The following is a 40787-nucleotide window of genomic DNA, read 5'->3' as shown; positions in this document are numbered from 1 at the left end:
GGTTTTCTTACTTGTACCGTTCTTACGATTAGGCTCGGGATCTGCTCCTAAGTGTTGTTCTAGCTCCGCTTTTAAAGCGGCTTCGGTTAATTGCTTGATAAGCGGTGTTAAAACACCATCTTCACCTGTTAAACCTTTACCAGATTGAAGTTCAGCTAATGCCTTGTTGAAGTCGAAAGATTGAGTCATGTGTCACTCCTATTTTATTAATAATACTGAAATGACACAGATTTCTAAACACTACCTTCGTGAAGAATAAATTTACCCTTCTTATTATTAGCCTTTTGGCGTTTAATTGTCTTAGTCAGGAAGTCAAATTATTTAAAAACTTTGGTGTTGACAACCCCATGTCTTATAACTTTGTTCGCACCATGGCCCAAGATCAGTATGGGTTTATGTGGTTTGGCTCTTCTGAGGGCTTAGACAGGTTTGATGGGCATCAAGTTGTCAGTTTTCATCATGATGCGTCTAAAACCAATTCTCTTAGCTCAGATGTTATCAGCCGTATTGTTATCGATAGTCGAGAAAAGCTTTGGGTCGGCACGTTTGGCGGGGGCATCAATTTATACCGCCCAGCAAGCCAAGATTTTATGCATTTTAGCAGTAAGAGCGCTGATCTAGCACTGAGTAACGATATTGTTAATGCCATTTTTGAAGATAGCCAGGGACAAATTTGGGTTGGTACTGAAAAGGGCATAAATTTAATAACGCAGCGCGCTGGACAATGGCAAGTAAAACAAATTGTTCAAGCCGCTGAGCATGAAAATGGTTTAACGCACAATACTATTCATGCCATTGCAGAGGTTAACGGCAATGAAATTTGGGTTGGCACGCATGGCGGGGGTATTTCTGTATTTGATCATAGCGGCAGTTTTAAGCGAGCAATCCACCTTGATAATATTGACTCAGAAAGTTACCAATTTATTAGTAGTCTACTTGTCGACAAGCAAAATAATGTTTGGATAGGCACCGTTGATAATGGTTTGTTTCGAGTCACGTTAGCTAATGCAGATGTGCAGCATTATACTTTTAATGCTAATCAAGAGTGCTCATTAACCAGTAATGCCATCACTAGTCTTTATCAAGACGCTGAACATGCCATTTGGATAGCGACCGATAACGGGCTATCAATTTATAATCATCAAACTCATGACTTTACTCGTTACCGTCATGCTGCCAATAATCCTTATAGTTTAAGTAACGACTTTATTATCACCTTTTTTGAAGATAATAATAAGATGATGTGGATAGGTACTTTTAGCGGCGTTAACCGTTGGGATCCTAATATGGCGACGTTTCGCCAATATAGCGCACAAACACAGCCACAGCTAAAAAACTTTAACATCACAAGCTTTGCTCAGATTGATGAGCAGCATATTATTTTCAGTGCCTATAGTGGCTGGATTTATCAATTATCCCTATCAGATCAAACGATTACTGCCACAGATTTTAGTGAACACTTCGCCGAATTTCGCGTAATGACCCTATTTGCCGATAATAACTTGTTATGGGTAGGCACTCGCTCGAATGGTCTTTTTATGGTTGATCTTACAACCCATGCTATTCGAGCGTTCCGTCATGATGAAAAAAATCCAGCGACGATTTCTGCCAATAGCATCACAGACATTATTAAAGATCAGCAGGGCAATATTTGGGTATCTACCTTTCATAAAGGTATTAATAAGCTCAATGCCGATGGCAGTTTTATTCGTTACCCTGCCAATGAAAACTTCCCAACACAGGGGCCAAGTAGTGATCATGTATTGCAACTTTTAGTCGATGATGAAGGCTTTATTTGGCTAGCAACGTTTGGTGGCGGGTTAAGTCGCTTTGAGCCGAGTCTAGAAAAGTTTCAGCATATTAACCACCAAGCGACAAATCCTAATAGTTTATCAAGCGATCTTAGCTGGACCATGGCATTTGATAGCGACAATAATCTGTGGGTAGGAACGCAAGCAGGTGGCCTTAATATTTTATCAGTCGAGGACAGAAAAAATGGTCAGTTCAATTTTAAACACCTAAATAGTAAAGATGGCATGAAAAGCATGACAGTTTATGGCATTACCCAGGATGATTATGGTGATATTTGGCTAAGTACGAGCAAAGGCATATCACGCTACTCTCCGCGAGATGGTCGCTTTAAACATTTTGATCTTACCCATGGTTTAGTTGACTTAGAGTTTACCCATTCCGCCATTTTTAAAGGCTTAGACCATACACTCTATTTTGGCTCAGGTAAGGGCTTTAATAGCATAATGCCTGGTAATGTTAATCAAAAACCACCTGCACCAAGCGTTAGGTTAACCAATATTGTTAAGGTAAATGAAGCTATGTCTTTGCCAACCGAGCTAGCCAAGTTAACGCACTTAACGCTTGCATATGACCATCAATTAATTACCTTTGAATATATTGGCTTAAATTACGCGAGCCCAGAGTCAACCCACTACCAATATCGGTTGCTAGGCTTTGATCAGCAATGGCTAGATGCGGGCAAATCTCGACGCGCAACTTATACCAATTTGCCGGCGGGTAATTATCGTTTGCAAATAAAAGCGGCCAATAGCGATAGTCTCTGGAGCGAACCAAGCCTAGAGCTCGATATAACTGTTAATCCAGCACCCTGGCAGACTTGGTGGGCCTATCTTTTATATACTGTACTGATTGCATTCACGATACTGATTTATTCGCGCTTTTTAAATCGTAAACTGATCCTTGAACAGCAGCAAAAGCTATATTTAGCGCAGCAGGTAAAAGAAAAAACTGATAAGTTTAAAACTCAAAATCTGGCATTAGCACAAGCTAATAAACAGCTAGAAAAAGCGGCTATCGTAGATAAAGTCACTGGCGTGAAAAGTCGGCGTTATTTAGATATTTATATTGAGCAAACGAGCCAACTTATGAAGCAAATGCACCAAAACTTACTGCCAGTGCAACGCGATCTATTACCTCGGCTTTATATTTTGATGGTTAAAGTGAGTGACTTTGCTGAGTTTAGTGATAGTCAATTGATTAATCTTACGGATTTACTGCTCTATACGCGTAATAGCGATGACTTAGTGATTCGTTGGTCTGATGATACTTTTGCCATTATCGGCTACGAAAAAGATAATAATGCGAGTGAGCTAGCCACAAGACTAGCAACGCGTTTTGCAGGCCTAGTTACCGATCTAAAGACAATTAATATGGCCTATGCATATTTCCCATTTAGTCGTGATAACCCGTTAGGTTTAAACTGGGATCAAATCAGTGTGCTTATTGAGCAGGCACTTGCGTTTGCAGAACAAGACCCACAACTAGCTTGGTTAGGTCTGTGTGGGCCTAAGTCAACATCATTCGATTATTTAGCCTTAATGCAAGCGAACAGCTTATCAAGCGTAAAAGCGCAGTTAGTGGTGAAATCAGGTTTGCTCTGAACTTGATGGTCGCTGCTCGGCTTGATATTGCTGTTGGAACTGTTTTGGGGTACAGGAAAACTGCTCTTTAAAGCAGCGTCCAAAGTAGGTTTGTGACGAAAAGCCTACATCTAAGGCAATGCGGCCAATTTGAGTGCCACTTTGTAGCAAGGCTTTGGCTTTTTTAAGGCGAAACTCTTTAATAAAGTTGTTGGGCGTGATGCCTAGCAAGGCTTTAATTTTTCGTTGTAGTTGGCGTTCACTCATGGTCATTTGTTCCGCTAACTGCATGATGTCTAAGTCTGTATTCATATACATTTTGGCGGTTACGGTTTCTAACTTTTCAATAAATTTAGCATCAAGTGAGCTGTCGTTGTCACTGCTCTGTGCTAATTCAGCAACATTATTAAAACTGTTCGCTTTTCTGCTGTTTTGTTGACCTTTTTGAAAATGACTTAAGTAGCTTTGCTGTAATTGTTCACGGCCGGTAATTAAATTACTGATGCGTGTGAGTAACTCTTGCTGGTTAAATGGCTTGCTTAAATACTCATCAGCTTGCAGGTCTAAACCATGTAAACGACTATCTAAGTCCGATCGGGCGGTTAATAGTATTACCGGTATATGGGCGGTCAACTCTTGACTTTTTAACTGCTCCAGCACTGTAAAACCATCGATACCTGTTAGCATAATGTCACAGACAATAAGATCAGGTAGGTACTCTTGCGCTAATGTTAAGCCTTGCTCGCCGCTATTGGCAAGTAGGCAATGATGGCTATGGTCGATTACCTGCTTGATGTGAACTTGCATATCGTAGTTATCTTCAATAACTAAAATAACCTTTTGGTGCTTACTACTTGAACTTTGATTAGCTTTTTGTTGCTCAAGTAATAGTGACGAAACTTCACTTTTCGAGATACTGCTTGGTGTTAACCTTTCTTCTTCAATTGCTGGTGCGCAGGGTATGGTGAGGGAAAACTTACTACCTTGGTTGTACTCGCTGACCACATTAATATGCCAATGGTGTGCTTTCACTAACTCATTAACCAGCGACAACCCAATACCGACACCAAAAACACCATGATTTTTTTCATCATCGGCCCTTTGAAAACGTTCAAATATTTTCGCTTGTGAGCTTGGCTTAATGCCAATGCCAGTGTCAATGATATCAAGGGTAAAATTATCGCCATCTTTAAAGGCAATGACCTGAATTTTACCGCCAGCTGGCGTATATTTAATGGCATTAGCAATTAAATTAAAGATAACTTTTTCAAACGCTTGCGCGTCACAATCAAGCCAAATATCTTTGGGGATTTCACAGCTCAATGCTAAGTTATTTTGTGATGCTAAGCGAGTAAATGAGTCGGCTGGCATCGCCATTAAGGTATGTAAGCGATAGGTTGACATAGTCAACTGTGGGTTGTCAGCCAATCGAGAAAGCTCTAGTAATTGCTCAACCATACGCACTAACCTTAATCCGTTGCGCTTAGCGGTTTGTAGCTCTTTGCCTTCTTTTTCAGAGTCGGCATTAAGTAAGTATTTATCTAAAATACCATTGATTATGGTCAGGGGAGTTCTAAATTCATGAGAAATATTCGCAATAAATTTATCTTTTAAATCCAAAGCTTGCTGCTCTGCACGTTTACGCGCAGTTAGGTTGATAAAGGTGATCACGACCAAAGGTTGCTGTTCTCGTTCAGCCCATTGTAATTCTGCTTGAACGGGAAACTTAGTGCCGTCTTTACGACTAGCGCTGCACTCTATTGAAATGCCATTATCTTTGCGCTGTAGCGTGTATATATTACTTTTAAAATCGAAAAAATAATGCATTTGATCATCGCTTGCAAAAAACTTGCTGACATTGCTAGCAATGATATCCGCTTCTAAGCACTGAAAAAGCTGCACTGCAGCAGGGTTTGCTGACAAAACAGTGCCGTCTGTGCTGGTGGTAAGTATGGCATTGCTTGAGGCATTGACGATAGCTTTCTCTTCACTGTTAAGCATGGCATCAGTTAAGCTTTGGTTTAGTTTAACCAGGGTTTGCTGTGCTAATTTTTGGCGTGCCACTAATTGTTGATTATTGTGGAGCAAAGCGTTTTTAGTGTAAATAAGGTGGGTCAATAATGAGAAGGCAATCGCTAACCAAATGGCCAGCAAAAATGTCTGTAACCATGATTCAATATGATAGTGTAATGCTAACTCATAACCAATGAAGTGCAAAATGATAGCGGTAAGTATTAGCGATATTAAGTACAGCTCAGGTGCACTTGTTACCGAGATGTCTTCCGTTTGAGTAGGCGGCTTTAAGGCGTTGTTGGCGGCAAAAATTACCGCGGCATAAGGTATTAGTATTAACAAGGTTAATACGTCATTGGGTAAAGAATATGGGATCCAATAATTGAAGTAGGCTAGGGCATTTTTTATTAAAATTGCAGCGGCGGCAAAGGCTAATAAACCGTACAGTTGTCGCCAATACTGATTATTAACATGGTAGCCGTTTATCGCAACGCGAATAAAAATCAGTGCCGAGATCAGTAAGTGAAATAGTTGTGCAGAAGCAACTTTATCAGCAATATTGTCTGTAAATTCAAAAGGCAGCAAAACCAAGTAACTAAAACAAGTTAAGGTGAAGAATACGGCAGCAAAAAGACTACCAAGCTGGCGGTTTTTTCTGCGCTCAGTAATATGGGGGTTAGCCTCTATGGCTAACAATATAAAAAAATAGCTACAGAGAGTGAAGAAATCCCGCAATAATGGTTTATATTCAATGACATTAAAGCTAAATAATAAATTTGCTAGTAGGGCTGTAAATAACGCTAAGGTAATGAACTGCCAAAACAGTTTTAGCGGGCGAATTTTTATCTGCAAATAACGACTAAAAACAAAGCTAAAACTGAGTACTTGAAGCAGTAATAAAGGCGCCGTTTTAAGCCAAGGTTGAACAACAGATAAAGCGGTATTAGATAACCCATAGGGCAACAAGGTTAGTGCAATGATCACGGCTAATAGTGTTTTGTTAGTTAATTGCAAATCTATACCCTAATGGTGGATGGTAGCAGCATTGATTAATGCTCTGCTTGCAAATCAGCAGGTGGTAGGCAGTATACCTGATGTTAATGTTTTGTGAATATCCGCTGATGTCAATTCTTGTTAGTGACCAATTAAGAACATCGCTATTTGAGCAGAATTGTTTACATTGGCTTTGTGGTTTATCGCCATGAACTTAGGCAAAACTATGTTTTAACAGGCACTGTAATAACAAGACTTGTCTCTAAATGCCGCGATAGCGAATAATGAAAAATTAACAGCTAATGACTCACATTACATAGACTCTTGCTCAAAGCATTGTTGTTTTAGCCATCGGCCTAGTTTTATAATATCGCCTTGTCTACTACGGTTTTTTTTGAACACAAAGTAGAAGCTATCACCGGTAAGCAATTCATGCATAGGAATGCGAACGAAATTTTGCTGGCGGTCTTGTGCGGTTATTAAGTAATGGTCGATTAGACTAATACCCAGATCATATCGCGTTGCCTCAGCCGCAAGCAATACATGGCTAAATTGGTTTATTTTGACGGTTTTAGGCAAGGTAAAACCGCCGTGTTGACACCAGCGTAACCAGTCTTGAGCAATACCATCACTCGAGTTTGAAGACTGCACTGATAATAGCGGGTGTGACCATAACGCCTCAGGCAGCGGCTTATCTCTGATTTGCTGCCAAAGTGCTTGCCCGCAAACAGGGTAAAGTTTTTCCGCGTAAAGAAATTGACTAACAAAATTTTCTTTGGGTGGCGTTACGGTAATAAAGCAATCAGCAAGTTGATCATTACACTCTGGCTCATCCGTTACCATATTTAAAGATAAAGTGATTTCAGGGTATTGCTTGTGAAAATCATCTAATCTCGGTATCAGCCATTTCACAGCCAATGAACTATATACGGCTAAACGTATATTTCCCGATTCGCCATGACGTATGTGTTGGCTGACATTGGCAATACTACCTAAGGCGCTGCTAATTTCTTTAAAGTAGTGTTCACCAGTTAGGGTTAACGAAAATGAGCGACCTTGGCGATTAAATAAGGGTTCACCTAAGTAGTCTTCAAGTAATCTGACTTGATGACTTACAGCACTTTGCGTGACATTGAGTGCGTCAGCCGCTTTTGAAAAACCATGCAGTCTCGCTACCGCTTCAAAGCATTGCAGTGCGCGTAAAGGAGGTAATTTCATTATTAGTTAAGCTCATAGTAAAGGTAATTTAATCATTATACATCATTATAAGGTTTGTATTATGCTAGCGGCCTAAGTTACTAGGGGTGAAAACCAAGGCGTAATTCTTTTCTACATTATTGGCTTACGGAGGATACCTACCATGCCCAAAATCTCTGTCGGCATTGCCATGATCTTACTCATTGTTGGGAATATGATTGCTGTTTTTTCTGACGCTTTAATAAAAACCTTGTCAGATGATGTGGCGGTTTTCCAATTTGTTTTTTTTCGCCAGTTAACCGCGGTATTGATCTTGCTGCCCTTTTGCCTATTTAGTCAGCAGCAAGGCTTTTTTCATGGCCTTAAATGGCATGTTCTGCGCGGGCATATTTGGTTGTGTGGTGCGATTTTTATGGTAATTGCTCTTAATGCTATGCCGCTAGCAACCGCGAATGCGATTTTTTACGCGGCGCCATTACTGATGCTGCCGTTAGCCATGATGCTATTTCAAGAGAAGTTAACTCGTCATAGTATATTGGTGGCGGTATTTGGTTTTATTGGGGTGTTAATTGTGGTTAAGCCTACGCAAATAAATTGGGCAGCCATTGCGGCATTGATAGTGGCATTAACCATGGCAGCCAATAATGTTTTGATCAGAAAAATTCCCAAGCATTTGAATGTTTTTCAAGTTTTACTGCTGACAAATGTCGTGGGTATGCCAGCTGCATTTGCTTTAGCATGGTGGGAAGGGCAGCCTTGGGACTGGAGCGCTATGTTAACAGCGACCGGCTCAACTACTTTTATTTTAATTTATGCTGGTATTTGTGTGTTAGTTTATCGTGCGGTTGATGCCAGTAAAATAGCGAGCGCTGAATATAGCGGTTTGTTAGGCGCGGTTGCAGTTGGCATATTATGGTTCGATGAAGTGCCAGATTTAAGTTTAGTTATTGGCACCGCGTTTATTATTTTCCCCTTGATGTGGTTAGCAAAAGTAGAAGCGAAGAAAAAGCGGCTATTAAAACAGTTTGACGCAGAGTTGTCTTAAGGAAAGTTCTGCTTTGGCGCCTAGCTAGATCGTAGGCGTCATTTCACATCAACACAACATTTATCTATAGCAAGAAACGTGGCAGCGGAAATTATGCGTAAATATTGCCATTGCGCTCAACTTCGGTCAGATAGATGCGCGTCATGAGTTCTAATTGGTGATAGTTAGGTAGCATGTGCTGACATAATTGATAAAAACTTTTGTTATGCTGTTTTTCTTTTATATGCGCCAGTTCATGCACTACAATCATTTGCAATAAGGCGGCTGGCGCTTTTTTAAACATAGCAGCAATGCGAATTTCATTTTTACTTTTTAGCTTACTGCCTTGTACGCGAGATACATAACTATGTAAGCCAAGTGCGTTATTGACTACATGAATTTTATCGTCGTACTTTACTTGGCTCAGTGGTGCTGATTTTTTTATAAATTGCTGTTTTATGTCGTTGCAATATTGGCGCAGCAATTTATCTGAGCTTATTGTATGAGGGTTTGGAAACTGTTGTAGCAAATAAGCTTTTAGTTTATTTGCTTTGATCAAAGCTAAGACTTGCTGTTGAGTCTCGCTGCTATAATGCGATAAATACGTTAATGGTGCGTTCATTTTCTTCAATTGTCTTATGGGTGTTTCAGCTCACGCTTATTTATTATATTGCTGGTAAAAGCTAATTAAGCCGGCGGTAGAGCTGTCATGAGCTTTGTTGATTTCTCCTGAGGACAATTCTGCCTGAATATTATTCGCTAAGCCTTTGCCTAGCTCTACGCCCCACTGATCAAAAGAGCAAATTTGCAAAATAATGCCTTGGACAAATATTTTATGTTCGTATAAAGCTATTAAACTGCCTAATGAGCGAGGTGATATGCGCTTCATTAAAATGCTATTAGTTGGGCGGTTACCTTTATGAACTTTATGTGGCGCTACTTTATTGATGTAGTCCTGTGTACGTCCTTTGGCCTTTAAGTCGGCACGCACTTGCGCTTCATCAACGCCTTGCATGAGTGCTTGTGTTTGCGCGAAAAAGTTTGCCATTAAGGTTTCATGGTGACCTTGCACTGGCGTCACGCTCTCAACCGAGCCAATAAAGTCGGCTGGCACAACATTATTGCTTTGGTGTAAATATTGATAAAAGGCATGTTGACCATTTATGCCTAGTTCACCCCAAATTGATGGCACGGTTGGGTAAGAAATTGAGTCGCCATGCCAAGTCACAGACTTGCCGTTACTTTCCATTTCTGCTTGCTGCAAATAAGCTGACAACATATGTAATGATTGATCATAGGGCAGAATAGCTTGCGATTGCGAGCCAAGAAAGGTGCAGTTCCAGACACTAAGTAAAGCTAATACAACAGGCGCGTTCTCGGTTAAGGGGGTTTGACAAAAGTGCTGATCAATTTCATAGGCGCCTTCTAGTAGTTCAATAAAACGCTGAAAACCTAGATCTATAGCAATCGGCAGCCCTATTGCAGACCACAAGGAAAAGCGACCGCCAACCCAGTCCCACATATCAAAAATATTGTCTTCTGCAATGCCAAACTCAGTAGCATTTTTTTTATTCGATGACACCGCAACAAAATGTTTGGCAATCGCCGATTGATCGAAAGATGCTGACACTAACCACTTCATGGCGGTTCTGGCATTGGTCATGGTTTCTGTGGTGGTGAAGGTTTTACTGGAAACAATAAACAGCACTTTTTCGGGGTTAAGCGGGCGCAGCACATTAGCGATTTGTGTGCCATCTACATTGGAGACATAATGCACATTAACACTGTTATCACTGTATTGCTCTAACGCTTCGGTCACCATTTGTGGTCCTAAGTTTGAACCACCAACGCCAATGTTAACCACGTCGGTAATGCGTTTTCCAGAGTAACCTTTCCATAGCCCTTGACGTACTTTTTCACTGAAGCTTTTCATTTTATCAAGCGCAAGTTGCACATCGAGATTGATATCTTTGCCGTCTAATATCAGTGGTTTTTTACTGCGATTTCGTAATGCGGTATGTAAAACGGCGCGATCCTCGGTGCGATTAATACGTTCGCCGCTAAACATTTTTTCACGCCAATGTTCTACATCACACTCTTTGGCTAGTTGCATCAACAAGTCCATGGTTGTTTGTGAAATCAAATTTTTTGAATAATCAACTAAAAATGGAGCAAGTTGGATAGAGAATTGTTGAAAGCGCTCTGGGTTTTGTTTGAACAACTCGCTCATGTGTTGTGATTTCATTTCAGATGCATGTAAAGCGAGTTTTTTCCAACTTGGTAATGAGGTTCTATCTGGCATTTTCTCTCCAAAAGCAGGGGGCGAGGTAAATTAGTAAAGCTTAACAAGTCTACGTTAATTATATATTACCTTTGTAGATAATAAAGGGGATATAACTTGGCGTGGCATGAAACAGTAAAAGTTATCTGGGGCAAGGCGCTGCTTAGTTGTTGTTTTAAGTGGTAGTGACACTGAATATACTATACACACTAAGCTACTCTCCTCTCTAGGGGGTAGTAGCCGCTTTAAAAATTGCAATTAAATTTGCCACAAATTGGGCATTGTTTTGTTTACTCACCGAGACTGTAATTCCGAACGGCGCAAAATGCAGTGTTTCAGCTAAGGTTGCTGCTGATAATTGCACGCGACTTAAGGTTAGTCGCTGTGCTGAAAGTTCTTTTTCAATCCGTGCTTGAATACTTTTTTTGATTAGGTGCTCTTTGGTCTCGATAAGATCTTTACAATAAGCTTGTCCCGCGTGGAGTAAATCCGCTCGCACCAAGCTACTGCTGACGTTATTAAATAAGCCTTCACTGCGTTGCGTGATCAGGGTTTGGGTTTCCGGCCAAAAATCATCATTAGATTCGTTATAGTGAGTCAGTAGCACATTGGTTTGTTGAAAGTGCTGTTCAACCACAGCTCTAAATAACACTTCTTTTGTTGAAAATTGTTTATGAATAGTAACCCGAGATACCCCAGCATAGCGGCTTACCATGGAAATATTGGCGGCACAATAGCCATATTGAAAAAAGCACTCCATTGCCGTTTGTAGAATTTTATCTCTGGTACTTTGCAAAATATATCCTAAGTAAAGTGGCTAATTGGAATATAGTAGCGCAAGAAACTATAACAAACAACAGCTTTACATTAGTTGTTAATGTGTAAAGCTGTGCTATAATTTCGGGACTTACCCTTGGGCATTTTAGTCAACGCCAGCTCGTTAAGCTCAGGCAGTGATTGAGGCTGACAAATACATTGGAGTTTATGTGAATCGAATACTTTTACTTGTGCTAGTTTTATTAATGCAAGCATGTTCTGAGCCTGAAGAGGTTTCAAAAGAAGTGGCACCTGTTGTGGTGCAGCTTTCAGCAGCCCGACTAACCCATTTAAGCAATAGCTATCAATTTCCCGCTACCGTATCCGCGGTGAAAAGTGTCGACTTAAAGTTTGAAGTTTCGGGGCGTTTAATTTATGAAAGCTTGACCGAAGGGAGTCAAGTTAAAAAAGGTCAGGTACTTGCAAAAATTGACCCCGCGCCGTTTCAACGCAAAGTTGACGAGAGCCGGATTCGCCATGAAGATGCCAAACGCAATTTAAAACGTATTAAAGACGTTTTTGAAAAAAATGTTGCCTCACAGCGCGATTATGATGACGCTAAGTCGCAATACTCATTAACGAAAATTGCACTAGCTAAGGCTGAGCAAGACTTAAGCTATTGCACTATAAGGGCACCGTTTGATGCGGTTATTGGCGCAAGATATATTGAGAATGATAGCTTGATCCGTGTCGGTGATACCTTAGCAAATTTACAAGACAGATCTAAACTGCATTTTACCTTTGAAGTACCCGAGCGTATTATGACCGCTAATGCCGGTAATCGTGATGTAAAAGCAACGGCTCATATTATTGGTCAAGAAGACAAAGTGTTTGATATTCATTATGTTGAACATAAAACCACCCCTGACCCTATCACACAAACTTATGGTGCCACCTTTGCCTTGCAAGGTGAAGCAACCAAGCTTTTTTACCAAGGCTCGCGCGCCATCGTAAACATTAAAGGCAATATTGCTCAAGCTCAGGCATTAGCCATTCCGTTAAGTGCCTTAGTGGGTGATCGCGATTCGGGATTTAGTGTTTGGCGTTTTGATGATACACAAAGTCGAATCAATAAAGTTGATGTCAAAGTAACTGACATTCAAGGCAACTATGCATTAATTGCCAAAGGCTTGAATGAAGGCGATAAAGTGGTGTCTGCCGCGGTCGGGCAAATGCGTGAAGGTTTAGCGGTACGAGAATATAAGGCAAGTTATTAATATGGATATTGCACGTTATTCACTCACTAAGCCAATTAATATTTGGCTAATGTCACTTTGTTTTATTATTGGTGGCATGTTGGCGATGAGTAAAATTGGTCGTTTAGAAGACCCTGCCTTTACCATCAAGCAAGCGGTTATTTTAACATATTACCCTGGCGCAAGTGCCGAGAAAGTTGAGAAAGAAGTCACTGAGCAGGTGGAAACCGCGCTGCAACAAATGTGGCAATTAGACACCCTAAGATCGGTTAGTAAGCCGGGTTTTTCACGCGTTACCATGGAGATAAAACCCAATATCGATGGTCCACATTTGCCACAAATTTGGGACGAATTACGTAAGCGTTTGCGTGATATACGCCACGAGTTACCTATAGGGGCTAGTGCGCCTATCGTTGTTGATGATTTTGGTGATGTTTATGGTATTTACTACGCGTTATCTGCCCCAGATTTTAGTGCAGAGCAAATGCGTGAATTTTCTCGTATTATTCGCCGTGAGGTACTCACGGTTGATGGTGTGGCGAAAGTTAAAATTGGTGGCATTTTAGAGGAAGAAATAGTCGCTAAAATTGACAGCTTTCAAATATCGGGCTTGGGGCTTTCATTTCCCGATATTCAACAAGTATTGGCGAATAACTTAAAACCGTTTAGTGGTGGCCGACTGTATGTAGGTGATAAACAAATCAGACTACCGGTTGAGAGCGCCACCAATAAAATAGAAGAAATTGAAAATCTTTCTATGGTGATCCCAGGTAAGAATGCCTCGATAAAAATAAAAGATATTGCGCAATTAAGTATTCAGCCGGTGGCTATACCTAAAGGCTTAAAACGTTTTAATGGTGAGAGTGCCATTACCTTAGCCATTTCCGCACAAAGTGACATTAACGTGGTTGATGTCGGAAAAAACATTGCCAATAAACTTGATGAAGTATTAGCCAACTTACCAGCAGGGATTGAAGTTGCAAATATTTATAACCAAGCGCAAGTGGTTGATGAGTCGGTTGATGGCTTTATTTTAAACCTTGAAGTATCGGTTGCTGTTGTTACCTTAGCACTGTGTTTATTTATGGGCTGGCGCTCAGGCATCGTCGTCGGTGGTACCTTATTGATCACAGTATTGGGTACGGTGTTAATCATGTGGCTTTATGACTTGCAGCTACAGCGTATTTCTCTCGGGGCTATGGTTATTGCCATGGGTATGTTAGTGGATAATGCCATTGTCGTTGCTGAAGGCATGATGCTGCGCATGGAAAAAGGTAAATCGGCAATGGAGTCGGCCAGCTATATTGTGAAAAGAACACAGTGGCCATTGCTTGGCGCCACCATTATTGGTATTGCGGCATTTTCAGGTATTGGTTTATCTGATGATGCCACCGGCGAGTTTTTATTCTCGCTTTTTGCTGTGGTATTAATTTCACTATTACTGAGTTGGATTTTGGCGGTGACATTAACGCCGTTGCTGGGTAAGTATTTTTACCAAGTGGGCAAAGAGCAACAAACAGCATCTGCGCCGTCTTTCTTTCATAGAGCTTATTTAACCGTGTTAGGCAAAGCCTTGCAGTGGCGCTATGTTACCTTAGCCTTGTTAGTAGTGATCACCTTAGGTGCGTACGCAAGTTTCGGTGCAATCAAGCAAGGCTTCTTTCCGCTTTCTAATACGCCGGTATTTTTTATTCATTATTGGGGGCCGCAAGACTCAGATATTCGCGCCACTGAAAAATATATGAAGCAAGGTGAACAGCTGATCCTTGATACCGACGGCATTGAGTCTTTGTCGACCTTTATTGGTGAAAGCTCCGAGCGCTTCACTTTAGTGTTTGGGCCTGAGTTACCCAATGAAAGTTATGGCTTGTTTTTAGTGCGCGCATTTGATGCCAGTGCGATTCCAGAATTGGCAAAAACTATTGCCATTAAGTTAAGAGAAGCTAACCCTAACAGCAGTTTTTACCCAGAAATTATGCAATTTGGCCCAGGAGCTGGCGCTAAAATTCAAGCACGCTTTTCTGGCCAAGACCCTGCGGTATTAAGGGACTTAGCTGAGCAAGCTAAAGCGATTTACTTTCAAGACGGTAAAATTCGCGATATCCGCGATGACTGGCGCGAAAAGGGCATAGTACTGGCACCAGAGTACGATGATATTGCCGCTGGTATTGCCGGTGTTTCTCGAAGCGACTTTAGCCAAGCGATCAAGTTTTATACCGATGGCTTGCAAATTGGGCAATTACAAGATGGTGATTATCTGTACCCGATAATTGCCCGCAACAGTAATGTTACGCTAGATAAATTAGCCAGCCTAAAAAATAGCTTAGTGTGGAGTAGCAGTCAGCGTAAGTATGTGCCATTTAAGCAAGTCAGTGGTGAAATGAATTATGCCACTGAAGAGCTGCTGATCAATCGCCGTGATAGAGTGCGTACCATTACCGTTAAAGCAGAGGCTGGCTATGGTGAAACCACAGGTGAAGCGTTTAATCGTACCTATCAGCAAGTAGAGGCTATTGCCTTACCAGAGGGCTATAAACTCGAGTGGGGTGGTGAGTATGAGTCATCGCGTAAAGCACAAGCAGCATTAGGACAAGGCTTGCCACTTGGCTTTTTAGTTATGTTTATTATCAGTGTGCTACTTTTTGGTCGCGCGCGGCAACCATTAATTATTTGGTTAATTGTGCCTATGGCTGTGGTGGGTGTGGTTGCCGGCTTGTTGTTGGCAGACTTACCCTTTGGATTTATGTCACTGCTTGGCTTTTTAAGCTTATTTGGCATGCTGATTAAAAATGCCATTGTCTTGTTAGAAGAAATCGACTTACAAATACAAGAAGGTAAAGCGCAGGCACAAGCGATTGTTGAAGCAAGTTTAAGCCGCTTACGCCCGGTGTCTTTGGCGGCAATTACCACTATTTTAGGGGTGATGCCCTTGATATTTGATCCTTTCTTTGCGGATATGTCAGTCACAATTATGGGGGGGTTAGCGTTTGCTACTATTTTAACTATGATAGCGGTACCTGTGTTGTACAGTATTTTTTATCGCATAAAAGTACAGTCGACGACAGTAAATAGTTAGCTTGTTTGGTAAGTAATTGATTTTAATTATAAATAAGGTGCTATGGAGCATAGGCTAAACTTAGTAATGCCGAGTTTATCCTAACTCGCTGGCAACATGTAGCAACAGTACATGACAATGCGTTTTGCTGATATAGCGCGTATTGTCATGGCACTTTTCTGGTGTTGAGTGCTGGTGATTTGCCGCGCTTTTTGTTGATTACCGGCGCTAAACTGTACTTGCTTATGCTAGCAATAATCGATTCGCCTGCGCGGCTAACTTTGCTCGGTTAATCCATAGTGAGCACTTTTTTTAAGGGCGTTAAGTGTGCTTCAAAGTGTCGCCATTGCTCAGTCGCGCTTTTGTAAATGGGCTGTCGAACTTGCTCTGAACTAGGGGTTTTTATGTTGCGTTTAGTTTTATGAAAATCTAGGCAAGATTGCTCAAACGCCAAGCCACAAAAATCAAGCATACGGCGCACTTGCGTCGCTAAATCGTCAACCACATCTTCATGCTTAACCGTTAATATAAAGCCCGGTAATACAGACTGCCAGTGTGCCATAAGCTTAAGATAGGCTTGATAATAGCGGCCGATATCTTCTAAGTCGTAACTAAACTCTTGGCCTTCGGCAAATAGCTGTTTATAACCACTAAAGCAACAAGCCATGGCTGAGCGTCTGGCGTCAATTATCTTGGCATTGGGTAAGATCAAGCGGATCAAGCCAATATGAAGAAAGTTATTTGGCATTTTGTCGATAAAAAACGCGCCACCTGCTCGGTATACTTGAGTTTCTTCAATAAATTGTTGCCCAAAGCGATGAAAGTAACTGGGCGCGAGTTCTTGTAATATTTTCGGATACTGGCTCGGCTTTTGTGCTTGATTACGACCGCGTAATCGTGCCGCTAACCCCAAAATATTATGCAACTCCATGGTGCCGTCAACTTGACTATGTGAGGCTAATATTTGCTCTAACAAGGTTGAGCCAGCGCGGGGTAATCCAACGATAAAAATGGGGGCAGGTGACGGGTAGCCTAAATTGCCGCGCTCTGCAAATAACTCTGGCGTGCAATACTGAATTTGTTCGTCCACCTGCTGTTCTATTTTGTTAATATCAAAACCATTGTGCTGATGTTGCAGTAAGTTGCCTTGCTGATAGGCCAAAAAGGCGCGTTTATATTGCTTGTTGTCTTCAAAGGCTTTGCCGGTGGCGAAATAAAGTTGTACTTTATCGGTTAGCGCTAAAGTTTTGCTGTTTTGTTGTGCCTGCATATGGGCAATTTCTTGCTCGCTAAAACGATAGGTTTTGGTGTTGGCTAAGCTCCAAAACGCATCACCATAGCTAGGGTTGATTTGGTAGGCCTTTTGGTAGGCCAGCACTGCTTTTTTTATTTCACCCTGTGCTTTTAACGCATGACCTAATTGTAGATGAAAAGCCGCTAATTGTGTTGCCGGCACTGTGTTGGGACTAGCCTGCGCTATAACATATTCAAATATGGTAATGGCTTGCGAGACCTCGCCCAAGCCCGTTAATGTATTAGCTTTTGCCACTAAGAAGCTTAAATTATTAGCTTGGCGTTGCAGTAGATTGTCTACTTGTATCAAGGCGCTTTTATATTTACCTAAGCGGATCAGCAAATTTAAGTAATGGGAACGCGCTTGGATATGCGTAGGTGACAACGCTAAGGCACTGGCTAATAAAAACTCGGCATCATCATACACTTTTAGTTCGATGCCAATTTCCGCCAGTAAGCACATGCCATCAATATGTTGCTTATTTTGTTGTAAAAAATTTCGGCAAATTAATTCTGCTTTTTGCCACTTTTGGTCATGCATTAACTCAGTTACCGCGAGTAAAGCTGGTGGTAGCTTTTTTAATTTCGCCAGTTGATTGGCGGCTTTTTGAATACCGCTTTGCTGCTTCGCCACTCGATATAACTCAATCAGCTCCTGCCAACTGGCCACTAAGCTTGGATTTAATTGCACTGCTTGCTCAAACGCTTGTTGCGCTTGCGATGGTTTATTTTGCGCTAAATGCAAATAGCCTTGTTCTTGGTAAGCGCGGGCATGAGTAGCATCGAGCTTTAGCAGCGCAGTTAAAGATGCTTGCGCTGAGGGCAAGTGCTGGCCATAACGTTGCGCTACCGCGAGTAAATACCATAATTCAACGTTTTGGTGCCGTGTTAGTGCGTGTTGCTGTAATTGTTGGCCTTGCTTGATGGCAGCGTCGAATTTTGCACTTTGAATTAATTGCTGTATTGATTTTAACTGTGCTTCAGTGGTGGCAGGTGCGGCTTTATTCAACGGCTTTGCTCCAGGGAAAATAGCGGGTTAGTGATTAATAAGCTTGTTATTTTTGCTTTATAGTAAGTAGATAACTGTAACAAGAAAAGCCACTTGATACACATAGCAAGTGGCTTTATCTATTGGCTGTTAGTACTAGGTTATGACTTAATAAAAGTCGTAAGAAAACCTAAAGCCTATAGTACGCGGACGATTAGAAACCACTTTCGGGGTATATTGTTGGGTATCAATATATAAAATGGCACTTTTATCGGTGACATTGTCAATAAATAACTCCGCTTTCCATTCGTCGTTGGTGACACCAACACTTAAGTTGGCTAATACATAGCTGTCTTGTACATAACGCCCGCCGGCAAAAACTTCGCCATTGCTGTCGAGGTAATTCACACCTGAGTATACCTCGGCTTCTTTTTCAATACTCAAGCCTGAGCCAGTACCATAAATTAAGTTAGTGGCATCTTCTATCATGTATGCGTCCATCGCCATACCTGCCAGTCTTTTGCCGGTATAACTTATGGAGCCGTTAACATAGCCTGTCATATCTTGTTTAAGGGGGAAGAAGTATTGAGCTTGCAGGTTACCCGAAAATTTTGCTGAATAAGGCAAGCGACTACCCACAGCAGGCGCTATGCCGTCTAGTTGCTCATTAATGCTGGTTAGCTCAGTGTCTAAAAAACTAAAGGCACCAGAAATCACTAAATTGTCGCTAGCAACCCAGCTAAAGTCGCCGTCAATCCCTTTAATTTTTGCATCACCGACGTTGTCAGTAAATACCAAGAAGCTGATATTGGTTGGATCATAACGCGAGGTTTGTAAATCAGAAATTTTTGAATAATAGGCGGTGGCATTAAAGCGCAAGCTTTGTTCAAACAGGGTCGATTTAAAGCCTAACTCTATGTTATCTAGGCTATCTGTTGTGGAGTAAACCGGAATGCGAAAACCTTCAAATGCGCCTTGTTGGTTTTTAGCTGCACCACCGCCAACGCGGTTTGTCACTGGTGGTCTAAAGCCTTCAGAATAGGAGGCAAAGACCATGACGTCTTGGTTTATCTGCCAATCAATTGCCGTTTTGATGATGGTATCATCGACGGTAAGTTTACCGTTACTGTCAAGTAAACTGGTGTCTAATTGGCCACTGGCAATAGCCGCTTGAATAGAGGCGGCTTCATCAGCGCCGAAAAACTCGGTTAATGCGGCATCGCTACCGTCGCCAAAGGCCCGTAGTCGGCCACTGACATCAGCGGTTGTCGTTGAGCCTTTATAAATGTCATCAATTTGGTACCAACGGGCACCCAAACTTGCCGTAACCGACTCACTGAGATCAAACTCTAACTGACCAAATACCGCAATTTGATCTATGGTATGAGTGACGTCATTAACAAAGCTAATTTCAGCAGGAAATGGGCCCCCGTTACTATTAATCCCTTCATTGCCGACTAGTGTTCTGGCTAAGTCAGGAAATTTATCGGTACTGGCGATTTTAAATTGGCCTACAGTTGACAAGTCTTGGGTGTCATAAAATAACCCTGCCGTTATGCGCCAGCGGTTTTCTGCCGAGGTATTCATACGCAGCTCATGGGTGGTACGCGAGGTGCTGGTTTGTTCTTTATAAAACTTGGTCGGGTCAAGACATTCTTGCTCTGACTCAGGAATGCCAGCGTAGTTACACACATAATAGGCGGAGAATGAGCCACCATTGGTATAGCCGGTGTAATCAATGTTGGAGTTGATATCTCGGTCTAAATAGCCACCGGTATAAACAATGTCAAGGTGCTCAAGTCGGCCCTCTAGCGTCCAAGTTGTTAAGCCAAAATCATCGTTGTTATTTTCTGGTGTAAAACGGTTGGTTGAGCTTTCACCTTCTAGGTTAGGGTCGTATGCAAAGACCCCTTCAGTATCAAGTGATTGCTGTGTATGTTGAACTAAAAGGTCCCACTCATCGTTAATTAGATAAGACAAGCCAAAACGCGCGCCAGCATAATGGGCGGTATTAAAGTTGTCTTCTACTAACATAGCGTTTTGTGGCGCGATCACAGGCACGTTTTTCGGATCCGCTAATACGCCTCCGGAAATACGACTAATGACCTCAGCACTGCCATTATAGCCACCTTGACCAGGCACATTGAGTATGTTGTCTATCCAACCACCTTGTAAGTCATTATAAGCGGCAACACGAACCGCGAGCGCATCGGTTAACGACATATTAAAATAGGCTTCAACTGAGTTACTCATATCGCCGCCTTTAGTTGAGCTAATACTGGTATCAAAACCTGCAGCAAAACCATCATGGGTTGGTTTATTGGTGATCAGGCGCACCGTACCCGATTGCGAGCTGGCGCCAAACAAGGTACCTTGTGGTCCCGGTAGCACTTCAATTCGTTCAACGTCTGTTGCATAGATATCTAAATTACGTCCTTGCATCGATACCGGCTGTTCGTCCAAATAAAAGGCAACTGAGGGCTGTAACGCTTGTACCGAAGACACAGAAATATTGGTTTGTGTGGTTGCTGCGCCACGAATGTAAATTTCATTTTGGCCAGGCCCTGTGCCTTGAAACACCACATTGGGCAAAAACTCTACGTATTGATCAAAATTTGCCACGCCCAGTTTTTCTAAACTATCACCCGTTAAAGCTGTCACGGTAACGGGAACTTCTTGAATGGATTCTGTGCGTTTTGTTGCCGTTACTTGGATTACTTCGATACTGGCTTTGTCTTTTTTTATACTTTCTTGCGCGTAAAGAGGGCCTGATGCCGCGATGGCTGTGATGACAGCACAATGCAGTTTAGTCAATTTCATATGAGTTTCCCAAAGGGTTTTTATAATTCGAGTTGATATTATTAGGGTGCTAATTATATTTGTTTTTAAGTAGCTTGACAACCAAAGAAAGTTTTACAAAAAAAATGCGCAAAGTTAAATATGTCAGCTATTAATTGATTTAGCGATGTATATGTTTACAGTCAAAAATATCCGGATATAATATCAATACAAATTACATTTGGGGGAATGACTTGCCTAATCACGCTAAAAGTCAATTGAATAAAAAGGTTTTTGTTAGCGCCTCATCGATCATCATTGCGTTATTAATTTATACTGCCGCGGTACCCGAGTTAGCACAACAAGTGTTTAGCGTTATACAAGCGAGCATTATCGAAAACGGCAGTTGGTTTTATGTGCTGACCGTTGCTTTTATTTTCTTTTTTGTTATTTTTGTCGGTTTCTCTCGTTACGGTGAAATACGTTTAGGGCCAGATCACGCCACACCTGATTATTCTATTGTGACTTGGTTATCTATGTTATTTGCCGCCGGTATGGGCATTGGCTTGATGTTTTTCGGAGTTGCCGAGCCTTTAATGCATTATTTATCGCCACCAACAGCTGAAAGTGGCACGGTTGAGGCCGTGCAAGAAGCGATGAAGATGACGTTTTTCCATTGGGGGCTGCATGCTTGGGCAATTTACGCGGTGGTGGCGCTTGTTTTAGCCTATTTTAGTTATCGCCATAATTTACCCTTGACGCTACGTTCAGCATTATATCCGCTAATTGGCGAAAAAATTTATCAATGGCCTGGGCATCTAGTTGATGTTTTTGCCGTTGTCAGCACGGTATTTGGTGTTGCCACGTCATTGGGCTTAGGTGCCTCACAGGTCAACTCAGGTTTTGGTTATTTGTTTGGCATTGACGTGTCGACAACCAATCAAATTATTATCATGTGTGGCATCACGGCATTAGCGGTGATCTCAGTATCTGCCGGTTTAGACAAAGGTATTAGACGGCTTTCTGAAGCTAATATGATTTTAGCCGTGACTTTATTGACTTTGATTTTTGTGCTTGGCCCTACCGTATTTTTATTACAGGCTTACTTGCAAAATATAGGTGAATATTTAGCGGATATTGTTCACAACACCTTTAATTTATTTGCTTATAAGAAAACCAATTGGATTGGCGGTTGGACTATATTTTACTGGGGCTGGTGGCTAGCTTGGGCACCATTTGTTGGCTTGTTTATTGCTCGCATCTCACGTGGACGCACCATTCGTGAATTTATTCTTGGCGTGATGTTAATACCCACTTTGTTCACTTTGTTGTGGATGACCATTTTTGGCAATAGCGCAATAGATTTAGTTTATAATCAGGGGGTTGTTGCTTTAGGAGAGATGGTCAGTCAAGACTCATCTGTGGCATTATTTGTATTTCTTGAAAACTTTCCATTTAACTCAGTATTATCATTTTTTAGTGTCTTAATGATAGTGATCTTCTTTGTGACATCGTGTGACTCTGGCGCTATGGTCGTTGATATGCTCAGCTCCCATGGTAGCAATGAAACCCCGTTATGGCAGCGCTTATACTGGGCAATAGGGATAGGAATAGTGGCGGCAATTTTATTGTTAGCTGGTGGACTAAACGCCTTACAAACCATGACGATTGCCAGTGCTTTGCCTTTTTCTATTGTTTTACTGATCGCGATAGTGGGTTTAGTGAAAGCATTAAAAGTAGAAGCTTTTAAGCAGGAAAGCCAACAAATTACTGAAATGCCACGCTCAGACAATGATCGTAATGACAATTGGCAATTGCGCTTAAAAAATATTGTTGATTACCCGAACAAAAGCAACGTCAATAAATTTATTAAGCAAACGGTATTACCCGCATTTGAATTGGTGTCAGAAGAGCTGGAAGCAAACCAAGTAAAAGTTGAAATTTCAGATAAAAATGGTGTCAGTTTGATCATAGATCATGGTGATGAGCAAAAGTTCATTTATCAGGTTTTAGCGAGAAAATATTTACAACCAGATTTTGTGAATGAGGGTGAAGATGATGAGCAAAGCTACTATCGTGCCGAGGTGCATTTAGCCGAAGGTGGCCAAGACTATGACATTATGGGTTGGTCAAAAACGGCGGTGATCAACAATTTGATTGATCAGTACCAAAAACATCTGCATTTTTTACATTTACTCAGATAATATTTAAAACGCCAGCTCTATCGATTAAGCTGGCGTTGTTATTTTTGACCAGACAAAATAGAGCGACGCAATCCGTTATGAAAGTCGTTGAACATAGCCGTTGCTATTGCGCTGGAGTAAGCGCGGCCTATATTCCCGTTTGGCAAAGTTACTTCAGCGGACTAGAGTGCGTAATGCCAGCGTGTAAAAAACCTTAATAATGCTAAAAACAACAAGGTAGCTAGCGATGAAACTTCCACAAATAGGACCAGCGTTTCTGGTTACGGCAGCATTTATTGGACCAGGCACGGTAATTACAGCCTCAATGGCTGGGGCTAACTACGGGCTGGCACTAGTCTGGGCGCTACTATTTGCTATGTTTGCCACAGTGGTGTTGCAGGAAATGGCGGCCAGACTTGGTATTGTTACTCAGCAAGGTTTAGGGGAAAACATTCGTCAGGCGATAACCCAACCTGTTATAAAAAACGTAATTATCGTTTTGGTGGTAAGTGCCATAGTGATTGGTAATGGAGCTTATCAAAGTGGCAATATATCAGGGGCAAGCTTAGGTTTAGTTGGCGTTGCCGAGCAGCTTGGTTACAACAAGCTAGATATGAGTACGCTATTTCCAATGCTGATTGGGTTGATAGCCTTTTTATTATTAATAACGGGTAGTTATAAAGTTATCGAACGTGCATTAATGTGCTTAGTCGCCTTAATGAGTTTTGCTTTTGTGGTAACGTTTTTATTAACTCAACCTCAGTGGTACCCGCTAGCTACTAGCTTTATTGCTTTTGAATTGCCATCTGGCGCAACGCTCACAGTTATTGCGTTAATTGGTACGACAGTAGTGCCGTATAATTTATTTTTACACGCGGCTACAGCGAGTCATAAATGGCACTCAGCGACAGATATTCCAGTAGCAAGGCGAGATCTTTTGTTGTCGATCCCGCTAGGAATATTAATCACAGTGGCGATTTTAGCAAGCGCAGCTTCGGCGTTTTTTGGTCAACAACTTAATTTAGAAAGTGCTGAAGACTTAGCGCCGGCATTACAGCCGCTTTTTGGTGACTCAGCAAGTATACTGCTTGGCTTAGGGCTATTTTCTGCAGGTATCACATCGGCAATTACCGCCCCCTTAGCAGCGGCGTTTGCACTTAGTGGGGTATTAAATCTTGATAAAAGCCTCAATGGCTTTGGCTTTAGATTAACTTGGCTGATTATTTTAGTGATTGGCGTTGTCGGCAGTAGCGTTGGTGTTAAACCTGTTGCTGTGATCTGGTTTGCTCAAATCGCTAATGGCATACTTTTGCCGGTGATCAGTGTATTTTTATTGTGGATTGTTAACAGTAAGGTTATGGCAAGCTATCGTAATAATGTTTGGCAAAATGTTGCGGCTATCAGTGTTATTGCCGTGACGTTATTACTGAGCGTGCGTAGCATATCAGCCGCATTGAACTTATGGTAATGTTTACTGAATGAACCTATAAACAAGTATTAAACTCTAGCGTCGGTTGATCTTTCAAGATGACTTTTACAGCGACATGTTTGGTATTTAGGTAAGGCAGAGCATGTAATGTGTAGCTAGCTACACGAACAGGTGATAACGCCTTATAAATTTCAAACAGATGCTGCCTTTAGGTTCATTTAAAACGAATGCAGGCTTTGTTGCTCGCATTTTAAATAACATAACTATTATTCAAAGCTCGTGCCGCGATTAAATCCGTTTTACATTGAATAAATTTTAACTCTGAAAGATCAACAATCTCTAGCTGAATCGAGCGAATTATTTATCTCCATTAAATGCAGCTTTTAGATTGTTAGCAAAAGCGACAAACTTCTCTTTGATGGTACGTTTAACTTCGATATTTAAAGAGCCTAACACGACCTTGCCTTCAATGGTGATCACAGGCGCTTGTCGATGTGCCATTGAGGGAGCTTTATTTTCAATGCTACTAATAATGCCGTAACTTGTACAAATCACGTTGATATTCTCTGGGATATAAATTTGATTGCTACCCAAGATACAATGTAATTTAATGGTAACATCTTGATGCTGAAAAACTGCATCGCTAAAGTCTAGCACTGCTTCCCCTAAGACATTATTCACCGTTATGGTTTTTGGCACAAGCCATTGGCCGCTGCGTTCAACACTGCCTAATATACTTTGGAGTTGTAAAGTATCTTCACCTGCTGCGTTGGTATAGCTTGGGGTAAATTGATGTTCCTTTTTCTGGCTATAGTTTTGATCGGCCTTTAGCGTTAAGTCAGCAACTAAGTCGACAATTTCCTGATGTGACTCGCTGTTCATTGCTTGGTCTAGGCGCCGCTCAAATGCCTGCGCGGAAATTACCCCATGACTATAATTATAAATTAGCTGATCAATAGTTTCTTCACGGACTTGTTCAATTGGGCGATCTTCAAGTATTACTGGCATGGTGCACTCCATTGGCTAAACGCTATTTTAATTTTCTTATTCTAAATATAGCAAAGATAAAGCAAAAAAATAAAAATTAATAAATAACAAATAGTTATATAAATTACTGTTTATTCAATGTGTCAAAGCTACTAAAATTTAGTGTATATGATTAAGAATTTATCGCTTTGCGTTAATGCTGTCCTAAGGCGTCGAAAATGGCAAAATAAAAAGCCCTTAGCTCGTACGAGTTAAGGGCTTTTTGATTATGTTTACATGTAAAAGTCTAGTGACTTAGAAACCACACTGTTTACCTTGGTTTTTCTCTTTTAGCCACGCATGTAACGGTGAGAAATAATCTAGGATCGCAGTAGCATCCATTTGCTCACTTCCGGTTAGCACTTTATAAGCTTCTTGCCACGGTTGACTTGAGCCCATTTCTAGCACGGTATTTAATGCCGCACCGGCATCTTTATTATTATAAATAGAGCAGCGGTGAATTGGGTCAGTATTACCAGCTATTTCACATAAGGCGCGATGAAATTCAAACTGTTGAATATGCGCTAAGAAGTAACGAGAGTAGGGTACGCCACCAGGTACATGGTATTTCGCACCAGGATCGAAAGCATCTTCATCTCGCGCAATAGGGGCGGCTACACCTTGATATTTTTCTCTTAACTCCCACCAAGCACTGTTATAGTTTGCAGGGGTAATTTCACCTGAATACACTTTCCAGCGCCACTGATCAACCATTAAACCAAACGGAATGAAAGCGACTTTATCTAACGCCATCTTCATTAATAGACCTATATCTTTTGAGGCATCTGGTATGGTATCAATTAAACCAATTTCTTTGAGGTATTTTGGTGTGACTGAAAGCGCTATGGTATCGCCAATGGCTTCGTGGAAGCCGTCGTTAGCACTGTCTTGATAGTATACCGGTTGGTTTTGGTATGCGCGTTGGTAGAAGTTGTGTCCAAGCTCATGGTGAATAACCGAAAACTCTTCACCTGTTCTTTGAATACACATTTTAATACGAATATCATCTTTTGCGTCTAAATCCCATGCCGAGGCATGACAAACGACGTCACGATCGGCGGGTTTAGTAAATAATGAACGCTGCCAAAATGTTTCAGGTAATGGTGCAAAGCCAAGTGAAGTAAAAAAGTTTTCTGCGCCTTTCACCATCTTGATATCGTCATAGTTATTAGCTGCAAGTTGTTGGGTAAGATCATAGCCAGGATCAGCATCTTTTGGCGCCACTAAGTCATAGATATTACCCCAAGATTGCGCCCACATATTGCCCAGTAAATGTGCAGGAATAGGTTGATCTTGTGGTACTTTATCTTCGCCGTAGGTTGCGCCTAGCTCGCTACGCACATAACAATGTAAATCTTCATATAGCGGCTTTACTTGTCCCCATAGTCGGTCTAATTCTTGGGCGAACTCATCAGCAGGCATATCATAATTTGAGCGCCACATTGCACCCAAGTCAGGGTAACCTAAGCCTTGAGCACCTTCGTTGGCTAACTCGGCTTGACGGACATATAAAGGTTTCATGTCTGGGCTAATGGTGCGCCAGCCTTGCCACATTTCAAGCAACTCATCGTAATCACGCGAGTTTGCCATTTTAGCGGTCATTTGACCTAAGCTTAATGTCTCACCTGCCTTAGTGGTATAGGTGCCTTTACCATAAAGGCTACTAAGCTCTGCACCAAGTTTTGCCAACTCTGCCGACTTAGCTGAATCTTGTGGTGCTGGCATCACTAGGCTTTGCTTTAAAATATTAAGCTTTCGACGTTGATCGTCATTAACATCAACCTGATCAAACTTGGCTGCTTGCATGGCAAAGCGAACCCCAGCTTCAGTTGATTTTTGATCCGCTGCGGCCGCTAGCGCCGCGGTGTCTTCAGTGATAAAGTTTGCATAAATCCATGCAGCACGGCTGCCTTCAAGGTTTAATTGTACTAGCTCTTTTTCGGTTGCCGCTAAAAAGTTCTCTGCATCTTGAGCTGTTAGGGCAATATTCTCACTGGCCACTGGCGCTTGCTCAATGGTATTTTTTTCACCATTGCAAGCACTTAAGCTCGCAGCAACTAATACTGCGATAGCGGTAAATTTAAATGTTGTTTTCATAAGTATCCGTCGTTATTTTTGTTAGTTCTACCTTAGCTAAGTTAAGAGCTTAAAATAGAATCTTAACCATTAGAAATAGGTCGGTTAATAGAACAGTTAGTGTAGAATGAGATGGCGCGGTTGGCAATACAAATGCTAGCTCGTTACTAAATTGCAATCTCAGTAGACAGGGGCTAATTCATTAAAGCAAAGGCAAAAAAAAAGCTCAGCCAAAAGGGCGGCTGAGCCATCATATAAAATATACAAGGGAAAGTATGAAATCTACATTAAAAAAATCACTTTTTGAAATGCCCGATTATAGTAGTCGTTATCCTTGTTTTTAACTGTGTTGTTTCTGTAATAAATTGTAATTTATCGCCTTGGTGTTACGGGGGAGCGTTTTTTTTCGATTGTGAGCCTATGCAGTGAAGCTATGTATAGTCAGCCAAGTTTTATTTATATCACAATATAACGACTTTACCCGCGTAAAGATTAATCCTAGTTGCGTTATTTAAAACGCTTGTTTAAACTGCTTGTATTAAATGTTTGCATAAACGAAAGCTAGGCCGTTATTTTCCTATGAGTACCAAAAATAAAATATTAGATTCAGCAGAGAGTTTATTTGCAGATAAAGGCTTTAATGGCACGTCGTTGCGTGAAATTACCAGTCAAGCTGAAGTTAACTTAGCCGCAGTAAATTATCATTTTGGCTCGAAAAAAGAGCTGATCAAAGCGGTTATGTCGCGCTACATGAATGAGCTATCACCACGGCTAGAAACGGCATTAACTCAAGTTTGTAATACCGAATCACCAAGCTTAATAGACGTGTTTTCTGCGTTTATTGAGCCATTATTGTCGCTGAATGACTTTAAAACAAAAGGCACCAGTAACTTTTTGCAGTTGTTAGGTCGTGGTTATACTGATAGTCAAGGTTTTTTACGATGGTTTTTAACAACCCAATATCCAGGTGTGATTGATAATTTTGTTTTGGCGGTGCAAAAAGCTTATCCAGAATTAAATGCCGAAGAGATGTTTTGGCGTTTACACTTTACGATGGGGACGGTCGTTTTTACTATGTCGTCGAGCGATGCCTTGATTGATATTGCAAAAAGTGATTTTGATCGCAATTTGCAAATTTCTGATGTCATTCGTAATGTCATTCCTTATGTTGCCGCCGGTGTTGGCGCACCTATGCCAAGTTCTGCTACAGCCTAAGTTTGTTGTTAACTTAGGCTCTCTCTTCTTATAGTAATGCCTGCTGAAAACTATTTTCTGGCGCAGTACTTAGTCGCTAAAATGACAATAGCGGCTTTGTTTATGTGGCTGATTTAGGTAAAGTAGCAAAAAATTTACGATCAGGTTGTTTTGTTATGGGCCCAATTATGCTTGATGTGCAAGGCACATCATTGTCGCAAGAAGATAAAGAAATCATTCAGCATCCTTTGGTTGGCGGTTTAATTTTTTTCTCTAGAAACTATCAATCACCAAGTCAAATTAGCCAACTCAGTCAACAAATACGCAACACAGCTAAAAAACCATTGTTAATTGCAGTGGATCATGAAGGTGGACGTGTACAAAGGTTTCGTCAAGGTTTTACGCTTATTCCTGCGATGGGAGCTTTATGGCATATGTCAGGTGAAAACATAACGTTAGCGCAGGAGCTTGCTCAACAGTGTGCTGTTTTGATGGCCTTGGAAGTTCAAGCGGTTGGAATTGATATTAGTTTTGCGCCGGTTCTTGATATTAATAATATTAGTGATGTGATTGGCGATCGGGCCTTTCATCAGCAACCTGAATATGTGGCAATACTTGCTGAGGCATTTATTACCGGTTTACATAGTGTTGGTATGAAAGCAACAGGTAAACATTTTCCGGGTCATGGTAGTGTAAAAGCAGACTCACATATCGATTTGCCTATAGATGAGCGCGATAGACAGGAAATTTTTCAACAAGATTTACACCCGTTTAAACACCTGATTAAAAACGGTAAGTTAGACGCACTAATGCCAGCCCATGTTATTTTTCCAGCAGTTGACAAGCTTGCAGTCGGATTTTCACACTATTGGTTACAAACCATTTTGCGAGAGCAGTTGGGCTTTAACGGCGTGATTTTTAGCGATGATTTGTCAATGCAAGGGGCGGCAAGTGTTGGCGGCTTTGTTGAGCGCGTTGAAGCGGCGCAGCAGGCGGGCTGCGATATGCTGTTGCTATGTAATAACCGTGCAGGCTGTATAGAGGTGCTAGAGCATGCCAATATCGCTAGCTCAGTAGCCAGTACGCGGCGTTTACAGACACTGTTAAAGGCTAATCAAGAGCCGGCAACAACTTGGTCAACGCTTAACGAACACCCCAGGTGGCAGCAAGCAGATAAAATATTGAGCTCATATCATATAAAATAGCTGCTAGCGCAATAATGACCCCAATAAATAACAATAATAATAATAAATATTTTGGACCATCATATGAAAATAACTCGATCGCTATTCATTCCACTTGCGCCGTTATTAGCGATAAGCTTTTATTTTATATTGCAATTATTCGCGGTCGATAATAAAGCCGCTATTGCAGCGGCGATCACATTATTAACGGTAATTTGGTGGGTGACGGAAGCCTTACCCATACCGGCAACCTCATTAGTGCCATTTGCACTTTTGCCGCTGTTTGGCATTGTAGATCATAAAACTGTGGCCTCAGCATTAGGAAGTCACGTCATATTATTATTGATGGGTGCGTTTATGCTTTCTAAAGCCATTGAGAAAAGTGGTGCTCATGAGCGAATGGCCGTTTATATGGTAAAGCTGGTTGGCGTTAGCAGTGGTCGGCGTATGGTGCTTGGTTTTATGTTGGCAAGCGCCTTTTTGAGTATGTGGATTTCAAATACCGCCACAACCCTTATTATGTTGCCGATAGCACTGGCGATTTTAAAGCACTTAGACAACCCAAACTTGAAGGTAGCGCTAATTCTAGGTATTGCTTATGCGGCGAATATTGGTGGTGTTGGCACGCCTATTGGCACACCGCCTAATGTTATTTTTATGGGCATTTATGAAGAGCAAACCGGTGTTGAATACGGCTTTTTACAGTGGATGAAAGTTGGCGTGCCTATCGTATTGTTGGCGGTGCCACTTATCGCATTTTGGTTGACTAGAAATGTCAAGCTTGAGCAAACGGTGCGCTTGCCTGTTTTAGGCGCATGGCGAGCAGAAGAAACCCGAACCTTATGGGTGTTTGGGCTAACGGCCTTGGCATGGATCACCCGGAAAGAGCCTTTCGGTGGCTGGAGCGAAGCCTTAGGTATTGAAATAGCAGGCGATAGTACCATTGCCTTATTCGCGGTACTGGTGATGTTTATAGTGCCCAATGGCAAAGGTTCTCGCTTGCTAGATTGGCAAAGTGCCCAAGCTATTCCTTGGGGCATGTTATTACTTTTTGCTGGTGGTATTGCCTTAGCTAAAGGCTTTGTCGCCTCTGGCTTAAGTGATTTGTTAGGGCAATGGTTAGCATCATTTGCCCGCCATTATCATGATCATTACCATATGTTTAGTGGTGACTTATTTAACCGAAATCACCAGTAATACCGCCACCGCGACTTTATTGATGCCAATACTTGCTGCCGCGGCGATTGCCTCGGGTTATGACCCTAAAGTGCTGATGGTGCCAGCGGCGATTTGTGCGAGCTGTGCCTTTATGTTACCCGTCGCAACAGCGCCTAATGCCATTGCCTATGGAACAGGTGAAATAGCAATTACCACTATGGTGCGAGAAGGTGCGGTGATGAGTTTTATTATTGCTTGTTTAGTGGGGATTATAACATTTTTGCTATTGTACTAAGCTAAAGCTAATTCAATTAAAAGCCAGTAACAACAGCAGATTTTGTTATTTACTGGCAATTAATTTAGCAGGGGTTACTAGGGCGTATTGATCTTTCAGGACTATTTTTACAGCCCTTTGATTGGCCTTTATACAAGTCTGAGCCTGTCAAGAGTAGTTATGCTACTCGCACCGGCGAAAACGTAGTAAAAATGCCAAACAAACGCTGTCCAATGGATTCGTTTGAAGGTGATTTGCTCTTTGTTACTCGTTACTTATTTGGCATAACCAAACGCCATACCGAGTGTTGCGATCAAATCACCTTCAATTAGAACAAAATTCAATCTCGATCTCGAAAGATCAATAGGCCCTAATCAAGCTTAAATGGTTCTATTCTTGAATAAGCTTGCCGTGACCACGGTTATTAAAGCTAAACTATAGCCTGCGAAAATTGCCACCATTACTTGTGGCATGGTAAAACCTAAAAACTGCCATTTAATGTCACCACAGTCACCTGTTGCTTCAAATAAGGCGGGTAACCATTGATGTAAGGGCGCCCATGAAGGAAAGTTTGGTGTAAATTCACAACTGAATAAAAATGACATGGTACTGGCTTGCATATCAACGTGCTCAAGTGCGATCAGCCCGCCCCAAATAGCACCCGTCCCCCATAAGCCATAAGCTATCAAGCGCATAATCGGCCATTGGCAAGTAAACGCGCCAACAACACCGGCTAGAAAAATCCCCCAAATTGCCGTGCGTTGGTAGACACACATAATACAAGGCTCTAGTCCCATACCATACTGAAAATATAGAGCCATTAACTCAAAACTTAAGGCACTCACAGCGAGCAGTTGCCAAGCGCGTGGCTTGAGTGCTAATTGACTTAAAAAATTCACAAAATTTTACCTATGTTGACGGTTAATAATTAATATTTTATCTCTGCTAACAATAATCAAAAAGCGCCACCAGGACGCTTTATTGAAACTATTTTAGCGACTAATACTAACCAAGTTTAGTGGCCACTTGGCTCAATACTCGCTGGGATTTCACTATGATGTTGAATAATATTGGCATCATAATACATTTGCGTGTACTTAGTTAACTGTCCTGTTGAAATCGCCAGTAAACCAACAATGGTTAACACTATGGTATACGGCAAAGCCATTATCACCATGCGGCCGTATGATAAGCGAATCAATGGCGCTAAGGCTGAGGTTAACAAGAATAAGAATGCGGCTTGACCGTTTGGTGTAGCAACACTTGGTAAGTTAGTACCAGTATTAATAGCAACAGCTAATAAATCGAATTGATCACGAGTGATCTGACCGGCAGCCAAGGCTTTAGTGATTTCTGTGATATAAACGGTACCAACAAAGACGTTATCACTCACCATAGATAAGAAGCCATTGGCTAAGTAAAACATCACCAACTGCATATTACCTTCGAAGGTTAATACCCAAGTAATAACTGGTGTAAACAAGCCTTGGTCAACAATAACGGCAACCACGGCAAAAAATACTGCAAGTAAGGCGGTAAAAGGTAAAGCTTCTTCAAAGGCGTGGCCAATTTGATGTTCTTCTGTAATGCCAGTAAAAGCAGTTGCAAGAATGATCACCGATAAACCTATCATACCAACAGGAGCCAAGTGCAGTGCTAAGCCTATGATCAACCAAATGGCAATAACACCTTGCATCACTAGCTTAACGTTATCTAGTTTGTTGCGTTTTTTGCTCTCTTCGATGTCAAACTCGTTTAAAATATTGTAAACGTTATCGGGTAATGCAACACCGTAGCCGAACCATTTTAGCTTCTCTAATAGAAAACAAGTTAATAAACCTGCAAAGAAAACAGGGATAGTAACTGGCGACATACGAATAGCAAACTCAACAAATTCCCAGCCAGCTTGTTGACCAATTACCAAGTTTTGAGGCTCACCAACAATAGTACATACACCACCTAATGCCGTACCTACACCGGCATGCATCATAAGGTTTCTTAAATAACCACGAAACTGCTCGAGATCAACACGAGAATATTCAGCTAGTTCATTATCACTAGTATGATCATGTTCAATATTCACTTCTTTACCAGAAGCGACTTTGTGATAAACAGAATAAAAACCGATAGCGACACTGATGATAACAGCGATAACGGTTAAGGCGTCTAAAAACGCCGATAAAAATGCGCCGGAGAAACAAAATAGCAAGGAAACGGCAACTTTAGAGCGAACTTTGGTTACTATTTTTGTAAATAAAAACAGTAACAAGTTTTTCATAAAGTAGATGCCGGCAACCATAAATATTAATAATAAAATGACTTCAAAGTTGAGGATCATTTCATGCATCACTTGACTTGGCGATGTCATGCCAATAGCCACGGCCTCAATGGCAAGTAAACCACCAGGTTGTAATGGGTAACATTTTAGCGCCATAGCAAGCGTAAATATAAACTCAATGACCAATGCCCAGCCCGCAATATAGGGGTCGACAAAAAAGAAAAGCAATGGGTTGATAACTAGAAATGAAAGAATTGCGAGTTTGTACCACTCTGGTGAGCTACCAAGAAAGTTTTTATAAAACGCACTCATAAATGATTGCTGCATAATGCACCTTTTAAGAATTAAGAGCTAGGGTTAGTGTTAATTTTGATGTAACTATTATTTTTATACAAATTAATGACTCAGAGCAGTTTAAGCGCAAACGTTAGCGTTGTAAATATGTCATGTTCAGCTTGCGTAACTTTACCTAAATTGACAGTAAATAAGCTCAATATTATTAATATAGATCAATGAATTGATTTACCATGTGCTAAGGAGAAGCTAGGTCTAATCAGCAGTCTGAAGTTAGTAGCAATTTTGTTTGCTGAACAGCTTAGTTGTGCGTTTTATTGATGTTAAATGAGATAAGCATCATGAAATAGCGCTAACACTTAAATAAAACTGACTTATGTTAAGCCTAAATACACTATTTTTGCCCATTAATGAGAGATTTACGCTAAACAAAAAATTTCACCCTGTGTAAAAATAACCCCTTTGGTGTATATGATCAAAATATCGGGCTTTGATAGCGCTTGTGTCAACTAATTGTTCTGGTACAATCAGTTTCAATTACAGTCAACTCTTCGTGATCTGGAGCCCCATGGTTATAAAAGCGCACAGTCCAGCAGGATTTGCCGAGCAGTATATTGTTGAATCTATTTGGAATGGTGGATTTCCGCCAGGTACGATTTTACCCGCAGAACGTGAACTATCAGAACTGATAGGTGTAACAAGAACCACATTAAGAGAAGTGTTACAACGGTTAGCACGCGATGGTTGGTTAACGATTAAGCATGGTAAACCCACTAAAGTGAATAACTTTTGGGAAACCTCAAGTCTTAATATTCTTGAAACACTGGCGCAATTAGATCAAGAAGGTATTCCAGATCTGGTTGATAATTTGATGTCGGCCCGTACCAATATCAGTGCGATTTATGTGCGTGGTGCAATAAAAAATAATCCAGAAAAAACCATAGAGCTATTATCTGCTTTTGTTGATGTAGAAGACAATGGCGAAGCTTTCGCTGAGTTTGATTACCAGCTGAACAAAGAATTGGTTGTTGCCTCAGGTAACTCAATTTACTTACTTATTTTAAACGGCTTTCGGGGCTTATATTCACGGTTAGGAAGTTTGTATTTTGCTCACCCAAGAGGGCGTGAAATTTCCCGTGCTTATTATAAGAAATTGATCGAATTAGCTAAAGCAGGGCAATTTGATGAGTCAGTTTTTGCTGTCAGAAAGTACGGTGTTGAATCAGGTAAACTGTGGCTTGAGTTAAAAGATGAAGTGTTAAAAGAATTGGCGGAGTAAACAACCACAATAATTAACACATACAAGACAACTAAGGCGTTGTCTTTTTTTTGTTTATATCTTGAGTGCCAGGGCAAAAGGCAATTATTTCATCGTCGCCGTGTTCATGGGCTTGCAGCAATTTTACCTCAAACTGCCACAAATAATATAAATGCTTTAATACTTCATCTTTTGAGCTCGCTAATGGCGTGCCTTGATGCGGAATATAACGTAAAGTTAATGAACGATCGCCACTTATATCGGCATTAACGACCTGAATGTTGGCTTCTAAATTACTGAGGTTGTATTGCTCAGATAGCATGGCACGCAGTTTTCGATATCCACTTTCGTTATGAATCGCGCCCACTTCAATATAGTTTTTATTACTGTCATCGTGTAAATGAAACAGCTTTAGATCGCGCATTAATTTAGGTGATAAAAATTGGCTGATAAAACTTTCATCTTTAAAGTTTGCCATAGCAAAGTGTATAGTATCCAGCCAATTGCTGCCGGCAATATCAGGAAACCAGGCTTTATCTTCTGCAGTAGGATTTTGACAAATGCGTTTAATATCAATAAACATGTTAAACCCAAGCGCGTAAGGGTTAATGCCTGTGTAGTAAGGACTATTGTATGGCACTTGCGCAACCACATTGGTATGGTGGTGCAGAAACTCCAGCATAAAATTGTCAGTCAATAACTTTTCATCATAGAGATGATTTAAAATAGTGTAATGCCAAAAACAGGCCCATCCTTCATTCATGACTTGTGTTTGTTTTTGCGGGTAAAAATACTGTGACACTTTTCGGACAATGCGCACCAACTCACGTTGCCAAGGTTTTAGTAATGGCGCATTTTTTTCAATAAAATATAAAATATTTTCTTGTGGCTCACGCGGAAAATTTGGCTTTGCTTTAGCGTGGTTTTTTTCATGGTCAGGAATGGTTCGCCACAGCATATTCACTTGTGATTGCAAATAAGACTCGCGCTCTTTTTGTTGTTTTAGCTCAGCCTCAAGCGATATTTTTTGCGGGCGCTTATAGCGATCAACACCGTGGTTCATTAAGGCATGACAAGCATCAAGACAAGATTCTACTTCGTCAATACCATGTTTATGCTCACAGTCAGCAATATACTTTTTCGCAAATAATAAGTAGTCAATGATCGAACTGGCGTCTGTCCATGATTGAAATAAATAGTTGCCTTTAAAAAATGAATTGTGACCATAGCAAGCATGTGCCATGACAAGTGCTTGCATGGCCATGGTGTTTTCTTCCATTAAATAGGCAATGCAGGGGTCTGAATTAATGACAATTTCATATGCTAGGCCCATCTGTCCACGTTTATAGGTTTGCTCGGTTTGAATAAACTTTTTGCCAAACGTCCAGTGATTATAACCAATCGGCATACCTATGCTGGCATAAGCATCCATCATTTGCTCAGCGGTGATCACTTCAATTTGATTTGGGTAAGTATCTAAGCGGTAATGCGCGGCAACGCGGGCAATTTCATTTTGATATTGCTCAAGCTTTTTAAAGGTCCAATCACTGCTGTCATCGAGTGTTGTAGCTTTTTTCATACTTACCTCCATGAATAAAAAATAATACCTAGGCTGTTTGCACACTTTTTTTCTGAAATAATGCGCGAAATACCGGGTATATATCCTCAACCGTTTTGATATGTTCAATGGAAAATGATTCATCATTATTGGCGAGGAGGGCATATTGTTGCCAGAGACTTTGATGAGCGCGTTGGGTGATTTCGATATAACTAAAGTATCGGGTTTTGGGTAATATTTGCTCGCGCATGAGTTGTAAACAATAGGGGGAGTCATCTGCCCAGTTATCACCATCAGAAGCTTGCGCGCCATAGATGTTCCAGTCCGGCTCTTGATAGCGTTTGTTGATAATATCTACCATTAATTCGAGCGCGCTTGATGCTATTGTGCCGCCGGTTTCTTGCGAATAAAAAAACTCATGTTCGTCTACTTCCTTAGCTTGGGTATGGTGGCGTATATACACCACGTCTATGGTTTCATAGTTGCGGGTTAAAAAGAGATATAAAAGTATATAAAAGCGTTTGGCAATGTCTTTCGTGGCTTGATCCATTGAACCAGAAACATCCATTAAGCAAAACATCACCGCTTTTGAAGTTGGCACGGCTTGTTTGGCATAATGACGAAAGCGTAAATCAAAAGAATCGATAAATGGCACTTTGGCGATATTGGCTTTTAATAACTCAATGGCCGCTTTTAATTTTTGCTTGGCACAAATGTTTTCATGCTTGTCTTGCTCAAGCGCGGCTAACTCTGCCTCAAGTTCGCTGAGTTGTCTGCGCTTGCTTGATGTCATGGCAATACGACGCGCGATTGAGCCTTGCAATGACTTGATAATGTCGATGTTAGCCGGCATGCCTTCTGCACAGTAGCCTGCGCGTACGGTTTTATAATTAATCACTTTATCGAGCTGGTTTTGTTGTAAGTTTGGCAGTTCTAAATCTTCAAAAAGTAGATTAAGGTACTCATCTTTAGAAATAGAAAAGACAAAATCATCACTGCCTTCACCGCTATCACTAGCATCGCCTTGACCGCCACCTTGGCCTTGCTGTTGCGGTGGTCGCGTAATGTGGTCACCACTTGAAAACTGATCATTGCCTGGGTGTACTCGGTCTTTAATGCCACCACTACCTTGGTGAAATATTGGCTCGCTTAGGTCTTTTTTGGTAATGCTAATATTTTCGCCACTGGAGACATCAGTGACGCCGCGGCTGTTGATGGCCTTATTTACCGACTTTTTAATTTGACTTTTATAACGCCTAATAAAGCGCTGTCGGTTGACAGTGCTTTTGTTTTTACTATTTAAACGTCGATCAATAAAATTTGTCATGGTGACTCCTGACTTAGCTAATGCGTATTGACTAAGTACTACTTAAGAAGATTTTCTAACCCGCAAATACCATTCAGACAATAGCCTTACTTGTTTTTTGGTGTAACCTTTTGTCATCATGCGGGCGACAAAGTCATCATGCTTTTGTTGATCATCGTTTGAAGTTTTGGTGTTAAAGGAAATGACTGGCAGTAAGTCTTCGGTGTTTGAAAACATTTTCTTTTCAATTACGGTGCGTAATTTCTCATAGCTAGTCCATAATGGGTTTTTGCCGTTGTTATTGGCTTTTGCCCGCAGTACGAAGTTAACGATTTCATTTCTAAAGTCTTTTGGATTACTAATCCCTGCCGGTTTCTCAATTTTTTCAAGCTCATTATTTAACGCTTCGCGGTCAAATAGCTGGCCAGTTTCCGCATCTCTGTATTCTTGATCTTGGATCCAAAAATCTGCGTAGGTGACATAGCGATCAAAGATATTTTGGCCATATTCAGAGTAGGACTCTAAATAGGCGGTTTGAATTTCTTTGCCAATAAACTCGATATACTGTGGTGATAAGTAACCTTTGATGAACTCTAAATAGCGTTCACTGGTTTCTTTGGGTAGTTGTTCTCGTTCGATTTGCTGTTCAAGCACATAAAATAAATGCACTGGGTTTGCGGCAACTTCTAAATGATCAAAGTTGAACACCCGTGAGAGAATTTTAAAGGCAAAGCGGGTGGAAAGCCCAGACATGCCTTCGTCGATACCAGCATAGTCTCTATATTCTTGATAGGACTTTGCTTTTGGGTCAGTATCTTTTAAGCTTTCGCCATCATAAACCCGCATTTTTGAGTAGATACTGGAGTTTTCCGGATCTTTTAGCCGTGATAAGACCGAAAATTGCGCGAGGGTTTCTAAGGTGTCTGGCGCACACTGAGCATTATTGAGCTCACTGTTTTTAAGTAGTTTTTGATATATTTTAACTTCTTCTGAAACCCGCATGCAGTAAGGCACTTTGACAATGTAAACCCGGTCTAAAAACGCTTCATTATTTTTATTGTTTCTAAAGCTTTGCCATTCAGACTCATTAGAGTGAGCTAATAAAACGCCATTAAAGGGCAGAGCGGAAAGCCCTTCTGTGGGGTTGTAATTACCCTCTTGTGTTGCGGTAAGTAGCGGATGTAGTACTTTAATGGGGGCTTTAAACATTTCGACAAACTCCATTAAGCCTTGATTGGCCCGACATAAAGCACCCGAGTAACTATATGCATCTGGATCATTTTGTGCAAAGTGTTCTAATTGCCGAATGTCGACTTTACCCACTAACGCGGAAATATCTTGATTATTGTCATCGCCTGGTTCAGTTTTCGCGATAGCAATTTGGTCTAAAATAGAAGGGTATACCTTAGTGACTGAAAACTTTGCGATATCGCCCTTAAATTCATGCAAACGTTTTGCCGCCCATGGCGACATGATAGTGCTGAGGTAACGCGCTGGAATATTGTACTCTTGTTGTAAAATTTTGCCGTCGGCATTAGCGTCAAATAAGCAAAATGGATGATCGTTTACCGGGCTGCGCTCGCCATTGGCACTGAGCACATAAATAGGCTCTTGTTGCATCAAGGCTTTTAATTTTTCTGCTAATGATGATTTACCGCCACCAACAGGACCAAGCAAATACAGAATTTGTTTTTGCTCTTCCAAGCCTTGAGAAGCATGCGTTAAATAAGACACAATTTGTTCAATGGCATCTTCCATACCATAGAAGTCTTTAAAAGCTGGGTATCTGGCAATAACACGGTTTGAAAATATGCGACTTAGACGCGGCTCTTGTGAGGTATCTATCATTTCTGGCTCGCCGATGGCTTTCAAAAGCCGTTGGGCGGCACTTGCATATGCCATGGGATCTTCACGGCAGACGTTGAGGAAATCTTGAATTGAATAGCACTCTTCTTGTGCTTCATCGTAGCGAGATTGAAAATGTTGAAAGATACTCATAACCGCCTCCGAAATATAAGTCTTGTTGGTCAGGCCAATAAACCTGCGTAGCTAAATATGTGTTTTCATTATCCTTAACCTACTTGTTAGTAGACCGTTATTTTAGCCATTCTATTGATAAGTTTAGATGTTAATTATTTAAAGCGGTAAAAAATAGTGCAGATAAATTGTAACTATGGTCTTAAGCACCTAAGTTATATAACTGAAATAAATTAATTTTTTTAAAGCGTGGCCGCTAAATGTCTCTGCAAAGCAGAGCATTGCAGCTGCGGAGTTAGCTAAAGGGAATTATTCAAAAAGCGTCGAGATTTCCATCTTATTATCTTTTATATAAACGCGGCTTTGAAGGGAGTTTTTTGCGTGCGTTAAGGGCTTTTGGGGCTGTAAACTAGAAAAGAAAAAGGTCATCCATAGGGATTAATGCCGATCGTTTAAGAAATAGTTGAACGATCTTGCAAGTATAAGATAATCCCCTCTGATATTTTCAGAGGGGATTTTTTTGTGCTTAATAATGAACTAGAGCTTGTTTATGAATCAGTTGAAGA

The 40787-nt window shown here is 41.1% G+C and carries 23 protein-coding genes and 2 pseudogenes; 10 read left to right on the top strand and 15 right to left on the bottom strand.

What is annotated here, in order from left to right; all coding sequences use genetic code 11:
• Positions 1-189, bottom strand: a pseudogene (locus B6K83_RS17305) (IS256 family transposase); the annotation flags it as partial.
• A 158-nt stretch (positions 190-347) separates the two neighbouring features.
• Between B6K83_RS17305 and B6K83_RS17300 the strand changes: the two are divergent.
• Complete coding sequence (locus B6K83_RS17300) at positions 348-3413, top strand: two-component regulator propeller domain-containing protein (protein WP_233144086.1); 3066 nt, start codon at positions 348-350, stop codon at positions 3411-3413.
• On the opposite strand, the gene B6K83_RS17295 is transcribed toward B6K83_RS17300, so the two are convergent.
• Positions 3399-6419 carry an ATP-binding protein gene (locus B6K83_RS17295; RefSeq protein WP_085286118.1) on the bottom strand — a complete coding sequence of 1007 codons (3021 nt, stop codon included), beginning with the start codon at positions 6417-6419 and terminating at the stop codon, positions 3399-3401. The two genes, B6K83_RS17300 and B6K83_RS17295, sit on opposite strands and share 15 nt — an antisense overlap.
• Before the next feature lie 291 nt (positions 6420-6710).
• Positions 6711-7616 (bottom strand): LysR substrate-binding domain-containing protein, encoded by a 906-nt coding sequence (locus B6K83_RS17290; RefSeq protein ID WP_085286117.1) that lies wholly within the window; start codon positions 7614-7616, stop codon positions 6711-6713.
• Positions 7617-7758: 142 nt separating this feature from the next.
• Here B6K83_RS17290 and B6K83_RS17285 point away from each other — a divergent pair, with 142 nt between their 5' ends.
• The gene (locus B6K83_RS17285) at positions 7759-8640 is read left to right on the top strand and encodes a DMT family transporter (RefSeq protein WP_085286116.1); all 882 of its coding nucleotides are present in this window, start codon (positions 7759-7761) and stop codon (positions 8638-8640) included.
• A gap of 91 nt (positions 8641-8731) precedes the next feature.
• Here B6K83_RS17285 and B6K83_RS17280 read toward each other — a convergent pair whose 3' ends face one another.
• From B6K83_RS17280 to B6K83_RS17270, 3 genes are all read right to left on the bottom strand, one after another.
• Positions 8732-9241: a YgjP-like metallopeptidase domain-containing protein gene (locus tag B6K83_RS17280; protein WP_085286115.1), complete on the bottom strand. Its 510-nt coding sequence runs from the start codon at positions 9239-9241 to the stop codon at positions 8732-8734.
• A gap of 36 nt (positions 9242-9277) precedes the next feature.
• Positions 9278-10921: a glucose-6-phosphate isomerase gene (pgi, locus tag B6K83_RS17275; protein ID WP_085286114.1), complete on the bottom strand. Its 1644-nt coding sequence runs from the start codon at positions 10919-10921 to the stop codon at positions 9278-9280.
• Between the two features lie 205 nt (positions 10922-11126).
• Positions 11127-11696, bottom strand: a complete 570-nt coding sequence (locus tag B6K83_RS17270) for a TetR/AcrR family transcriptional regulator (protein ID WP_085286113.1) — start codon at positions 11694-11696, stop codon at positions 11127-11129.
• A gap of 190 nt (positions 11697-11886) precedes the next feature.
• Here B6K83_RS17270 and B6K83_RS17265 point away from each other — a divergent pair, with 190 nt between their 5' ends.
• The gene (locus tag B6K83_RS17265; protein WP_092251477.1) at positions 11887-12933 is read left to right on the top strand and encodes an efflux RND transporter periplasmic adaptor subunit; all 1047 of its coding nucleotides are present in this window, start codon (positions 11887-11889) and stop codon (positions 12931-12933) included.
• A gap of 1 nt (position 12934) precedes the next feature.
• On the top strand, positions 12935-15988 hold the full coding sequence (locus B6K83_RS17260; RefSeq protein ID WP_085286111.1) for an efflux RND transporter permease subunit: 3054 nt from the start codon (positions 12935-12937) through the stop codon (positions 15986-15988).
• A 268-nt stretch (positions 15989-16256) separates the two neighbouring features.
• Here the strand turns inward: B6K83_RS17260 and B6K83_RS17255 are convergent, their stop codons facing one another.
• Positions 16257-18269, bottom strand: coding sequence for a tetratricopeptide repeat-containing sulfotransferase family protein (locus B6K83_RS17255; RefSeq protein WP_085286110.1), 2013 nt, complete (start codon positions 18267-18269; stop codon positions 16257-16259).
• A gap of 147 nt (positions 18270-18416) precedes the next feature.
• Complete coding sequence (locus B6K83_RS17250) at positions 18417-21068, bottom strand: TonB-dependent receptor (RefSeq protein ID WP_085286109.1); 2652 nt, start codon at positions 21066-21068, stop codon at positions 18417-18419.
• Positions 21069-21280: 212 nt separating this feature from the next.
• Between B6K83_RS17250 and B6K83_RS17245 the strand changes: the two genes are divergently transcribed.
• Complete coding sequence (locus B6K83_RS17245; protein ID WP_085286108.1) at positions 21281-23230, top strand: BCCT family transporter; 1950 nt, start codon at positions 21281-21283, stop codon at positions 23228-23230.
• 226 nt (positions 23231-23456) lie between these two features.
• On the top strand, positions 23457-24677 hold the full coding sequence (locus tag B6K83_RS17240; RefSeq protein ID WP_085286107.1) for an Nramp family divalent metal transporter: 1221 nt from the start codon (positions 23457-23459) through the stop codon (positions 24675-24677).
• Between the two features lie 318 nt (positions 24678-24995).
• Here B6K83_RS17240 and B6K83_RS17235 read toward each other — a convergent pair whose 3' ends face one another.
• Together B6K83_RS17235 and B6K83_RS17230 are read right to left on the bottom strand one after the other, a co-directional pair.
• On the bottom strand, positions 24996-25646 hold the full coding sequence (locus B6K83_RS17235; protein ID WP_085286106.1) for a LiaF domain-containing protein: 651 nt from the start codon (positions 25644-25646) through the stop codon (positions 24996-24998).
• A gap of 273 nt (positions 25647-25919) precedes the next feature.
• Complete coding sequence (locus B6K83_RS17230; RefSeq protein ID WP_085286105.1) at positions 25920-27761, bottom strand: M2 family metallopeptidase; 1842 nt, start codon at positions 27759-27761, stop codon at positions 25920-25922.
• Between the two features lie 558 nt (positions 27762-28319).
• Here B6K83_RS17230 and B6K83_RS17225 point away from each other — a divergent pair.
• The 3 genes and pseudogenes from B6K83_RS17225 to B6K83_RS17215 all read left to right on the top strand — a co-directional run.
• Positions 28320-28955 (top strand): TetR/AcrR family transcriptional regulator, encoded by a 636-nt coding sequence (locus B6K83_RS17225; protein ID WP_085286104.1) that lies wholly within the window; start codon positions 28320-28322, stop codon positions 28953-28955.
• A gap of 155 nt (positions 28956-29110) precedes the next feature.
• Positions 29111-30139 (top strand): beta-N-acetylhexosaminidase, encoded by a 1029-nt coding sequence (gene nagZ, locus B6K83_RS17220; protein WP_092251481.1) that lies wholly within the window; start codon positions 29111-29113, stop codon positions 30137-30139.
• A 63-nt stretch (positions 30140-30202) separates the two neighbouring features.
• Positions 30203-31484, top strand: a pseudogene (locus B6K83_RS17215) (SLC13 family permease); the annotation flags it as partial.
• Positions 31485-31930: 446 nt separating this feature from the next.
• Here B6K83_RS17215 and dsbB read toward each other — a convergent pair.
• Complete coding sequence (gene dsbB, locus B6K83_RS17210; RefSeq protein WP_085286103.1) at positions 31931-32449, bottom strand: disulfide bond formation protein DsbB; 519 nt, start codon at positions 32447-32449, stop codon at positions 31931-31933.
• A 116-nt stretch (positions 32450-32565) separates the two neighbouring features.
• Complete coding sequence (gene nhaB, locus B6K83_RS17205; RefSeq protein WP_085286102.1) at positions 32566-34155, bottom strand: sodium/proton antiporter NhaB; 1590 nt, start codon at positions 34153-34155, stop codon at positions 32566-32568.
• 535 nt (positions 34156-34690) lie between these two features.
• Here nhaB and fadR point away from each other — a divergent pair.
• A complete protein-coding gene (gene fadR / locus B6K83_RS17200; protein WP_085286101.1) occupies positions 34691-35401 on the top strand; it encodes a fatty acid metabolism transcriptional regulator FadR in 711 nt (236 codons plus the stop codon).
• Between the two features lie 31 nt (positions 35402-35432).
• On the opposite strand, the gene B6K83_RS17195 is transcribed toward fadR, so the two are convergent.
• Genes B6K83_RS17195 through B6K83_RS17185 form a run of 3 tightly spaced genes read right to left on the bottom strand, consistent with a single transcriptional unit; the run spans position 35433 to position 40242 of the window.
• Positions 35433-36959, bottom strand: coding sequence for a SpoVR family protein (locus B6K83_RS17195; RefSeq protein WP_085286100.1), 1527 nt, complete (start codon positions 36957-36959; stop codon positions 35433-35435).
• Positions 36960-36987: 28 nt separating this feature from the next.
• Entirely contained in the window at positions 36988-38265 is a 1278-nt protein-coding gene (locus tag B6K83_RS17190) for a YeaH/YhbH family protein (protein WP_085286099.1), read from the bottom strand.
• A 42-nt stretch (positions 38266-38307) separates the two neighbouring features.
• Positions 38308-40242, bottom strand: coding sequence for a PrkA family serine protein kinase (locus tag B6K83_RS17185; RefSeq protein ID WP_085286098.1), 1935 nt, complete (start codon positions 40240-40242; stop codon positions 38308-38310).
• Positions 40243-40787: the final 545 nt, after the last annotated feature.

Source organism: Colwellia chukchiensis (assembly GCF_002104455.1).
Taxonomy (GTDB): Bacteria; Pseudomonadota; Gammaproteobacteria; order Enterobacterales; family Alteromonadaceae; genus Cognaticolwellia; species Cognaticolwellia chukchiensis.
The sequence above is the reverse complement of the archived record's forward strand: the minus strand, read 5'-3'. Positions and strand labels throughout refer to the sequence as shown.

Bases quoted from the DNA above. Each gene is read 5' to 3' on its own strand.
- B6K83_RS17235 (WP_085286106.1), bottom strand. From the start codon at position 25,646: ATGCCAGTAATACTTGAAGATCGCCCAATTGAACAAGTCCGTGAAGAA.
- B6K83_RS17260 (WP_085286111.1), top strand. From the start codon at position 12,935: ATGGATATTGCACGTTATTCACTCACTAAGCCAATTAATATTTGGCTA.
- fadR (WP_085286101.1), top strand. From the start codon at position 34,691: ATGGTTATAAAAGCGCACAGTCCAGCAGGATTTGCCGAGCAGTATATT.
- B6K83_RS17250 (WP_085286109.1), bottom strand. From the start codon at position 21,068: ATGAAATTGACTAAACTGCATTGTGCTGTCATCACAGCCATCGCGGCA.
- B6K83_RS17280 (WP_085286115.1), bottom strand. From the start codon at position 9,241: ATGAACGCACCATTAACGTATTTATCGCATTATAGCAGCGAGACTCAA.
- B6K83_RS17225 (WP_085286104.1), top strand. From the start codon at position 28,320: ATGAGTACCAAAAATAAAATATTAGATTCAGCAGAGAGTTTATTTGCA.
- B6K83_RS17190 (WP_085286099.1), bottom strand. From the start codon at position 38,265: ATGACAAATTTTATTGATCGACGTTTAAATAGTAAAAACAAAAGCACT.
- nagZ (WP_092251481.1), top strand. From the start codon at position 29,111: ATGGGCCCAATTATGCTTGATGTGCAAGGCACATCATTGTCGCAAGAA.
- B6K83_RS17195 (WP_085286100.1), bottom strand. From the start codon at position 36,959: ATGAAAAAAGCTACAACACTCGATGACAGCAGTGATTGGACCTTTAAA.
- pgi (WP_085286114.1), bottom strand. From the start codon at position 10,921: ATGCCAGATAGAACCTCATTACCAAGTTGGAAAAAACTCGCTTTACAT.
- B6K83_RS17185 (WP_085286098.1), bottom strand. From the start codon at position 40,242: ATGAGTATCTTTCAACATTTTCAATCTCGCTACGATGAAGCACAAGAA.
- B6K83_RS17290 (WP_085286117.1), bottom strand. From the start codon at position 7,616: ATGAAATTACCTCCTTTACGCGCACTGCAATGCTTTGAAGCGGTAGCG.
- B6K83_RS17230 (WP_085286105.1), bottom strand. From the start codon at position 27,761: ATGAAAACAACATTTAAATTTACCGCTATCGCAGTATTAGTTGCTGCG.
- B6K83_RS17285 (WP_085286116.1), top strand. From the start codon at position 7,759: ATGCCCAAAATCTCTGTCGGCATTGCCATGATCTTACTCATTGTTGGG.
- nhaB (WP_085286102.1), bottom strand. From the start codon at position 34,155: ATGCAGCAATCATTTATGAGTGCGTTTTATAAAAACTTTCTTGGTAGC.
- B6K83_RS17300 (WP_233144086.1), top strand. From the start codon at position 348: ATGTCTTATAACTTTGTTCGCACCATGGCCCAAGATCAGTATGGGTTT.
- B6K83_RS17240 (WP_085286107.1), top strand. From the start codon at position 23,457: ATGAAACTTCCACAAATAGGACCAGCGTTTCTGGTTACGGCAGCATTT.